The sequence below is a fragment of the Mycobacterium sp. E183 genome, assembly GCF_001667735.1.
Taxonomy (GTDB): domain Bacteria; phylum Actinomycetota; class Actinomycetes; order Mycobacteriales; family Mycobacteriaceae; genus Mycobacterium.
In genome coordinates this window covers 1-54,554 of the sequence record NZ_LZJN01000169.1, presented here as the reverse complement: position 1 = coordinate 54,554, position 54,554 = coordinate 1, and the positions used below count along the sequence as shown (strand labels likewise).

The window sequence follows — 54,554 nt, the reverse complement described above, 5'->3', positions numbered from 1 at the left end:
CGTGCTGGCGATCATGCGGTAACCGTCGGCGACGTGCCGGTCGTCGACCACCGCGCGGTCGCCCTCCAGGAACGAGCGGTCAAGGGTGCCCAAGGTGGCGAGCAGCTCCTGCCACGCGGTCGTCGTCTCGTGCGTCATGCGCGGATTCCCTTCAGGAGCAACGTGGTTGTGCGATCGACCCACCCGTCGTCGAGTTCGGTGACGCGGGTGAGCAAGCCCATCAGCGTGATGCCGGCGATGGCATCCGTGAGTTCGGTGGCGGTCACTTCGGGCCGGACCTCGCCGCGGCGCGCCGCCCGTCGCAACAACTCGGCGAGGCCGCCGCCGATGACGCCGGCGAATCGCTCCAGCAGCGCCGAATGCAGGGTCGGGTCCGCGGCCATCTCACCCACCAGCCCGGGCAGGGCGGCTCTGGCGGCCGGGGTGGTCAGGAAACGCATTGCACGACGGACCATTTCGCGCAGGTCGTCGGGCAGGGACCCGGTATCGGGCAGCTCGGTGGCGGCGCCGATGGGGAACACCGCCTCGTGGACCAGGTGCGCTTTGCTCGGCCAGCGCCGGTAGATAGCGGGCTTGCTGGTGCCCGCGCGTTCGGCGATCGCGGAGACCAACAGCCCGCTGTAGCCGGTCTCGGCGAGCAGCTCCACGGTCGCGCTCAGCACTGCGCCGTCAATGCGTGGGTCACGGGGGCGGCCAAAATCCACTACCATTACGAAACCGAGAGTAACATAAGTCGCCGTGACCGACGCCGTTCGCCTTGATGACCTCGCCGAGCCCCGCTTCAGCCCCGAGGCCCGGCAAATCCTCGACATGATGGCCTCGCTGGCGCCGGACTGCCCACTGGACGCCGACGCGCTGCACGCCAGGGCCGCCGCCGACACCGGCCTGGACGATTTCGGGCCGCCGGACTACCGGGAGCGGCTCGACGTCTATCTGGCCGCGCTGCGTGACATCGACGGCCGCCACGACGCGGGCACGGTCAATTTCTTCGGGCAGCTGCTGCAGCTGCTCAAGAACCGGCTGCTGTTGACCGACCTGGTGCGGCGGCATCCCGAGATCGACGACATCGAGCTGCGACCGCCGGTGGTGATCGCGGGGCTGCCGCGCACCGGCACCACCCATCTGCACAACCTGCTGGCGGCCCCGCCCACGTTCCGCACCATGCCGTACTGGGAAAGCGTCGAACCGTTCCCGCTGCCGGCCGAGGCCGGGATCGAGCCGGATCCGCGGCGCGCGCGGATGGACGTCGCGGTCGGCGTGATCAACACCGTGATGCCCTATTTCCCGCTGATGCACGAGATGACCACCGAGCACGTCCACGAAGAGATCCAGCTGCTGGCCAACGACTTCTCGACCATGCTCTTCGAGACGCTGGCCCACGTGCCGCGCTGGCGTGCCTACTACCAGACCCACGACCAGACGCCGCACTACGAATACCTCGCCCGGCAACTCAAGGCCATGCAGTTCTTGCGCGGCGGGCGGCGCTGGCTGCTCAAGTCGCCCCAGCATCTCGAGCAGGTGCCGGTGCTCGATCGCGTCTTCCCCGGCAGCATCGTCGTTTTCACCCACCGCGACCCGGTGCCGGTGGCGCTGTCGATGATCGCGATGATCACCTACTCCGCGCGCATGCACCGCTCGCCGGTCCCGGTGGAGGAGATCGCGGCGTCGTGGATCGACCGCTTGGACGACATGCTGACCGCGCTCGTCCGCGATCGCGACACGATTGGCCCGGATCGGTCGATCGACGTCCGGTTCGACGACTTCATGGCCGACGAAATCGGCGTCGCCCAACGGGTGTACGCGCTGGCCGGCGAGCCGTTCGGCGACGACGCCAAGTCGGCGATCGACGAGTACCTGGCGGGCCATCGGCGCGGTCGGCTGGGGAACGTTGCGACGTCCTGCGCGATGTTCGGGTTGGACGAGGCCGACCTGCGCGACCGGTTCGCGCCTTATGTCGAGCGGTTTCTGGCCTAACCCGCGGCAGGCGGCTACGTTCTCCATTCATGGTCAATATGCCCGCGCTGGACGGTGTCGAACATAGGTATGTGGAGCTCGGAGGCGGCGTGACGATCCACGTCGCGGATGCGGGCCCCGCCGAAGGGCCGGCGGTGATGTTGGTGCACGGTTTCCCGCAGAACTGGTGGGAATGGCACAACCTGATCGGCCCGCTGGCCGCCGACGGCTATCGCGTGCTGTGCCCCGACCTGCGCGGCGCCGGCTGGAGCTCGGCGCCCCGCACGAGCTACACCAAGACCGAGATGGCCGACGACCTGGCGGCCGTCCTGGATCGCCTCGGTGTGGCGACGGTCAAGCTCGTCGCGCATGACTGGGGCGGACCGGCCGCGTTCATCATGATGCTGCGCCACCCGGAGAAGGTGAGCGGGTTCTTCGGAGTCAACACGGTGGCGCCGTGGGTGAAGCGCGATCTGCGTGCGGCGCGGAACTTTTGGCGGCTCTGGTATCAGATCCCGATTTCGCTTCCGGTCGTCGGGCCGCGGATGATCGGCAATCTCAACTCGAGGGCGAGCCGCGTGCTCGGCTCGTGGGTGGGTGGCGGCTACGCACTGCCCGAGGACGACCTGCGCATCTACGCCGAGTGCATGCGCCAGCCCGGCCACGCGGAGGCGGGCTCGCGCTGGTATCGCAGCTTCCAGACCGGGGAGATGCTGCGCTGGATGCGCGGCGAGTTCGACGACGCGCGCGTCGAGGTGCCGGTCCGCTGGCTCACCGGCACCCAAGACCCGGTGATCACTCCCGACCTCACCGACGGGTATGCCGACCACATCAGCGATTTCAAAGTGGAGCTGGTCGACGGGGTCGGACACTGGATCATCGACCAGCGCCCGGAGCTGGTGCTCGACCGGGTTCGGACCTTCCTGCGCGGCGAAGGATAGGCGTCAGGGCTGCACCAGGATCCGGATGGGGTTGCCGTCCTGGCGCTCGAGCTTCTCGATGCCCTCCGTCACGTCCTCCAGCGCGACGATCTCGCTGATTGACCTCGAAACGTCAAGGCGCCCAGCCGAAACCAACTTCGCCAGCGTCTCGATGTCCACGTTCTGATATCCCAAGTGCCCGAGCACCTGCTTATGGGTCAACCCGAACAGGGAGGTGGGCCCGACGGTCGGCGCCTCGGCGCTCATCCCGACACCCACCAGCCGGCCACCGGGTGTGAGGCAGTCGAGCCCCTGCTCGAACGTCACCTTCCGCCCGACGGCGTCGAAGGCCACATCGAGCAACCGCCCGCCGGTGACTTCCGCGACGTTGTCCCTCAGCCCGTCGTCGCGGGGGTCGAACGCGTAGTCCGCGCCGAGGGTCAACGCCCGCTCCAGCACTGCGGGGTTGATGTCGACGGCGATGATGGGTGCGGCGCCGACCAGCCGCGCGAGCTGGACGATGTGGGTGCCGACCCCGCCCACGCCCCACACGCCGACCGATTCACCGACCGCGACTTTCCCCGTCCGGACGACGGCCCCGAACGGCGTGGACACCGCGTCGGCCAGGATCGCCGCCTGCTCCAGCGGAACGTTGTCGGGCACCCGCGTCAGCCCCGTCGCTTGCGCCACGGTGTATTCGGCCCACGCCCCGTCGTAGGCGAACGCCATCAATTGGATTCGCAGGCAATTGACCCCATCGCCGCGGCGGCAGTTCGCGCAGCGTCGGCACGGCCGGCCGGCGGGGACCACCACCCGGTCGCCCTCGTCCCAGCCGGTCACCTCCGGCCCCAGTTTCGCGACGGTGCCCGACGCCTCGTGGCCCTGGGTCACCACGGGCTGCTGCGCCGGGAAAGTGCCGTTGATCAGGCTCAGGTCCGAGTGGCAGATGCCGCAGAAGGCGACCTTGACCAGAACTTCGCCGGGGCCCGGCTCGGGAATCGGAACGTCTTCGAGCGCAACGGTTCTGGTGTCTGCGTAGAAGCGCTCGGCGCGCATCGTCGGCGCCATGGGCTAGTCGACCCCGATGGTGACTTCCGTGGACTTGATGAATACGGTCGCCGGCTGCCCGGCCTCGAGCCCGAGATCGATCGCGGCGTCCTTGGTGACGGAGGACGTGACGATCTGCTCACCGCCGTCGAGCTTGACCTTCACGATCGCCATCACGCTGCCGAGGTCGACCTCGGTGATGGTCCCTTTGAGTTGGTTCCGGGTCGACAGCCGCATCGCAAGGTCCTTTGTTCGGTTGAGGTTCTGTGCTCGACCCTACTGTCGCGGGCCGAGCAGGGCGATGGAGGCGTCGACGGCCGGCTCCACGATGCCCCGCACCGGTTTTCCGTCTTCGACGGCGAGCGCGGTCAGTTCGCGCAGACCGCCGAGCAGGATGACCGCCAACGGGGCGGTCAGCGGAGGCAGCTCGGCTCGCTGGAAGCCGGGGCTGGCGCTGAGGTCGATCAGCAAACTTGACAGCAGTTGCAGCCCGCGGCGCTGTACCGGGCGGGCGGCGGCGCCGAGCGAGGGCAGTTCCCGAATCCAGCTGAGCGTGATCGCCGGCCGGGACTCGATGTAGCCGACGTACGCCTCGACCGCCTGGCGTATCTGCTGATGCCAGTCGGCCTCGGGATCGACGGCCGCAGCGATGCACTCACCGAGCCTTTCGATGTCGGTGCCCAAGAGCTCGAGGAAGCACTCGTCTTTGCTTGCGAACTGGTCGTAGAAGGTGCGCTTGGACGTGCGGGCGTGACGAACGACGTCGGCGACCGTGCTGGCGCGGTAACCGCGCTCGGCGATGGAGGCGGCGAGGCCGTCGAGCAACCTCAGCCGAAACGGGTCGCCAAGGACCGCTTCGTCAGCCGTCGCTGTCGCCGCTGGGCTCACGGGCGGCCCCTTCCATCGGTGCGGCACCCTCTTGTCATCGGTTGGTACCACAGAGTACCGTATCGGGAAAGGTTTTGGTACACCGCGGTACCACCCCGGCGTCCGGGGGAGATGATGGGGAGCAGCCCGCCATGAGTGAAGTCGTCACCGCCCCCGCGGCCGTCCGGTTGCCCCCGGCGGCTCGCCTGCCAAAGCTGTTGCAGGGTCTGGGTTTTGCGATCTCACGGCGCGGGATGATTCAGCGCCTGGCCCGTCGGTACGGCGACGTCTTCGCGCTGAACCTGCCCATGTACGGCGAGGTCGTGGTGGTGGCCGACCCGCAACTGGCCAAGCAGATCTTCACCACCAGCCCCGACGAGCTCGGCAACATCCAGCCCAACCTGAGTCGGCTGTTCGGCTCCGGCTCCGTGTTCGCGCTCGACGGGGAGGACCATCGCCGTCGCCGCCGGTTGTTGGCGCCGCCGTTCCACGGCAAGAGCATGAAGAAGTACGAGTCGATCATCGAAGAAGAGACCCTGCGGGAGACCGCGGGCTGGCCGGAGGGTGAGGCGTTCGCGACTCTGCCGTCGATGATGCGCATCACGCTCAACGCGATCCTACGCGCGGTTTTCGGGGCCGAAGGCGCCGAGCTCGACGAGCTGCGCCGCCTCATCCCGCCGTGGGTCACGCTGGGCTCGCGGATGGCGACGATGCCCAAACCGCGGCGCAGCTACGGGCGCTTCACCCCATGGGGGCGCCTGGACGAGTGGCGCCGCCGGTACGACGCCGTCATCGACAGGCTGATCGAAGCCGAGCGGGCAGATCCCAACTTCGACGAGCGCAGCGACGTGCTCGCCCTGATGTTACGCAGCACCTACGACGACGGTTCGGTCATGTCGCGCAAGGACATTGGCGACGAACTGCTCACGCTGCTGGCCGCCGGTCATGAAACGACGGCCTCCACGCTGGGCTGGGCGTTCGAGCGGCTGACCCGGCATCCGGACGTGCTGGCCGCCCTGGTCGACGAGGCCGACACCGACGGCCAGGAGTTACGTCAGGCGACCATCCTCGAAGTCCAGCGGGCCCGGACGGTGATCGATTTCGCCGCCCGGCGCGTCTACCCCCCGCGGTACCAGCTCGGGGAGTGGGTCATCCCCCGCGGCAAGTCAATCCTGGTGAGCATCGCGCAGATTCACGAAAACCCCGAAGTCTTCCCGAATCCGGAGCGCTTCGATCCGCAACGCTACATCGGGACCAAGCCGTCGGCCTTCGCGTGGATCCCGTTCGGCGGTGGCACCCGCCGGTGCGTGGGGGCGGCGTTCGCCAACATGGAGATGGACGTCGTGCTGCGAACGGTGTTGCGGCACTTCACCATCGAGACCACGACCGCACCCGGAGAGCGGTGGCACGGCCGCGGCGTCGCCTACACGCCCAAGGACGGCGGCCGGATCGTGGTGCGCCGGCGCTGAGCCGGGCACCTACTGGTCGGCCGTGGCCCGGCGCGGCAGTTTCCAGCCCGGGCGGATGTAGTGGCAGGTGTACCCGTTCGGGTAGTGCTGCAGGTAGTCCTGGTGCTCGGGCTCGGCCTCCCAGAAATCGCCGGCCGGGCTGACTTCGGTCACGACCTTGCCGGGCCACAACCCCGACGCGTCGACGTCGGCGATGGTGTCCAGCGCGATGCGCTTCTGCTCCTCGTCGAGGTAGAAGATGGCGGACCGATAACTGAGTCCACGGTCGTTGCCCTGGCGGTTCTTCGTCGTCGGATCGTGGATCTGGAAGAAGAACTCGAGCATGGTGCGGTAGTCGGTGACCGCCGGGTCGTAGACGATCTCGATGGCCTCGGCGTGCGTGCCGTGGTTGCGGTAGGTCGCATTGGGGACGTCGCCGCCGGTGTATCCGACCCGCGTCGAAACCACGCCCGGCTGTTTGCGGATGAGTTCCTGCATCCCCCAGAAACAGCCGCCGGCGAGTACCGCTTTTTCGGTTGCCATTGCTCGTCCTCCTAACCGGCCACGATGCCGCCCAGGCTACACTCCGCCGATGAGCCGCAACGTCGCGACGATTTCGGGAAGTGCCGCAGCATGACGACTCCTACGTTTTCCCGCGGCGAACTAGCCGCCGCCTTCGAGAAGTTCGAGCAGACGGTGGCCCGGGCCGCCGAAACCCACGACTGGGACGCCTGGGTCGAGCAGTACACCCCCGACGTCGAGTACGTCGAGCACGCGGCCGGCACGATGCACGGACGCGACGAGGTCCGCCAGTGGATCAAGCGGACGATGACCACGTATCCCGGCAGCCACATGGTGGCGTTCCCGTCGTTGTGGTCCGTCATCGACGAGCCCACCGGGCGGATCATCTGCGAACTGGACAACCCGATGCGCGACCCGGGGGATGGGAGCGTCATCAGCGCGACCAACATCTCGATCGTCACGTACGCGGGGGACGGGTTGTGGCGCCGCCAGGAAGACATCTATAACCCGCTGCGCTTCCTGCGGGCCGGGATGAAGTGGTGCCGTAAGGCCCAGGCGCTGGGCACGCTCGACGAGGACGCGGCGCGGTGGATGCACGAGAACGGAGGAGCCCAGTGAGCACCAAGCCCAAGCTCGTCATCGGCGCCAACGGCTTCCTGGGTTCGCATGTCACCCGCCAGCTCGTGGCCGACGGGTTCCCGGTGCGGGCGATGGTGCGCCCGAACGCCAACACCCGCTCGATCGACGACCTCGAGCTGACCCGCTTCCACGGGGACGTGTTCGACGACGCCACGCTGCGGGAGGCGATGGACGGTGTGGACGACGTCTATTACTGCGTCGTCGACACCCGCGCATGGCTGCGCGACCCGACGCCGCTGTTCCGCACCAATGTCGAAGGCCTGCGCAACGTTCTCGACGTCGCCGTCAACCAACCGGACCTGCGCAGGTTCATCTTCACGAGCACCTATACGACGGTGGGCCGGCGGCATGGCCACGTGGCGACCGAGGACGACGTGATCCGGTCCCGCCGCCTGACCCCCTACGTCCAATCGCGTTTGGAAGCCGAGAATCTGGTGCTGCGGTATGTGGCCGAGGCCGGCCTGCCCGCCATCGCGATGTGCGTGTCGACGACCTACGGCAGCGGGGACTGGGGCGGCACTCCGCACGGCGCCTTCATCGCCGGCGCGGTCTTCGGCAAGCTGCCGTTCCTGATGAACGGCATTGCGCTGGAAGTCGTCGGCGTCGACGACGCGGCGCGGGCCATGATCCTGGCGGCCGAGCGCGGGCGCATCGGCGAGCGATACCTCGTCTCTGAGCGGATGATCGCTTTGAACGACGTCGTCCGCATCGCGGCCGACGAGGCCGGCGTTCCACCGCCGCAACGCTCGATTTCCGTCCCGATGCTCTACGCCCTGGCGGCGGCCGGCACGCTCAAGGCCCGACTCACCGGGAAGGACGCCGAGCTCAGCCTGGCCTCGGTGCGGATGATGCGCGCCGAAGCCGACGTGGACAGCAGCAAGGCGAAGCGGGAATTGGGCTGGCAGCCGCGGCCGGTCGAGGAATCGATCCGTGAGGCGGCGCGGTTCTGGTCGGAGCTGAAGGTCGCCAGCGGCAAGAGCGCGACTCCGGGCTGAACGCCGCGCCGCCGCGCGTTCAACACGGCTGGCGCGGTCGCGGCGCGGCTAGCCTCGGGCGGCGTGACTGCCGAAAGGGTGAGCGTTGACCTCAGCGGGGCGCCCCAGACGATGCTGGCGACGTTGTACGCCAAGACGCTGGACGCCGACTTCGAGACACCGATCCTCGGCGACGAGTATGCCAAGGAGATCGTCCGACGCATCGACTACGACTGGAAAAAGACCACCATCACGGCGCGCAGGGCACCGTCGGTCACCACCCGGTCCGCGCACTTCGATGCCTGGGTCCGCCAATTTCTTGCGGCGCACCCACGAGCCGTCGTGCTGCACTTGGGCTGCGGACTGGACAGCCGGTGTCTGCGGGTGCAGCCGGGCCCGGGCGTCGAGTGGTACGACGTCGACTACCCCGAAGTCGCCGCGCTGCGCGCGCAGCTCTACCCCGCGCGCGACCACTATCGGGTCATCGCCGCCTCCGTCACCGACCCGGCCTGGCTCCGGGACATTCCCGCGGACCGTCCCGCGCTGATGATCGGCGAGGGGCTGACCATGTACCTCACCGAGCAGGACGGCACCGCACTGCTGCGCCGCGTGGTCGATCACTTCGGCTCGGGTGAGCTGCAGTTCGACGCCTTCAACTCGCTCGGGATCAAGTCGCAGTGGCTCAACACCGTCGTGCGCCGTTCGGGATCCACGCTGTCGTGGGCGATCAACGGGCCTGACGACATCGTCGACGCGGTGCCGGGTGTACGGCTCCTGGCCTGGGAGCGGTGGTTCGAGTCGTACACATTCGCGCAACTCCCGCGCTCCACACGGGCGCTGGGAAAGGTCATGTCGCTGGTTGAGGCCGTCGCCAACATGGCGCAATACCACCGCTACGCGTTCGGGCCGCCCTGATCGGGAAGCCCCGAGACCCGGATGGCGTTGCAACGTCCATCGGCGTCTAGGAGGAAACCATGAGCCACCCCGAAATCAAAGAGCCAAGCGCTGGCCACCCGATCACCATCGAGCCGACGAAGGGGCGGGTACAGGTTCGCGTCAACGGCGAGCTGGTAGCCGACACGACGGCCGCCCTGGAATTACGGGAAGCCAGTTTGCCTGCGGTGCAGTACATTCCGATGAGTGACGTGGTGCAGGACCGGCTGACCCGCACGGACACCAGCACGTACTGCCCGTTCAAGGGCGAGGCCAGCTATTACAGCGTGACGGGTTCGCACGGCGACATCGTCGAGGACGTCATCTGGACGTACGAGCAGCCCTATCCCGCGGTCGCGGCGATCGCCGGCCACGTGGCCTTCTACCCGAACAAGGCCGAAATCAGCGTGTCGGCTTCCTAGTACGTCCACCCGGGAAGCGCGGCCTCGTGCGCCCGGGTGTCGCTGTACAGGCGCATCGAGACGATCAGTCCGTCGCGGGTGTCGAAGATGCAGACGAACGGGCTGTCGTACTCGACGCCGGCGGTGGTGGTGCCGGTGGCCTGCGCCTCGACGACCACGGTCTCTCCCTCGTTGACACAGCGCACCAGGTCGATGGTCAACTCGAGTTGCTGTTTGCGGCGCTCGATCGCCCGCCGGAACGTTTCCTTGTCACACTCGGAGCGCGTGAGCAGAGTCCAGTAGGTGAAGTCGTCGCTGAGCAGCGTGAAGCCCTCGTCGAGATCGCCGCCGTCGCTCGCACTCTGTAGAAACATCCAAGCCAGTTCGCCCTGCGGGTCATCGAACGGCGTCATCACATCGCAATATTGACTTGGCACATCGTTAACGGTCAATCGGAGATTTGGTTGATGGAGAGCGCGCGCACGGTCACTTTCCCGGGGGCGGTCAGCTTCGGGCATACGTTGGCGCCGCTTCGGCGGGGGGCCGGGGACCCCTGTTTCCAGGCGTCCGGCGACGGCGCGATCTGGCGAACCAGCCTGCTGCCCACCGGACCCGTCACCGCCCGGATCAGCCGGGCCGCCGCCAACGCCGCGCACTGCGTCGCGTGGGGAAGCGGGGCGCCGGAGTTCGTGGAGGGACTGCCCGCGCTGCTCGGCCTCGAGGACGACGCCTCGGATTTCGTGCCCCACCACCCGACCGTCGCCGCCGCGCAGCGCCGGGTGCCCCACCTTCGCCTGGGTCGCACCGGGTTGGTGCTCGAGGCGCTGATTCCCGCGATCATCGAGCAGCGGGTGCCGGGCGCCGACGCGTTTCGATCGTGGCGGCTGCTGGTGTCCAAGTACGGGTCGCCCGCCCCGGGACCGGCGCCGGCCAGGATGCGGGTGCCGCCATCGGCCGAGTCGTGGCGCTACATCCCGTCGTGGGAGTTCCACCGCGCCAATGTCGACCCCGGACGTGCGCGGACGGTGGTGACGTGCGCGCAGCGGGCCAGCACCCTGGAACGACTGGCATCCCGTCCGGCGGCGCAGGCCCGTGCGGCGCTGATGTCGTTGCCGGGCGTGGGCGAATGGACCGCCGCCGAGACGGCGCAACGGGCGTTCGGTGACGCCGACGCGCTGTCGGTGGGCGACTATCACATCCCGAAAATGATCGGCTGGACGTTGATCGGCCGCCCGGTCGACGACGCCGGCATGGTCGAACTGCTCGAACCCATGCGACCGCACCGCCACCGGGTGGTCCGGTTGCTCGAGGCCAGCGGTCTGGCATATGAGCCGCGGCGGGGCGCCCGGCTGCCGGTGCAGCACATCAGCAACCTCTAAACGTGGTCATCGCCTCGCCGGCCCCGGGTTTTCAGCAACGGCCATCGGGTAACCAACCCCGAAGACGTGACCGTGTGCGAAACGGAGGAAATCGATGACACAGTTCACCATCCCGGGACTCACCGACAAGCAGGGAGCCCGGCTGACCGAACTGCTGCAGAAACAACTGAGCACCTACAACGACCTTCACCTCACCCTCAAGCACGTGCACTGGAATGTGGTGGGGCCCAACTTCATTGGTGTGCACGAGATGATCGACCCGCAGGTGGATGCGGTCCGCGGTTTCGCCGACGACGTCGCCGAGCGCATCGCCGCCCTGGGCGGGTCGCCGCAGGGCACGCCGGGGGCCATCATCAAAGACCGCACCTGGGACGACTATTCGGTCGGCCGCGACACCGTCCAGGCCCACCTCGCGGCGCTCGACCTGGTCTACACCGGCGTCATCGAGGACATCCGCAAGTACATCGAGGAGACCGAGGAGCTCGACCCGGTCACGCAGGACCTGCTGATCGATCAGGCCGGGAACCTGGAGAAGTTCCAGTGGTTCGTGCGGGCGCACCTGGAGAGCGCGGGCGGGACGTTGACGCACGAGGGGTCGACCACCGAGAAGGACGCGGCGAGCACCGCTCGCAGCTCCTAGTCGGGTAACGCGTTCTCCTGCGCGGCACCGTTTTTGGGCGCCAGGATGTTGATCCGGTCGCCCACGGAAAGCCGTAACCTGGCGTCGGCGTCGATGAGCCGTCGGTTGTGCAGCACCGACACGGGCAGGTGGTCGTTCGGGAATTCGAGGTCGCCCAGGAGCCGGCCGACGGCCATCGAATCTTCGGCCAGGGTGTGTTCGATGATGCAGTACCCGTCGAGCTCGCTGTGCGGGTCGTGGTCAGGCGTTGCCGGTTGCGTGTCCGCCGCCATGTCGGTGAAGGACGCGGCGACCGCGCGTAACACGTTCTGATTTGTCAGCCAGCCCTGGACAGATCGGGCCTCGGTGTCGATGACCGGCAGCCCGTCACGCCCGAATAGGACGAGCTGGCGCAACGCCTGGGCAAGGCTGTCGTTGGCGAACAGCGCCTGCGGTTCGCGTATCCGGGTGAGGGGGCCGAGCAAGGCGGTGAGGTCGCCACCGACGGTGCCGGTCGGACGGGTCAAATCCAGGGGGACGGCGAACCCGTGCATCGCGTCGGCTGCGGTGAGGTCGGCGAAGGCGTGGGTGGGTTTGGGCCGATCGATGTCAATGCCGCGGCGCAGCAGCTTGGTGGTGTAGATGGTGCCGTAGGAGACCCCGCGGGACACTGTGGTCCCGACGGCCACGGCCAGCATGACCGGGAGGGTCAGGGTGAAATCCCCGGTCATCTCGACCGTGCTGGCCAGTGCGGTGAGCGGGGCTCTGGCTGCGGACGCGAACACGGCCCCCATGCCCACGATCGCGTACAGGGCCGGATGCCCGACGGCGGTGCCGATGGTGTGCTGAACGAACAACCCAAAAGCCATGCCGGAGGTGGCCCCCACAAAGAGAGAAGGAGCGAACACCCCGCCGGATCCGCCTATCCCGATGGTCAGACTGCAGGCCAGCATCTTGCCGGCGGCCAGGACCAGCAACAGCCATAGCGCATAGTGCCCGGCGAAGGCGGCATACATCACCGGATAGCCCACCCCATAGAGCTGTGGGACAGCCAGCAATAGCAGGCCGAGCACGATTCCGCCGACCGCTGGCCGCGCCCAATCCGGGCGGCTGCCCCAGACCCGGTCGCACAGATCCTCGGTCTTGTAGAGAACGTTCTTGAAGAGGATCCCGATGAGCCCGGCGATCGCCGCTAGGAGCGCCACCAACAGGTAATTGGCGATGTGGTCCAATTCGATCCCGGCGGGCAGCTCGGTGAGGAACGGCGCGGAGCCGAAGAACACGCGGGCGACCACGTCGGCAACCATCGACGAGAGCATGATCGTGAAGATTGCTTCGACGGACAGTTCCCGGAGGATCAGCTCCACGGCGAAGAACACCCCGGTGATGGGGGCGTTGAAGGTGGCCGAGATGCCGCCCGCGGCGCCACAGGCCACCAGCACACGCAGCCGGTTCTCCGGCATTCGCACCCACTGACCGAAGCCGGACGCGAGCGCCGCGCCGATCTGCACGATCGGCCCCTCCCGGCCAACGGAGCCCCCGGTGCCGATGCACAGCGCGGAGGCCAGCGCTTTCACCACGGTCACCTGGGGGCGGATGCGGCCGCCGTTCTCGGCCACCGCGATCATGACTTCCGGGACTCCGTGGCCGCGAGCCTCTCGGGCGAACCGCGAGATCAGCGGTCCGTATAGCAATCCGCCGACGACGGGGATGACCACGAAGAAGCCGATCCCCAGCCAGGGCAGATGGTCGCTGCCCACCCAACCGTCCTGGCCGAACTCGTCGTGCCCCGTCGCCAGCCAGGTAAAGCCGAAGATCAGGTAGCGGAACGCCACCGCGCCAATCCCGGCGCCAAGGCCGACCATGATTGCCACGCAGAAGAGCCCGAGCCGGTTCGCGCGCAGCCAGCCGGCGAATTGACCCACGGCGCGGGAGACGGGCCGGGTGGTCCGGATGGGAGCGGCGGCCGTCGGTTTTTGCCCCATCAGCGCATCCTTCCCCCGACGGCCCCGCTTTGCTCGTCGACCGTCCAAACGATTGTGCGGGACCGCCGACCCTTTCCCAGAGCAAATATTGCCCTACTCAACCATCGCCCGAGCAGGCAGGAGCCGGGGAATAACTGGACTGCGGTCCGGTTATACGAATCGCTAACATTTACGGAGGTCACATGCCCGCCATCACCGCCAACACGCTGACATTGCCACGGATCGGCGCCGCCGTCCCGGCCGAGACCGAGCGGCCGGTCCGATCGATCACCACCGGCCCGCGCGGCTACGAGGGGGAGGGCTTCCCCGTCGTCCGGTCCTTCGCGGGGGTCAGCGCCGCAGCGCTGGACCCCTTCGTGCACATGGACCAGATGGGTGAGGTCGAGTACCAACCCGGTGAGCCGAGGGGCACCGACTGGCACCCACACCGCGGGTTCGAGACGGTCACCTACATGATCGACGGCAAGTTCGCCCACCAGGACTCCCACGGGGGCGGCGGCCTGATCACCGACGGTGCCACGCAGTGGATGACCGCCGGTTCGGGGATCCTGCACATCGAGACGCCGCCCGCGGAACTGGTCGACAGCGGCGGCCTGTTCCACGGCATCCAGCTGTGGGTGAACCTGCCGAAGCGGGACAAGTTCGCGCCCCCGCGCTATCAGGCCATCGAAGGGGGCGATGCGAAGCTGATCGCCTCCGACGACGGCGGGGCGCTGGTGCGCATCATCGCGGGCGAGGTCGACGGTCATCGGGGGCCCGGGATCACCCACACGCCGATCACGCTCGCGCACACGACAATCGAAAACGGCGCTCGGCTGAACCTGCCGTGGCGGCGCGACTTCAACGCGCTCGTCTACGTGCTGTCCGGCAGCGGATACGTCGGTCCGGTCGCTCATCCGATTCGGCAGGGCCAACTGGCCGTGCTCGGCCCCGGGGATCGGATCACCGTGGGCGCCGACCAGGCGCAGGAATCGTCGCGCACTAGCGCCATGGATGTGCTGCTGCTGGGCGGCCAACCCATTCGCGAACCCGTATTCCACTACGGGCCATTCGTGATGAACTCGAGGGCGGAATTGGTCGAGGCGGTGCAGGACTACCAGGCTGGAAAGTTCGGCAGCATTCCGCCAAACGCGCTAATGCCACACCATGGCAATGGCACACTTTAACGATGTCTTCAGGGGTGAGCCGCAGGCCTGGACGCCCCCCAGCCGCAAAGGCCGATGAGACGCGACAGCGGATCATGCAGGCGGCCCGCCTTGTGTTCAGCGAGCGGGGATACGACGGGGCGACGTTCCAGGCCATCGCGGCCCGCGCCGACCTGACCCGGCCGGCGATCAACCACTACTTCTCCAGCAAGCGCGTCCTGTATCGGGAGTTGTTGGAGCAAACCAACGAAGCCATCATCGGAAGCGGGATCAGACAGGCCGAGCGGGAGACCACACTGGTGGGGCAACTGACCGCATTCATATCCGCGGCGGCCCGCGCCAATTCCGAGAATCCCGCCGGGTCGGCGTTGATTATCTCCGGGGTGCTCGAGTCGCAGCGGCACCCGGAATGGAAAACAGCCGAAAACGACTCCGTGCGGATCTGCCGCGAATTCCTCGTTCGCGTCGTCAACGACGGATTGGAGCGCGGCGAGGTCCCCGCCGACGTCGACGTGCCGGCGTTGATCGAGGCACTGCTCGTGCTGATGTGCGGGGTGGGTTTGTACGCGGGCTTCGTTCAAGGTCCCGAAGCCCTGCTGTCCATCACCGGAATGATTCGGCGGCTGCTCGAGGGAGCGTTCCGGCGGTCCAACGCCTAGACCCGCGCCGGCAGTGAAGTTGCGCACAAAGCGTATAGGCTAACTAACTTATCCCGGTAAGATCGTCAGGTCATGACTGATCTGGACGAGTCGTTACCGCCTTCCCTGAGATCCTCCGGCGACAGCTGGGCCATCACCGAACTCGTCGGTGCCACCGCGCTGGGCGTCGCGGCGGCGCGCGCGGCGGAAACCGCGGGGAATGATCCGCTCATCCGCGACGAGTTCGCGCGCATCCTCGTGTCGTCGGCCGGCCCGGCCTGGGAACGGCTCGCCGACCCCGAGCTGGCCTGGCTCGACGGCGACGAGCCCGGCCGGCGCGCGCACCGGATCGGCATCGACTACCAGGCCGTGCGGACGCACTTCTTCGACGAGTACTTCGCCGACGCCGCGATGGCCGGAATCCGGCAAGTGGTCATCCTGGCCGCGGGACTGGACTCGCGGGCGTACCGCCTCGACTGGCCGGACGGCACCGCGGTTTACGAGATCGACCAGCCCAAGGTGCTCGATTACAAAACCGGAGTGCTGCAGCGCCACGGCGCCACCCCCACCGCCAGCCGCCGCCCGGTCCCCGTCGACCTGCGTGACGATTGGCCGGCGGCATTGGCGGCGGCGGGGTTCGACCGCACCCAACCGACGGCCTGGCTGGCCGAGGGCTTGCTCCCGTACCTGCCGAGCGACGCGCAAGACCGCCTCTTCGAAATGTTCACCGCCCTGAGCGCCCCGGGAAGCCAGGTCGCCATCGAGGCGTTCGGCATGAACAAGCGGAGCAATTCGCGGCGCTGGCTGCGGATGCGCGAACGGCTGGGCCTGGACGTCAACGTCCAGGCGCTGACCTATGACGAGCCGGACCGTTCGGACGCGGCCCAGTGGCTGACCGACCACGGCTGGCAGGTGCGGGCCGTGGACAACCGCGAGGAGATGGCCCGGCTGGGCCGCCCGGTACCCGAAGACCTGGTCGACGACGCGGTGCGCAGCATCCTGCTGCGGGCCCGTCTCGGCGACCCGACCGCCTGACCTACGCCAAGGACCCGAGGAGCAACCCGATGAGTTCACTGCGCACCCACGACGACACCTGGGACATCAAAACCAGCGTCGGCAGCACGGCGGTCATGGTGGCCGCCGCGCGCGCCATCGAAACCGAGCAGCCCGATCCGCTGATCCGCGACCCCTATGCCCGGCTGCTGGTCAACAACGCCGGTGCCGCGGTCTTGTGGGAGGCGATGCTGGACCCGGAGATCGTTGCCAAGATCGAGGCCATCGACGAAGAATCCGCCGCCCGCATCCGGCACATGCGCGGTTACCAGGCGGTGCGGACCCACTTCTTCGACTCTTACTTCGCCGACGCCGTGGCCGCCGGAATCCGGCAGGTGGTGATCCTCGCGTCGGGGCTGGACTCCCGGGCCTACCGGCTGGATTGGCCGGCCGGCACCGTCGTCTACGAGATCGACCAGCCGCAGGTGCTGGCGTACAAATCGGCCACGCTGGCCGAAAGCGGCGCCACCCCGTCCGCCGATCGCCGCGAGGTTGCCATCGACCTGCGGGAGGACTGGCCCGCCGCGCTGCGCGCCGCCGGCTTCGACCCGACCCGGCCGACGGCCTGGCTCGCCGAGGGACTGCTGATGTATCTGCCCGCCGAGGCCCAGGACAAGCTGTTCACCCAAATCGGCGAGCTGAGCCCGGCCGGCAGCCGCGTCTCGGCCGAGACGGCACCCATGCACGCCGAGGAGCGTCGCCAGCAGATGCGGGAACGGTTCAGGAAGGTCGCCGACGAGTTGGGCCTGGAGGAGACCGTCGACGTCGGCGAGCTGATGTACCGCGACGAGCACCGTGCGGACCTCACCGAGTGGCTCAACGAGCACGGCTGGCGCGCCACAGCGGAGAATTCGATCGACGAGATGCACCGCCTGAACCGCAGGGTGCAAAGCGCGGAGGTGGACAACGACAAGGACGCCTTCTCCGACTTCGTCGTCGCCGAGCGGCTTTAATGCCGCGCTCGCTGGACGACTCCTGGGACATCGCCACCAGCGTCGGCGCGACCGCGGTGATGGTCGCCCTGGCCCGTGCCGCAGAGACCGCCAGCGACGAGCCGCTCATCCGTGACCAGTTCGCCGAGCCGCTGGTCTCCACCCCCGAGCTGGCGGGAGTTCGCGAGCAGGTGGCCGCGTGGTGGGCCGGGGACCCGGACGACCCGGAAGACGAAGACTTCTCGGTCCGGTCTCAGAACATGATCGACTCGCAGGCGGTGCGGACCCGCTTCTTCGATGCGTATTTCGCCGCCGCCGCACAGGCCGGCATTCGGCAGGTGGTGCTCCTCGCCGCCGGTCTCGATTCGCGCGCCTACCGGTTGGATTGGCCGGCCGGCACCGTCGTCTACGAGATCGATCTGCCCAAGGTGCTGGAATACAAGACCGAGACTCTCGCCAAGCACGGTGCGACGCCGCTCGCCGACCGGCGGCCCGTCCCCGTCGACTTGCGCCACGACTGGCCACGAGCATTGCGAGACAAGGGTTTTGACGCGGGTCAGCCGACCGCTTGGCTGGCCGAAGGGCTGCTGCCGTTCCTGCCGGTGGCGGCGCAGGAAGCCCTGTTCGTCGCTATCGACGGGCTGAGCGCATCGAGCAGCCAGGTCTCGGTCGAAGACTTCGGCATCGACCCGGAGAGGCGCCGGGAAGCGGAGGCGAGGTTTGCCGAATTGCGCGCCAAGCGCGAAGCGCGCGGCCAAGACACCTCTTTCAATCCTTTCGACTTGTGGTTCGAGGACGGGGAGAGGCCCGACTGTGCGGACTGGTTCACCGCGCGCGGCTGGATCACCGGGGTGGTCGACGGGCACGAAGAGGCGCTCCGGCTGGGACGGCCGCCGCAGCCCGATGGCCGGCCGTTTGTGATCACCTATGTGACCGCCACCAAACCCTGACCGGCCGCAGCCAGCTCCTTTCTAACTGCTCTCCCAACCGGATGGTTAGGATCGCGGTTATCACCCATGAGCGCTTGTGCGACGAGCAGCGGGCGCGCCAGGGATGACCGAAGCAGGGGAAGGACGACGATGACCACCGAATCGGTTACACCCAAGACATCCGCCACCAACGGCGCGCCGACCGCTCAGCAGGTAGACGTTCCCGCAACGGTGGCACGGCTCCGCAAGACGTTCGCGACGGGGCGCACCCGCGACATCGAGTGGCGCAAGCGGCAGCTGCTGCAGCTGGCGAAGCTGATGGAAGAGAACGAGGCGGCCATCGCGGACGCTCTCGCCAAGGACCTGGACCGCAGCCCGTTCGAGGCGTTCATCGCCGACATCGCGACCACCGCCGGCGAGGCGAAGTTTGCGGCCAAGCGAGTGCGCAGGTGGACGCGGCGCCGCTACCAGCTGCTCGAGATGCCGCAGCTGCCCGGCCGTGGCTGGATCGAATACGAACCCTACGGCACCGTGCTGATCATCGGCGCGTGGAATTACCCGTTCTACCTGACCCTGGGGCCCGCCGTCGGCGCGATCGCCGCCGGCAACGCCGTCATCCTCAAGCCCTCGGAGATCGCCGAGGCGTCCGCGCACCTGATGGCCGAACTGGTGCCCAGGTACCTCGACAACGATGCGATCGCCGTGGTCGAGGGCGACGGGTCGGTCAGCCAGGAGCTGATCGCGCAGGGCCTCGACCGACTGCTGTTCACCGGCGGCACCGAGATCGGCCGCAAGGTGTACGAGGGGGCCGCACCCCACCTGACCCCGTGCACGCTCGAACTCGGCGGCAAGAGCCCGGTGATCGTGGCGGCCGACGCCGACGTCGATGTCGCCGCCAAGCGGATCGCGTGGATGAAGCTGCTGAACGCGGGCCAGACCTGCGTCGCGCCCGACTATGTGTTGGCGGACGCCAAGATCAGCGACGAGCTGGTGAGCAAGATCGGTGCCGCCATCGCGAAGTTCACGGCGGACAAACCCAACGGGATGCGGATCGTCAATCAACGTCAATTCGACCGGATCAGCGGCTACCTCGCCAGCGGGGACGGCAAGGTCGCGGTCGGCGGGGCCTGTGATGCCTCGAGTCTGCGCATCCAGCCCGCCGTGGTGGTCGACCCCGACCCGAACGGCCCGCTGATGCAGAACGAGATCTTCGGGCCGGTGCTGCCGGTGGTGACCGTCCAATCCCTCGACGAGGCAATACGTTTCATCAACGCGCGGCCAAAGCCGCTGTCCGCCTACCTGTTCACCAAGACCCGGGAGACCCGCGAGCGGGTGATCAAGGAAGTGCCGGCCGGCGGCATGCTGGTCAACCACCTGGCCTTCCAGGTGTCGACGGCCAAGTTGCCGTTCGGTGGGGTCGGGGCGTCGGGTATGGGCGCCTATCACGGCCGGTACGGTTTCGAGGAGTTCAGTCACCGCAAGTCGGTGCTGACCAAGCCGACCCGGCCCGACCTGTCGAGCTTCATCTACCCGCCGTACACCGAGCGTGCCATGAAGATGGCCCGCAGGATGTTCTGACACTGCTCCAAATCGCTTGCTAGACGCTCGTTTTCATCGTAGAGAGGAACCTGATGCCCGGAGTGCAGGATCGCGTCATCGTCGTCACCGGAGCCGGTGGGGGATTGGGCCGTGAATACGCCCTGACCCTTGCCCGGGAGGGCGCCAGCGTCATCGTGAACGACCTCGGCGGTGCGCGCGACGGTACGGGCGCCGGCCACAACATGGCCGACGAGGTGGTCAAGGAGATCCGGGACGCGGGTGGGCGCGCGGCCGCCAACTATGACAGCGTCGCGGACCCCGACGGCGCGGCCAACATCATCAAGACGGCGCTCGACGAGTTCGGCGCCATCCACGGTGTGGTGAGCAACGCCGGCATCCTGCGCGACGGCACGTTCCACAAGATGACCTACGACAACTGGGACGCCGTGCTCAAGGTCCACCTCTACGGCGGGTACAACGTGCTGCGCGCCGCGTGGCCGCATTTCCGGGAGCAGAGCTACGGCCGGGTCGTCGTCGCCACCTCCACCAGCGGCCTGTTCGGCAACTTCGGTCAGACCAACTACGGCGCGGCCAAGCTCGGCCTGGTCGGCATGATCAACACGCTGGCCCAGGAGGGCGCGAAGTACAACATTCACGCCAACGCCGTCGCGCCGATCGCGGCCACCCGAATGACCGAGGACATCCTGCCCAAGGAGGTGCTCGAGAAGCTGACGCCCGAGTACGTCGCGCCGGTGGTGGCCTACCTGTGCACCGAGGAAAACCCCAACTCCGCTTCGGTTTTCGTCGTCGGCGGAGGCAAGGTGCAGCGGGTGGCTCTGTTCCAGAACGAGGGCGCCAACTTCGACAAGCCGCCGTCAGTCGAGGACGTCGCCGCGCACTGGTCGGAGATCGACGACCTGTCGGCGGCCAAGCAGGCGAACTTCAAGCTGGGTTAGACCAGCAGTTGGTCACGCAGGCGGTCGATGTCCGCCTGCGTGACGCCTGCATCGAGCAGGTAGGCGTTCAGCGAGCCGAACCGTGCGTCTATCGTCTCGCGCGCGGCAGCCAGGTATTCCGGACGCACGCCAAGCACACCGTCAGCCAGCCGCGCCTTGGTGAACGTGACCACCTCCGGCGTCAATTCGACGTCGGAGCGATGCTGAATCATCTCGTAGATGTGTTCGCGCAGTTGGGGCACCGCGGCGTTGCTGCGCAGGTAATCGGCGACGATGGTGTCGTGGTCGATGCCGATCGTCTCCAACACGGTGGCGATCACAAAACCGGTGCGATCCTTACCCGCGAAGCAGTGCGTGAGCACTGGACGCCCCGCCGCCAGCAACGAAAAGACATGCCGCACAGCGCGTTGCGCCCCGTTGCGGGTGGGAAATTGGCGGTACTCGTCGGTCATGTGGCGGACGGCGGCCTCGTTGACCTCTTCGTCCGACTGGTCGGGATCGCCCTGGAACAGCCGTCGAAACGCCGTTTCGTGCGGCGCGTCATCGTCGTCTGGCTCCTCGTCGCCGAGATCGGGGAAGGGCAGCAGATGGATTTCGACGCTGTCGGGAACCAGTCCCGGGCCGCGCCGGGCGACCTCGCGCGCGGCACGCAGATCGGCGACGTCGGTAATCCCTAACTGGCGCAGCGTGTCCCGTCCCTCGTCATCGAGGCGGCTGAGCTCACCGGAGCGGAACAGCCGTCCGGGTTTCAACCCGCCGGCGCTGTCGGCGACGTCGCGAAAGTTCCACGCGCCGGACAGCTCTCGCAGCGTGTCAGTCATGCGAGGTGACCGCCGCAGCGAGCGGAGATTTCTCCCGGCCGAGTTCGGCGCGTGCGATGGTCCGCATGTGCACCTCGTCGGGGCCGTCGAAGAGGCGCATGGCCCGGTGCCAGCCGTACGACCGGGCCAGCACCGTGTCCTCGCTGACCCCGGCGGCGCCGTGCACCTGGATCGCGCGGTCGATCACGTCGCAGGCCACCTGCGGCGCCACCGCCTTGATCTGCGAGACGAGCGTGTGGGCGGCCTTGTTGCCGTGCTGGTCGATGGTCCACGCCGCCTTATGGCACAGCAGGCGGGCCTGGTCGATCTCGTTGCGCGACTTAGCGATTGCCTCCCGAACCACGCCCTGCTCGGCCAGCGGGCGGCCGAATGCCACCCGCTTGCTGGCGCGGTCCACCATCAGGGCCAGCGCGCGTTCGGCGCCACCGAGTGCGCGCATGCAGTGGTGGATGCGGCCCGGTCCCAGCCGGGCCTGGGCGATCGCGAAGCCGCCGCCCTCCTCGCCGAGCAGGTTGGTGACCGGCACCCGGACGTTGTCGTAGATGATCTCGCAGTGCCCGGGCTGGTCCTGGTAACCGAAGACGGTGGTCGAGCGGACCACGGTCACGCCGGGGGTGTCGATGGGCACCAGCACCATCGACTGTTGCTGATGGCTGGCCGCCTCGGGGTTGGTGCGCCCCATCACGATCAGGATCTTGCAGCGCGGGTCCGACGCGCCGGACGTCCACCACTTGCGCCCGTTGATCACGTAGTCCCCGCCGTCGCGGAGGATGGACGTCTCGATGTTGCGCGCGTCGCTGCTGGCGACCGCGGGCTCGGTCATCGAGAAGGCGCTGCGGATTTCGCCGGCCAGCAACGGCTCCAGCCACTGCTTGCGCTGTTCCTCGGTGGCGAACAGGTGCAGGGTCTCCATGTTGCCGGTATCCGGTGCCGCGCAATTGAGCGCCTCCGGCGCGATCTCCAGGCTCCAGCCGGTGAGCTCGGCCAGCGGCGCGTATTCGAGGTTGGTCAGGCCCGACTCGGCGGGCAGGAACAGGTTCCACAACCCGGCCGCTTTGGCCTTGGTCTTGAGTTCCTCGATGATCGGCGGGACGGTGTGATCGTTCGGGCCGGCCTCGTGCCGGTACTTCTCGTAGTCGGCCTCGGCCGGGAAGACGTACTCGGTCATGAAGTCGGACAGTCGCTTGTGGTAGTCGTTGGCTTTGTCCGACATCGCGAAGTCCATGCCGCCACGATAGGACACGTGTGGGGTGGGCCCATATGGCGAGTGCTTTGGTTCACCCGCGCGACACTGAAACCTCGGACACGGCACGCCGCGACGGGTGTGCGTGGTTGCGGCCTCGCGGTAGGGCGAGTGGTCGCGGGTCCGCGAGACATAACCCATTGCGTTCGGCTGCGGCGTGTCGTCGCAGACGTTTATGTGTCGCGATTGCCGTCGAGCACCATGGACGCCATGACCGAGTCCCGTCCGCCGTTACCCCCGTTCACCTACGAGAAGGCGCTGCAGAAGGTGCAGGCCGCCGAGGACGCGTGGAACACGCGCGACCCGCACCAGGTCAGCCTGGCCTACACGCCCGACTCGCAGTGGCGAAACCGCGACGAACACGTCGTCGGCCGCGATGCGATCGTGGCGTTCCTGACCCGTAAGTGGCAGCGCGAGCTCGACTACGCGTTGCGGAAAAGCTTGTGGGACTTTCACGACAACCGCATCGCCGTTCGGTTCCAATACGAATGCCGCGACGCGGGCGGCCAGTGGTACCGCAGCTACGGTAACGAGCTGTGGGAGTTCTCCCCGTCGGGGTTGATGGCGCGTCGCGAGGCCAGCATCAACGACGTGCGCATCGACGAGTCCGAGCGCCGCTACTTTGGCCCGCGGCCCGCCGACCAGCACGGCCGGGACATCCCGCTCTGGTAACCCGCCGCGGCCACAACGCCTTGGTGTGACTCCACAACACGGCGGCCGGTACTGCGTGCGCCTCGGGTGACGAACCATCGACGGGAGTCGATCGGCCGCTCGGGGGCATCCCGCCCCGGTCGATCGCACGTCCGGGCCGAAAACCGGCAGGCGTTAAGGTAGCGAAGCGTGCGGCCAGCCAGCGGCACATCCAAACGGCAGGAAACGGGAAAGCAGATGTACGCGCCATGACAGATGCGCAGACGACGGTAGGGGTGGTCGCGGAGTCCGGGGCCGACGAACGACGGGTCGCGCTGGTCCCCAAGGCGGTGGCGTCGCTGATCAGCAGCGGTGTGGCGGTGGTGGTCGAGTCGGGGGCGGGCGAAAAGGCGTTGCTGCCCGACCAGCTCTACACCGAGGCCGGCGCGAGCATCGGGGACGCCTGGACCGCCGACATCGTCGTGAAGGTGGCGCCGCCGACCAAAGAAGAGGTCGGCAGGCTGCGCCGCGGGCAGACGCTCATCGGGTTCCTGGCACCGCGCAACGCCGACAACTCGATCGGCGCGCTGACCGAGGCCGGGGTGCAGGCGTTCGCACTCGAGGCCATTCCGCGCATCTCGCGGGCCCAGGTGATGGACGCGCTCTCGTCGCAGGCCAACGTGGCCGGCTATAAGGCCGTCCTGCTGGCCGCGTCGGAGTCGACGCGGTTCTTCCCCATGTTGACCACGGCGGCCGGCACCGTGAAGCCGGCCAGCGTGCTGGTGCTCGGCGTCGGGGTGGCCGGCCTGCAAGCGCTTGCGACGGCCAAGCGGCTGGGCGCGCGCACCTCCGGTTACGACGTGCGCCCGGAGGTGGCCGACCAGGTCCGCTCGGTGGGGGCGCAGTGGCTGGACCTCGGCATCGACGCGGCCGGTGAGGGCGGATACGCCCGCGAGCTCACCGAGTCCGAACGCGCCGAGCAGCAGGAGTCGCTGGAGAAGGCGATCGCCGGGTTCGACGTCGTGATCACTACCGCGCTCGTCCCGGGGCGTCCCGCGCCGCGCCTGGTGACCGCCGCGGCGGTGGAGTCGATGAAGCCCGGCAGCGTCGTCGTCGACCTGGCCGGGGAGACCGGAGGCAACTGCGAACTCACCGAGCCCGGGAAGACGGTCGTCAAGCACGACGTGACCATCGCCTCGCCGCTGAACCTGCCGGCGACGATGCCCGAGCACGCGAGCGAGCTGTACAGCAAGAACATCACGGCGCTACTGGACCTGTTGATCACCGATGGCAAGCTGGCCCCCGACTTCGACGACGAGGTCGTTGCGGCCTCCTGTGTCACGCGGGCCTGAGAGGACTACATGTACGACGAGTTATTGGCCAATCTGGCGATCCTGGTGCTGTCCGGGTTCGTCGGGTTCGCCGTCATCTCCAAGGTGCCCAACACCCTGCACACGCCGTTGATGTCGGGGACCAACGCGATTCACGGCATCGTGGTGCTGGGGGCGCTGGTGGTCTTCGGCGAGGTGGAGCACCCCTCGCTGGCGGTGCAGATCATCCTGTTCGTCGCGGTGGTGTTCGGGACGCTCAACGTCATCGGCGGCTTCATCGTCACCGACCGGATGCTCGGGATGTTCAAGGGCAAGAAGAAGGCCGTGCCCGTGAAGACCGAAGACCTGGCGGCGAAATGAACTACCTGGTCACCGTCCTCTACATCATCTCGTTCGCCCTCTTCATCTATGGCTTGATGGGCCTGACCGGGCCCAAGACCGCGGTGCGGGGCAACCTGATCGCCGCGGTCGGCATGGCCATCGCCGTGGGCGCGACGCTGATCAAGATCCGCCATACCGAGTCCTGGGTGCTGATCATCGCCGGCCTGGTCGTGGGCGTGGTGCTCGGCGTTCCGCCCGCCCGGCTGACCAAGATGACCGCCATGCCGCAGCTGGTGGCCTTCTTCAACGGCGTGGGCGGCGGTACCGTCGCGCTGATCGCGCTGTCGGAATTCATTGAGACCAGCGGCTTCTCGGCCTTCCAGCACGGGGAGTCGCCGACCGTGCACATCGTGGTGGCGTCGCTCTTCGCCGCGATCATCGGCTCGATCTCGTTCTGGGGATCGATCATCGCGTTCGGCAAGCTGCAGGAGATCATCTCCGGGGCGCCGATCGGCTTCGGCAGGGCGCAACAGCCGATCAACCTGCTGCTGCTGGCCGCCGCGGTGGCCGCCGCGGTGGTCATCGGCCTGCACGCGCATCCCGGCACCGGTGGGGTGCCGTTGTGGTGGATGATCGGCCTGCTGGCCGCCGCCGGTGTGCTCGGCCTGATGGTGGTGCTGCCGATCGGCGGCGCCGACATGCCGGTGGTCATCTCCCTGCTCAACGCGATGACCGGGCTGTCGGCCGCGGCGGCCGGCCTGGCGCTGAACAACACCGCGATGATCGTGGCGGGCATGATCGTCGGCGCCTCCGGTTCGATCCTGACCAACCTCATGGCCAAGGCGATGAACCGCTCCATCCCGGCGATCGTCGCGGGCGGCTTCGGCGGCGGCGGCGTCGCGCCCAGTGGGGACGGCGGCGGCGACAAGCACGTCAAGGCCACGTCGGCCGCCGACGCGGCGATCCAGATGGCCTACGCCAACCAGGTGATCGTGGTTCCCGGCTACGGTCTGGCGGTCGCGCAGGCCCAACACGCGGTCAAGGACATGGCGTCGCTGCTGGAGGACAAGGGCGTCCCGGTCAAGTACGCGATCCACCCGGTCGCCGGCCGCATGCCCGGCCACATGAACGTGCTGCTGGCCGAGGCCGAGGTCGACTACGACGCCATGAAGGACATGGACGACATCAACGACGAGTTCGCCCGCACCGACGTGGCGATCGTCATCGGCGCCAACGACGTCACCAACCCGGCGGCGCGCAACGAGCAATCCAGTCCGATCTACGGCATGCCCATTCTCAACGTCGACAAGGCCAAGTCGGTGATCGTGCTCAAGCGGTCGATGAACTCCGGGTTCGCGGGCATCGACAACCCGCTGTTCTACGCCGAGGGCACGACGATGCTGTTCGGGGACGCGAAGAAGTCGGTGACCGAGGTCGCCGAGGAACTGAAGGCGCTTTAAGGGCCAGACGGCCGTGGCGATCGCGAGCGCGGCGGAACCGGGCGCTGCGGGTCGCCACCAGGGTCGCTAGACGGGCGGGTAGGCGGGCGGCGGGTAGCCGTTGCCGTCGACCACCCCGCGCAGCCCCCACGGGACGTAGCGGAAGAAGAACTCGATCTCGTCGCTAGCGTCGTAGTCCGGACTCGGATCCATGAGGCCACCCCTCCAGTCGCGACTTGAGCTTTGTGACAGCGAGTCTAGTCCCATCCGTGTCGGGGCGACACCTGGCGTTTGCCTAAACTGTCCAACCAGTTGATTGATAATTGGCCTTGCCCGGCACCCTAGGTCCCGCCCGGCAGTGACGATAGCGAGGGCAGATGCCATCCGAGAACGGACTAACGCGACGCGAGGAGCTGCTGGCTGTCGCCACCAAGCTGTTCGCCGCGCGCGGCTACCACGGCACCCGGATGGACGACGTCGCGGACGTGATCGGCCTGAACAAGGCGACGGTCTACCACTACTACGCCAGCAAGTCCCTGATCCTGTACGACATCTACCAGCAGGCCGCCGAGCGGACGCTGGCCGCCGTTCACGACGATCCGTCGATGACCGCCCGCGAGGCGCTGTATCAGTACACCGTGCGGCTGCTGGACCAGATCGCCGCCAACCCCGAGGGCGCGGCCGTCTACTTCCAGGAGCAGCCCTACATCACCGAGTGGTTCTCCGAGGAGCAGGTCGCCGCGGTCCGCGAGAAGGAGACCCAGGTTTACGAACACGTCCACGGCCTCATCGATCGGGGGATCGCCAGCGGCGAGTTCTACCAGTGCGATTCGCACGTCCTGGCGCTCGGCTACATCGGCATGACACTCGGTGCCTACCGGTGGTTGCGCCCCAGTGGACGTCGCAGCGCCAAGGAGATCGCCGCGGAATTCAGCACCGCGCTGCTGCGCGGCCTGATCCGTGACGAAGCGATCCGCACGAGCTCCCCGCTCGGTCCCTAAGGACTCACACCCTTGAGGTGTCTGTCGAGGAAGGCGAGCTGGTCGGCGACGACACGCTCGAACGCCTCGTCGACGTAGATCGCGAAATGGCCCTCGGGGTACAGCTTGACCTCGCCGCGCGGGGCCTTGGCCGCGTAGCGCAACGTCGGCGCCGCCGGTGCGACCGAGTCGGCTTCGCACACGCAGAACAGGATCGGGCAGGGAATCTTCGCGGTGTCGCGGCCGGGACGGTAGGCCATGATCGTCAACGCGATGCGGGCCGCCACCTCGTTGGTCAGTTCCTCACCCGCGGGGACGAGCCTGAGGTAGCCGGGGTAGGCGTCGGGCGTGGTCATCAGCGCGACGTCGCCCGGTCTCCCGACCGTCGGCACCATCACCGGGGGCTTGCGCATCCGGGCGGCCAGCAGGTCACGCGCCGCCAGCAGACCGACTTGAGCGAAGACCAGCGGGTTGCTGATGGTGCGCGCCGACGCAATGCCGTCGGTGAAGGGGCATTGGGCGATCGCGGCCGCGATGCCCGGCAGCCGGGCCGCCGTGGCGATCACGTGGCCGCCGGCAAACGAGGTGCCCCACAACGCGATTCGGTCGGGGTCGATCCCGGGCAGGGTGCGCGCGTAGGCGACCGCCGCCGCCCAGTCGGCGAGCTGCAGTCCGACATCGAGCACCTGGCGGGGCCGGCCCTCGCTGTCGCCGAAGTTGCGGTAGTCGAACACCAGGCAGGCGTACCCGGCCGCGCTGAACCGTTCGGCGTACGCGTCCAGCCGCATGGTTCGCACCCCGCCCAGGCCGTGCGCCATCACCAGCAGGGGCGCGCGTTCTCCGCCCTCCGGCCGGTAGAGCCAGGCGCTGATCAGATCGCCACCGGAGGGGAATCGGACGTCTTCGCGTTGTGTCATCAGCCAGCCATTCTGCCCCGGGTGATCGCGACCCGTCCGCCGGTATGCGGCAAAGATTTTATGGACTACTGTCTAGAAACGTTTGGAGCGCTCAACGGACGGAGACTCTCATGGCGATCCGCGTCGCGCATGTCGGTACCGGAAACGTCGGAGGGTTGGCCCTGGCCGAGCTGATCACCAATCCGCAGTTCGAGCTGACGGGCGTGTGCGTGTCCACCCCGGAGAAGGTCGGCAAGGTCGCCGGTGAACTCTGCGGCGTCGCCCTGGAACCCGGTGTGGTCACCGGGGTGACGGCCGTCTCGGACCTCGACGCGCTGCTGGCCACCCGGCCCGAGTGCGTCGTCTACTGCGCGATGGGCGACACCCGGCTGCCCGAGGCGATGGCCGACGTCATGCGCATCCTGGCCGCCGGTGTCAACGTCGTCGGCTCTTCGCCCGGGCTGCTGCAATACCCGTGGGGCGTGATGCCCGACAAGTACATCGGCCGCGTCGAAGACGCTGCCAAGCAAGGCAATTCGAGCATCTTCATCAGCGGTGTCGACCCGGGATTCGCCAACGACCTGATCCCGTTCGCCCTCGCCGGGACCTGCCAGCGCGTCGAGCAGGTGCGCTGCATGGAGATTCACGACTACGCGAGTTACGACGGCGCAGAGGTGATGCACTACATGGGGTTTGGCCGTCCGATGGACGAGATCCCGATGCTGCTGCAACCGGGCATCCTCAGCATCGCCTGGGGCACTGCGATCCGTCAGCTGGCCGCCGGCCTGGGCATCGAGGTCGACGAGATCACCGAGTCCTACCAGCGGGAGCCGGCGCCGGAGGACTTCGATATCGCGGTGGGCCGGGTCGCCAAGGGCACCGTGGCGGTGCTGCAGTTCGAGATCCGCGGCATGGTCAAGGGCCACCCCGCGATCGTCATCGAGCACGTCACCCGGCTGCGGCCCGACTTGCGGCCGGACCTGCCTCAGCCCGCCGCGGGCGACGGCTCCTACCGCGTCGAGATCACCGGGGAGCCGTCGTACGCCGTCGACATCATCCCGAGCAGCCGCAAGGGCGATCACAACCACGCGGCGATCGCCGGCGCCGCGGGCCGCATCGTCAATGCGATCCCCGCGGTCATCGCGGCACCGCCCGGCATTCGGACCACGCTCGACCTGCCGTTGGTCACCGGCAAAGGCCTTTACGCACCAACCACTTTGGTGAGCACTTAAATCGAAAGGAGTCCCTGTGGGACGGGTAGATGGCAAGGTTGCGCTGATCAGCGGGGGCGCCCGGGGGATGGGCGCCGAGCATGCGCGGCTGCTGGCGTCCGAGGGCGCCAAGGTGGTGATCGGCGACATCCTCGACGACGAGGGCAAGGCCGTCGCCGACGAAATCGGTGACGCCGTTCGCTATGTCCACCTCGACGTGACCCAGCCCGACCAGTGGGAGGCCGCCGTCGAGACCGCGGTCAGCGAATTCGGCAAGCTCAACGTGTTGGTCAACAACGCCGGGACCGTCGCGCTCGGACCGCTGAAGAGTTTCGATCTGGCCAAGTGGCAGAAGGTGATTGACGTCAACCTGACCGGAACCTTCCTGGGCATGCGGGCGGCCGTCGAGCCGATGATCGCCGCGGGCGGCGGGTCGATCATCAACGTGTCCTCCATCGAGGGGCTGCGCGGCGCGCCAATGGTGCACCCGTACGTCGCCTCCAAGTGGGGGGTGCGCGGCCTGGCGAAGTCCGCGGCTTTGGAGCTGGCGCCGCACAACATCCGCGTCAACTCGGTGCACCCCGGCTTCATCCGCACCCCGATGACACAGCACCTGCCCGACGACATGGTGACGATCCCGCTCGGCCGCCCGGCCGAGTCGCGGGAGGTGTCGACGTTCATCCTGTTCCTGGCCAGCGACGAGTCGTCCTACTCGACTGGCAGCGAGTTCGTCATGGACGGCGGGCTGGTGACCGACGTGCCGCACAAGGCGTTCTAGACCGTCGAAGATAGGCGACCGGTCGGCTACCATCGAGGAATGCCGCGTCCGCCGAATCCCGAGGTGCGCCGTCGCCTCCTTGCCGCGGGGCTCGAACTGGTGCACGCTCGGGGATTTTCCGCGAGTGGTGTCAAGGACATCACCGACGCGGCGGGCGTCCCGAAGGGGTCGTTCTACGCGTATTTCCCAAGCAAGGAAGCGTTCGCGGCGGCGATCCTCGAGCATTACTGGGCCGACATCGAGGCGCGCCTGCTGCCGATCCTCGACGAAGCCGGTCCGGCACAGGACCGGATCACCCGCTTCTTCCATGCCCTTGCCGACGAGCACGAGGCCGGCGATTTCCTGCTTGGCTGCCTGATCGGCAACCTGTCGCTCGAGCTGGGCGGTTCGAGCGAGCCGGTGCGCGCCGAACTCGTGCGCATTCTCGATCGCTGGGGCGCCGCCCTCACCGAGTGTGTGCGGTCCGGGCAGCGGCGCTCCGGTGGCGTCCGTCGCGACCTCGCCGCTCCCGAACTCGCCTCCCAACTGATCGAGGCGTGGGAAGGTGCGGCCCTGCGGGGGAAGGTGACCCGCAGTAGGGCCCCGTACGACCGATTCGAGGCGACGACGGTCCAGGCGCTTCTGCACTGATGTGGTCGGCGGCGGAATCGTTCACGGGCGCCGCTTGTTAAATAGACGACTGGTCATTTATTATCGAGGGACCACCCCTTCCGACCCCGAGGACGCGCCATGCCGGAGCCAACCAGAGACGCCGACCCCCAGACGCCTGGGCTGCCCGCTTCCGGCTTCGAGCTCGACCTCGACCGCGCCGCGCTGGTTCTCATCGATCCGCAGATCGATTTCCTGAGCCCGGCGGGCGCCGCATGGCAGGTGTTCGGCGACGGCGTCCGGGACAACGACGTCGTCGCCCATATCGGCGAGTTGCTCGACGCCGCGAAACGGGCGGGCATCACCGTCGCGGTGTCGCCGCACTACTTCTTTCCCACCGACAAGCAGTGGCGGTTCGGTGATCCGCTGGAGAAGTTCATGGACTCCGCCGGCATGTTCGCGCGCCAAAGCGCCTACGCGGCAGACGGATTCGTGGGCTCCGGCGCCGATTTCCTGCCGGCCTACCGCAACCACATTCACGACGGCCGGACCGTCATCGCCTCACCCCACAAGATCGTAGGCCCGGAATCGAATGACCTGGTGCTTCAGCTGCGCAAGCGCGGGGTCAGCCAGGTCGTCCTGGCGGGGATGGCCGCCAACCTGTGCGTCGAAGGCCATCTCCGCGAACTCATCGAGCAGGGCTTCGAGGTGGCCGTCGTCAAGGATGCCACGGCCGGCCCGCGCCTGCCCGAATGTGACGGCTACCTCGCCGCTTTGGTGAATTTCCGATTCCTCGCCAGCGCCGTTTGGACCACGTCCGAAGCCGTCGCCCTGCTGACCAACCCGGTAGATCCGTCGAAAACAAAGGAGTCCGAACGCCATGGCACCGAATGAAAGTCTCAGTCAACGCAGGTTCGTGCTGAACGACGGGAGCGGCGCGATCCCGGCGCTCGGGTTCGGCACCTCGCTGTCCGACAACACCAAGACGCGTGATGCCGTAAAGACCGCGGTCCAAGCGGGGTTCCGTCACCTCGACGCCGCCGAGCGGTATCGGAACGAAGCCGAGGTCGGTGCGGCCCTCAAAGATCTGTTCGCGCAACGAGCGGTCCGCCGCGAGGAATTGTTCGTGACCACCAAGTTGTGGAACAACAACCATCGACCGGAGCGGGTGCGGCCCGCCCTGCGAGCCAGCCTGGACAGGCTCGGGCTCGACGCGGTCGATCTGTATTTGGTGCACACCCCGTTCGCTTTCAAGCCGGGCGACGACCAAGACCCCCGTGACATTCACGGGGCCGTCGTCTACGACGACGGGGTCACCCTGGCGGAAACCTGGGCGGCGATGGAAGACCTTGTCGACGAGGGCCTTACGCGGGCAATAGGCCTCTCGGACATCGACGCCGACGGCACCAGAAAGATCATCGAGACCGCGCGCATCAAGCCGGCGGTCGTGGAAGTCGAGTCGCACCCGTACCACCCCCAATGGGAGCTGCACCAGCTGCGCGAGACCGACGGCATCATCTTGTTGGCCTTCGCCTCACTCGGGCACGCACTCGAACCGCGGCTGCTTGAGGACCCTCTCGTCGTATCGATCGCGCGGCGGCTCGGCAAGACGCCCGCCCAAGTGCTGCTGGCCTGGGGCATCCAGCGCGGCAGCGCGGTTCTGACCGCATCGGTTTCACCGCCGCGCATCCGCGAGAACTTTGATGTCACAACGCTTCCCGACAGCGCGATCCAAGAGATCAACGAACGTCTGGAAACTCGGATCCGGTTCAATTCCGTCGTCGACGCGGGTGAACCGGGATTCGCCGAGGTACCTCGGGGCTAGGGTCGTGTCGTGAGGGCGATGGCCGGCGTCGGCGTGCCGACCCACCTTGCCAGCGTGATACCCGGTCCCGACGGCGTCACCCGCTGCCGGTGGGCCACCCAAACGGGCCGCGATCTGACCGCGTATCACGATCACGAGTGGGGAACACCGACACACGACGAGGCCTTGCTCTTCGAGGCGCTGGTGCTGACTTACTTCGAGAACGGCCTGTCGTGGGCGACCGTGTTCGACAAGCGGGACAACCTGCGCAAGGCGTTCCACGGCTTCAACCCGGCGGCGGTCGCAGCAATGACGCCCGGCGACGTGCAAAGGTTGATGACCGATGCGTCGATCATTCGCCATCGCCGCAAGATCGAAGCCACGCTACACAACGCCCGCCTGTTATCGACGCACTCGTTGTCGCGTCTGGCCTGGCAGCATCGACCCCACAGCCACCATCGGCTCCGAACCTTCAGCGATGGCCGGCTGGTGAGTCCGGAATCGCGCCAGCTGTCAACAGCGTTGCGAGAAGCGGGTTTTCGGATGGTCGGACCCGTGGTCGCCCACTCGTTCATGCATACCGTCGGGATTGAAAACGGTCATTTCGAGGGCTGTTTCCGTGCCCCGGCGTGAGGTGCTATAACCGCGAGCATGCTGCGCAGCCTGGCCGAGGTAGTGGGATCGAACCACGTCGTCACCGATCCCGATGTGCTCGCGGGCCGCAGCGTCGACCACACCGGCCGCTATCGGGGCCGGGCCAGTGCGCTGGTGCGCCCCGGCTCGGCCGAACAGGCCGCCGAGGTGCTGCGGGTCTGCCGGGATGCCGGGTCCCACGTGACCGTGCAGGGCGGGCGCACGTCGCTGGTGGCGGGCACCGTCCCCGAGCACGACGATGTCCTGCTGTCCACCGAGCGGCTGCACGCCCTCGACCCTGTCGACACCGTCGAGCGCCGCATTCAGGTGGGCGCGGGCGCGACTCTGGCCGCGGTGCAACGGGCCGCGGGGGTCGCCGGCCTGCTGTTCGGCGTGGACCTGGCCGCGCGGGACACGGCGACGGTCGGGGGGATGGCGTCGACGAACGCCGGCGGGCTGCGCACGGTCCGCTACGGCAACATGGGCGAACAGGTCGTCGGCCTCGAGGTGGCGCTGCCCGACGGCTCGCTGCTGCGCCGCCACAGCCGGGTGCGCCGGGACAACACCGGCTACGACCTGTCGGCGCTGTTCGTCGGCGCCGAAGGCACCCTGGGGGTGATCACCGCGCTGGAGTTGCGCCTGCACCCCACCCCGGCGCGGCGGGTGACGGCGATCTGCGGGTTCGACGACCTGGCGGCGCTGATCGATGCCGGCCGGACGTTCCGGGACGTCGACGGCATCGCGGCGCTGGAACTGATCGACGGCCGGGCCGCCGCGCTGACCGGCGAGCACCTCGGGGTCGGCTCACCGGTCGACGGCGACTGGCTGCTGCTGGTGGAACTGGCCGCCGACCACGACCAGACCGACCGGCTCGCGGACCTGCTCGACGGCGCGCGAATGTCCTCCGAACCCGCGGTTGGCGTGGATGTCGCCGCGCAGCAGCGGTTGTGGCAGGTGCGTGAATCACTCGTCGAGGTGCTCGGCGTGTACGGGCCGCCGCTGAAGTTCGACGTCTCCCTACCACTGTCGTCGATCGACGAATTCGCTGCGGAGGCAGTCGATTTGATCGACGCCCACGCGCCGGAGGCGCTGCCCGTGCTGTTCGGCCACATCGGCGAGGGCAACCTGCACCTCAACGTGTTGCGCTGCCAAGTCGAGAGGGAGGAGGCGCTGTACAGGCCGATGATGGAACTGATCGCGCGATCCGGCGGCAACGTCAGCTCCGAACACGGCGTCGGCACCCGCAAGCGGGGTTACCTGGGCATGTCCCGCGAGCCCGCGGACGTCGCGGCGATGCGCACGATCAAGGCCGCGCTGGACCCGACCGGCTACCTGAACGCCGCGGTCCTGTTCGACTGATCGTTCTTGCGCCGCCTGACATAAGCTGGGATCCATGGCATCCGGGATCTTCGACACGCCCATCGTCGGAGTCGTCAACAACTTGTTCAACGGCATGATCGACGCGCCCGTCGTCGGGCGACTGGTACGACGCGGGCTGATCAAGATTCGCTACGTCGGCAGGCGTTCGGGCAAGACGATCCAGACCCCGGTCGGCTACCGCCGCTCCGGTGACGGCATCGTCATCAACGTCATGTCGCCCGATAACAAGACCTGGTGGCGGAACTTTCTCGGCGAGGGCGGTCCGATCACGCTGCTCAACTTCGACGGCGCGGACCGGACCGGACACGCGAGCGCCAGCCGAGACGAGAAGGGCCGCGTCAAGGTCGCGGTGCAGCTCGACTAATCGGACGGCGGCTTGATGCCGACCGCGTGCCGCAGCTGCGCCAGGAACTGATCGGCGTCGTCGCTGGGGACGATGTAGTGCGAGATCGCGATCCGGATGACGGTCGCCGCCTTCACCGCGGCGTTGGGTCCGGGCAGGTGGCGCTGGAGGCCCTCCCGCATCTGCGGGATGACCCCGGAGAACTGGGCGATGGTGTGCTCGGGCTCGACGTCGACCATGCGGACGCCGGAGTACGAGTGCTGGTACTCGACGATGAACCGCAGCACGGCGTCGAGCTTGTCGACCCCCTTCAGGCCCGCGGTGGCCCGCACCAGGCCGCTCTCGAAGATCTGCCGCTCGTAGCTCGAAAAGGCGGACAGCAGTTCCTCTTTGGACGCGAACCAGCGGTAGAGCGTCGGGCGGGAAACCCCCGCCTGGGCGGCGACGTCGGAAAGGCTGAGTTTGGTCTTGCCGTTGCGGCCGAGCACCTCGGCGGTGGCGTCGAGGATCCGCTGACGCGTCGAGGTGTCAGGTTCTGCGGTCTGGGCCGGCCGGCTCATATCTGCAACTCTACGAAGTGGTGGAAGGTCATTTCGCTCCCCGGCCGGACTTGGGCGGGCGCGGGCGCACCAGGACGGACTGCTGGATGGCCCCGACCGCGCCCTGCTCGTCGAACAATGTGCCGACCGTGGTGCCGACGCCGTCCGGGCCGTAACTCGTCTCGGCGCGGATGCCGATCCAGTCCCCGTCGGGAACCCGGAACACGTGCACGGCCAGATCGGTGTTGAGGAAGGTCCATCGGCTGATGTCCAGCTTGCTGCCGATGCCGTTGGCGCAGTCGGCGACGGCGAACAGGCGCTCCAGCGGTGTCATGCTCTCGCCGGTCACCAGGTCCACGGTCGGGTGAATCCACGACTCGCCCGGGCCCTCGCTGAGCGGTTCCGTCAGCCACAGCCAGTCGAGGCTGTGCACGTAGTTGCGGTCCCAGTCCCGCGCCGTCAGGTTGCGGTCGCGTGCCTCGCTGCGCGGCGCGGGCATGTCGGGCGCGGCGTGGGCCACCTCCCGGGTGTCCAGCGTCTGCAACCGCCAGCCGCTGGCGCGCGCCACCGGGCGGGGCTCCCCGTCGGGACCGGGCGCCAGCATCTCGGCCCCGACCAGTTCGATCTGCTTGCCCCCGCGCTGCACCCGCGCGTTGACCCACAGGTCACCCTCGGCGGGAACCCCGCCCAGCAGGTCGATGACGACGCGGGACAGGCGGGTGTCGTCGCGCTGTTCGCACCGCTCCAGGGCGCGGACCAGCAGCGCGGACACCGGCCCGCCGTGCTGGATCGCGGCCGACCAGGTGCCGCGCGCCAGGTCGGTGGCCCGGAACTTCTCCCCCAGCGGGTCGGCGCCGTCGACGAGCTCGTAGTAGGAGTCGGTCATCCTCAATCTCTCGTCAGGGCAGGCCGGCGCCGGGGGTGGTCACGGTGACGGCGTCCAGCCGGGACAGCCGGGTCCCGACCAGGCGCTGGGGATAGGCGTCCGTGCTGGACAACAAGAACAGCGTCCGGCGCTCGGGGCCGCCGAGAGCGCAGGCGATGGCGACGCGCTCACCCATGTCGATGCGGTCGGTGACGGCGCCGCCCTCGATGATCCGCTCGAATTGGTGGGCCAGCGTCATCGACGCCCACACAGCGCCGTCGGCGTCGAGCGCGATGCCGTCGGGCGGACCGTCGAGGCCCTCGGCGAAAACGCGGCGGTCGGCCAGCCCGCCGTCCTCATCGATCGTGAACGCGGTCAGCCGACGGCCGATCGACTCGGCGACGATCAGGGTCCGGCGATCGGGCGTGATCACCATGCCGTTGGGAAAGTCGAGGTCTTCGGCGACGACGCGGGCGCTGTCGTCCGGGTCCAGCCGGATGATGCAACCGCCGCGCAGCGCCTGGCACCCGATGTAGGCCCGGCCCGCGTCGTCGATGACCATGTCGCCGAGGTTGGCCGGCGCCAGGTCGGCGAGATCGGCGATGACGTCGACCGTCTCACCGTCGTAGCGGAGCACCTTGCGGTCTTCGGCCGAGACGATCAGCAGCGATCCGTCGGGCCGGAAACCCAGTCCCGACGGCGAGTGCCCGGGCAGCGGCAGCGTGGTCACCGACCCGCCCATGGTCGAGGTGTGCACGGCCTCGCCCAGCATGTCGGAGAACCACAGCAGCCCCTCGAACCAGCGCGGGCCCTCGCCGAAGCAGAAGCTGTTGGCCAGCGGTTCGGGAATCATCCGCGCACCCCCTCTACCGCTTTACAAAACACCGCCAAAGTGTCATGCACCGCGGGTATCGGTGTCAATCTCGCGACTTGGCGAGTTCGCGCGCGACGGCCTTGTGGTACGCGTCGATCTTCGCGGGATTGACCTGCTGAAAGAGCTGATCCGGCAGCGGGGCGTGCTTGAACGCCTCGATCGTCATCGTCCGCGAGAACAGCGTGACGTCCTGCCCCGGCCTGGTGAACCGGTACGCCACCGTGATACGGCCCTCCATGCCGCCGTTCCCGTCCCGGTCGTGCCCCAGTCGCCCGATCGAGGTGAACACGAAGAGCGTCGGGCGCACGGCGGCCGCCAGTTGCCAGGTGAAGATCCGGTCACTGTCCGGTCCCGCCTCCTCCCAGGTGTCGCCGACCCGCAGGGGGAGCTCCGGGAGGCCGCCGATGTGCGCGCTGCCGGGATAGGTTTTGGTCCAATTCTGCGGATTCGTGACAAAGTCGTAGACGGTCTCGGCGGACTGGGTGAATGCGGTCTCCGAGGTGCTGGTCACGATGCCCAATTGCGTTGCCTCCGTGTGTGTTCCGTCGGTGCGTCGACGCGTCGTGCCGCGGCCTAATTAGCCAAGCTTTACAAATCCTACTCAAAGTGTCACGCTGAGCCCAAAGCTGCTAGCGCGAGAGGTGGAGCGGGACTTGACCACGGATTCTGAGCAGACTGAGTGGACGGTGCAGGGCCTGCTGGATCTGTTCGACGTGCAGGCCGACGGGCAGGACCGGTTCACCGGCGACACCGGTATAGCCGGCGGCGACGAACGGCAGGTGGTGGAAGGCACCCAGGTGCTCGCCCAGGCGATTGTCGCGGTTGCCAAGCGATTCCCGGACAAGTCGGTGCGCTCGGCGCACGCGGTGTTCTCCCGCGCCGTGACCGTCGGTCCGCCCATCGAGCTCGTCCTCGACGTCGTCGCTGAGGGCCGGTCCACCGCCACCGCGGTTGTCGCCGTGCAGCAGAACGGGCGGCGCTGCCTGAGCATCACGGCGCTGGCCGACGTCCCGACCGGCGACGTCATCCGCCATCACCTGCCGCGCCCCGACGTGACCGGGCCCGCCGGCGCCAACCCCTCGCCCATGCCGATGGTCGGGCGCGAACTGCGCCTGGTCGACGTCGTCGACGTCAACAGCCCCGACGAGGTCGGGCCCCCGGAACTGCACGCGTGGCTGCACTACGACCCGATTCCGGAACGGGACGACCTGGCCAAGGCGCTGCTCGCCTACTTCACCGGCCACCTGGGCATCTCCACCACAATGCGGGCGCACCCGGGCATCGGCACCGCGCAGGCCCACCTGACGGTGTCCACCGCCCCGATGAGCATCTCGGTGGCGTTCCACGAACCGGTCCGCTGGGACGGCTGGCTGCTCTACACCCACGAGAGCACCCAGGTCGGCGCGGGAATGTCCTACGTGCGTGGCACGGTGCATTCCGAGGAGGGCGAGCTGCTGTGCTCCTTCGCCCAAGAGGCGCTGATCAGGCCGCTGCGCACCAGCGACACGGCGATCGACTCCCGCGCACGGTTCTAGCGGCTGGTCCCGGTCATGCGCTTCACCATCACCCACCCGATGCACAGCCACCCGTACAACCCGGAGCTGGTGAGCGGCGACGGCATCGGCAAGGTGGCCGCCGCCACCGAAGCGGCCGGCATCCACGGGTTCGGCTTCACCGATCACCCGGCGCCGTCGCAGCGGTGGCTGGAGGCCGGCGGACACGACGCGCTCGATCCCTTCGTCGCGCTGGGTTTCGCGGCCGCCACCACGAACACGCTGCGGCTGATCCCCAACATCGTGGTGCTGCCGTATCGAAATCCGTTCGTGGTGGCCAAGTCTGGCGCCACGCTGGATCTGCTCTCCGGCGGCCGGTTCACGCTCGCGGTCGGTGTGGGGTACCTCAAGCGGGAGTTCGCCGCGCTCGGCGTGAGCTACGACGAGCGGGCCGAGCTGTTCGAGGAAGCGTTGCAGCTGATCCGGGCGGTCTGGACCGGAGACGACATCACCTACGAGGGAAGGCATTTCAGTGCCCGCGGGATCACCGCGCACCCCCGGCCGGTCAGCGACCCGCATCCGCCGATCTGGATCGGGGGCAACACGTCGTCGGCACGCCAGCGCGTGGCGCAGTACGGTGACGGCTGGTGCCCGTTTCCGGCGCCGCCCCAACTGGCCCAGACTGCGGGAACCGCCGTCATCGACTCGGCGGCACGCCTGCGCGAGGGCATCGAGGACCTGCGGCGGCGCTGCGATGCCGCGGGCCGGGACTGGTCGGCGATCGACATCACCTTCACCAACTTCGAGGGTGGCAGCATCACCGACGACGACTTCAACGCGGACGCCTACCTCGACGGTTTGGACAAGCTGGCGAAGCTGGGCGTGACGTGGGTCAGCGTCCACCTGCCCGGTGACAGCATGGCCCATGCCCTCGAGACCCTCGACCGCTTCCGCACCCTGGTGATCGACGCGGCCTGATGGACTTCTCCCGCGTCGAACTCTCACCCGAGGACCAGAGCTTCCGTGACGAAACCCGGGCGTTCATCGCGAAGCATGTCACCGACGAGGTGCTCCATCGTCAGCTGGAGTTCGGCGAAAACTTCGACGAGCACGTGCATTTGGCGCTGGGCGAGGCAGGCTACCTGGAATCGGACTGGAAGCTGGAGTCCGAGGGCGGGTTCAGCCCGGTCCGCCGGCGCATTTTCCAGCTCGAGATCGCCCGGGCCCACACGCCGTGGTATCACTGGGGCACCACATCCGTGGTCGCGCGGCTGGTGCGCCAATTCGGGGCGCCGGAGCTCGCCGACCAGGTGGTGCCCGGTGTGCTCGCCGGCGAGATCCGGCTCTGCCTGGGCTACACCGAGCCCGAAGGCGGCTCCGACGTCGCGACTTGCAAGACCCGCGCCGCGCGCGACGGCGACGGCTGGATCATCAACGGCTCCAAGATGTTCACGTCGAACGCCCAGAACGCCCGGTACGTCTTCCTGCTCACCAACACCGACCCGCAGGGGCGCAAACACAGGAACCTCACCATGTTTCTGGTGCCGCTGGACTCGCCCGGGATCGAGATCCAGGGCATCCGCACCCTGGACGGTGACCGCACCAACATCGTCTACTACAGCGACGTCCGCGTCGACGATCGCTACCGCATCGGCGAGGTGAACGGCGGTTGGACGGTGATGCGCGCGGCACTGGACTCCGAGCACGGGATCGTGGACCCGGAAGACCATGGCCTGCAATACATTGCCGCGATGTCGGCGCACGGCGACCTGATGGCCGAAGTCGTCGACACCGTCGTGGCGGTCGCCGCTCAACCCGGCCCCGACGGCCGGCGGCCGCTGGATGACGACTCGGTGAAATACCGGCTCGGGCGCGACGTCGCCCGGATGGAGGCGGCGCTGAGCGCCCCCGGGATGTTCGGGCGGGTCGCAATCGCGCAGACGATGCGCGACGTCACGCCGGACCTGATGGACATCCTCGGGACAGCGTCGGCGTTGCCCACCGAAACTGCGGGCTCGGCCACCGACGGTGCGGCAGAACATCTTTACCGGCTGGCGCTGCCGCTGGGGATCTACGGCGGCACCCTGGAAGTCTTCCGCAACATGATCGCCCAGCACGAGCTCAAGCTGGGACGCCCCAGCTACGGCGGCTAGCTCAGAAGCGCTTCGCTAGCGGCACTTTCGCGGCCCCGACTCGCGGGTGCGCCGGGTCGCCGATCGCCGGGTGTCGCGCTACCTTTTCACCGGTACCGGTCGCAGAGAGGTGGGCCCGCAGTGGTTGTTCTCGTGGCCCTCGGCTCGTTCATCACCACGCTGCTGGGTGGTTATGCGGCGTTGCGGATCGGTTCCTACCGCTATCTGGTGCTGGGGTTGGCGGCGGGGTTGATGCTCGGCGCGGTCGGCTTCGACCTGCTGCCGGAAGCGTTGAGCCGGCAGTACTGGGTCCTCTTCGGCATACCGGCTCCGCTGCTCACGTTCGTCCTCGGCTTTCTGGTCCTGCACGTCATCGAACACACGGTGGGCATCCATCGCGGTGACGGATCGGAGGATGCCGGTGAGCCGGATGCGCCCGGCGTCGGGATCCTCGCCGCGTCGGGTCTGATCGGCCACAGCGTCATGGACGGATTCGCCATCGGCGCCGCATTCCAGGCGGGAGCGGCCGCGGGCGCGGTGGTGGCGGTCGCGGTGATCGGCCACGACTTCGCCGACGGCTTCAACACCTACACCGTCACATCGCTCTACGGCAACGACCGGCGGAGGGCCCTGACCCTGCTCGGCGCCGACGCCGTGGCACCGGTGGCCGGGGCGGCTCTCACGCTGGCGGTGACGATTCCCCATCGCCTGCTCGAGGTGTATCTCGGGTTTTTCGCGGGCTTCCTGATGTATTTGGCCAGCGCCGACATCCTGCCGAGGGCACATGCCGGCCATCGCAGCGCGGCGACCCTGGCATGCACACTCGGCGGGGTGCTGTTCATGCTGGCGATCGTCGGGCTGGCGAGCTAGCCGGTTTCACGCCAAAGGCATTCGGCTCCAATCTATTCGGAGGACCTTGCCGCCGACCCGCGCCCGCGGGTCGCCGTGATGTCAGCCTTCGACCGGAGTCGTACGCGCGTTGATGAGGGTGGGGCGGCGCTGGTCAGCGATAGCGCTTTTCACCAGTTCGGTGACCTCGTCCGTGGTGTGGGCTTCATAGGCGTCGACGCCGTAGCTGGCCGCCGTTGCGACGACGTCGAGCCCGGGTATGTCGAGCCCGGGTACCCCCGGCGTCTTCTCCCATCCGCCGAATTCTTTGACCACACCGTATTCGGCGTTGGAGGCCACCACGATGGTCACCGGGATCTGGTACTGCACAGCGGTCCAGAGCGAGGTAATCGCGTATTGCATCGAACCGTCGCCCATCAACGCGACGACGGGACGGTCGGGAGCGGCTAGTTGAGCACCGACGGATGCGGGTAGCCCGAAGCCCAGGCCGCCGCCCGCCGACGATAGGTGCGAGAACGGATTGCCGGGTCGAATGCTGTTCGTGATGGCGACTTCATTGCTGCCCGCCTCGCTGACCCACAACGTGTCCGGCGGCGCGCCTCGGCCCACGGCCGTCCATAGCGCTTCGGGTCGCAGCGGCGTTTGCGAATTTTCCAGGTCCGGGATCGGCGCACGGGCGGCTGGAGCCCGCCGCTGGGTGGGGTTGGTCGCCGCGAGCAGTGCTTCGGCCGCACTGGCGACGTCGGCCACGATCGCGTCCCCGACGGGGGCGCGCGCAGCCTCGTCCGGGTCATTGGTGATCTGAATCAGGCTCGCGCCCGCGGGGACATACGGTCCCGGTACCAACGGGTAGTACCGGAAGACGGGTGCGCCGATCACCAGGAGTAGGTCGTGTCCGGCCAGCATCTCGGAGATCCAGCCGGCACCGGGCGGCAGGATTCCTTGATACAGCGGGTGGTTCTCCGGAAATCCGCTCCACCCCGTAAGTGGTGCCGTCCAGACGGCCGACTGGGTGCGCTCCGCCAACGCGATCACCGCCGCCCACGCGCCATAGCGTTCGACGTCGCCGCCCACGATCAGTGCCGGCGATTTCGCGGACTCCAGTCGGCCGCCGATCCGCTCGGCGACGTCCTGGGAAAAGCCCGCGGTGTGGGTCACCGAGCGGTCGCGCACGGCGGCGACATCGGTGGCCTGCGTGTCATCGAATTGGACCGGCATGTCATCCATCGGCAGCGAGACGAATACCGGACCCATCGGCGGCGTGGTTGCCAGGTGGATTGCACGGGCCAACACGGCAGGGGCCTCGCTGGCGATCGCGGGTTCTGCCGCCCACTTCACGAATGGCTTCGGCACCAGAGCGGGCTCGACGTTCGTCAGCAGGCAGTACTGGTTCTGCATCGTGCGGCGCTGATTTCCGGCGGTCACGATCAGCGGAGTCTTGTTGATGAATGCGTTGTAGATCTGGCCCTGCGCGTTACCCATCCCGGGGGCGGTGTGCAGATTGACGAGCGCGGGTCGCCGGGTGATTTGTGCGTATGCATCGGCCATCCCGACCGGCACCATTTCCTGGAGCCCGAGCACATAGCGGAAGTCGTCTGGGAAGTCTTGCAACAGAGCCAATTCCGACGAGCCAGGATTGCCGAAGACGGTCGTCAAGCGATGCGCGCGCAGTAGGTCGAGGATCGCCTCACGAACGGTGGTCATGCTGCTGCCTCCAAAGCTCCACGAAGGGAGGACCCCCTACGCCCGGCCTACGTCGATGATGATTCGGGGTTGCCCGACGCGGAATCCTCAAGACCTGGTAGTCGTCGTGCATTCGTGGCCGTCTCAGCGAGCCGGTTCGGCATTCGCAGACAGGGCGCTTTTCACCCACAGCCGATACACTTTCGGACATGATTTACGCCCGGAGCCGGGGCGGGCGCGAAGTCATCAAGTCCGGTGTTATCGCCCCGCCGACCGGCCGGACTGACACGCGGCCACCGCTTCGTCGGCGAGCGCACTGATGCGCCCCGCGGACCCGATCTCGTTGTTTGGGCGAAGCGGTTCCCTACCGTCCGCGCTCCGCGGCGAGATGATGTTCACCTCGAAGTGTGGCAGCGACGCCGCTGCCGCCTTGACTGCGCTGGCCCGGGAGCGCGCGCCGCACGATGCGCGGGCAGCGCGCGAACTGTTTCTCGAGGCGCTATCGGCGGTGCTGTTCGCGGGCCGTCTCGCCGGCAGCGGCGGCGTGTTGGAAGTGGCGACGGCCGCGGCGGCCGCCCCTGCGGCCCGTCGACCGGAACGACCGGCAGACCTCCTGTTGGATGGGTTGACAGCCGTGGTCATCGGTGGCCCCCGAGCAGGTATCGGGCTGGTTCGAAGCGCGTTGGACGGATTCTGTGCCGCCGACGGACCAAGTGTCGAGGGCGGGACGCGGTGGCTTTGGCTTGCCTGCCACGGCGCCATCATCGCTTGGGACGATCGCGCGTGGTTGCACCTGCCGGCTCGGCAAGTCGAGCTCGCCCGCGCCGCGGAGGACCAACGCGTGTTGGCCGTGGCGTTGCACTCGCTGGCGGCGGCGCTCACTTGGAGTGGGGATTTCACAGCGGCCCGGCAGCTGATCACCGAGGCCGAATCGATCGCCGCTTCGACGGTCACCACGGTCTTTCCCTACGCGGCGCTTCCGCTTGCGGCCTGGCGGGGCGACCATGCCGAAACTGCTCGATTGGTGCAGCAGGGTAAGCACTATGCGGTGGCCCGCGGTGAGGGAATGGGTTTGGCGTCAATCGAATTGGCGACGGCGCTACTGTGCAACGGGCTGGGGCGTTACGAGCAGGCCTTGGTGGCGGCCCGACACGGGTGCGAGCACACCGAAGAACTGTGGACGACGTTCTTGCTGCCCGAGTTGATAGAGGCGGCAACGCGTTGTGGGCAAATCAACGATGCGCGTGCCGCTCTTGTCGCACTTGGAGAGAGCACGCAGACGGCTGGAACAGATTGGGCGCTAGGGACTTACGCATGCGCACATGCGCTGGTAAGCAGCGGCAGGTCCGCGGAACGGTTCTACCGCGAGGCGATCGAGCGGATGGACCACACAAATCTGCTCCCGGCCGCCACGCGTGCACGGCTTGTCTACGGGGAATGGCTGCGTCGGGAACGGCGGCCGCTAGACGCACGCAAGCAGCTAGGACCGGCTTATGAAACGTTCACGAAAAACGGAATGGATGCCTTTGCCAGGCGCGCGCGGCTTGAGCTTGAAGCGACAGGCGAACGAGTCCGGAGAAAGGCGGCCGTCCCGAAAGATTCAGCTCTGACTCCGCGTGAGGCGCAGATCGCCGTATTGGCCGCCGGCGGGGCCACCAACTCGGAGATCGGCGCCCAGCTGTTCATCAGTCCCAACACCGTCGCGTACCACTTGCGAAAGGTATTCATCAAACTGGACGTGACCGCACGGCGCCAACTCGCTGTCGGGACGATCAATCGAGCGTCATCGTGGCCGGTTGCCGACTGGTGATTGGCCGCAAGCACACCGAGACGTCGAGGCCCTCGATGACCGGTCATGGCCGTAACGGGATGGACTTTCGCGACGGCTGGAGACGGGTGGCGAGTACCGATACTCCGTCGCCGGTCAAATGCCTGAGCGCCCAGGGACGGCCGGCCAGCACCGAGGCAAGGTGACCGGCTTCGCCGGTGGCGGTCGGCCCAGCGCTGGGGCGTGACCATGTGGTGTCGGTGGCGATGAGGTTCAGGCCTCGTGCGCGCGCGGAGGCCGGGACGAATGGGTTCGGAATTCGCACCTCGGTGTCGAGAACGGCGGCCAGTATTGTTGGGGGAATAGTGGATTCGGCACCGAGCGCGAAGGTGATGTCCAGCTGGTGGATGACGTGATCGCCGAGCAGCAGTCGCCGCGGGAAAAGGCGGCCGATACCGCGCGCCTGCCGTGTCAAGGCCGCAAAGTCGTCGATCAGCGAGTGCGGGTCCCGTTGTGCGGCCAACGCGCGGGCCATCGAGGAGTTGGTGCGGTCGAACGAACCGCGATGTCGCAGCATGGCGGCGGCGATCGACGGCAACGTTGCCGAGTAGCCGACGACGAGGTGAGCCAGGACTTCGTGGTTGCTCCAGTCTGTGCATAGGCTGGGCCGTTCCCACTGGTCTGCACTGAGAGTGCTGAGGAACGCGACGAGTCGAGTGTCGTTGTCCTGCAGTGGATCAGCTGCTTTGGACATTCAAGTGCTCCACAAGGAATCGGGTCTGGTCGGCGAGCAGTTGGCCCAGCAGAGGCGGGTGATAGATCTGGAAGTGGTCCCCGTCGTAGTGACGGACGACGCCGTTTGGCGCGCGGCGCCCCACATCGACGGCGTGGCGGGGGCTCATCAGGGTCTCTCGTGCGGAGACGCATACCAACAGGGGAGCGGCAATCTTCGCGGCGCAGTGTTTGGCGCTGGTCATGCCGATGCCGATGACATCGGCGGCGGCGATGCGGTTGTCGAAGCTGGTGCCGGCGGGGACCGTGGAGTACCAGCCGTCGAGCGCACCGGGGATGGTGACTGCAGCGAGACTGCCCGGTTCGCCGACGATGGGGACGTATCGCGGGGCGGCGCCTCGCATCCGGCGAAGCACGTCGTCGAGAATCGCCGGCGTCGCGCGCATAGCGGCTCGCCAGCCGCCGCCGATCAGTGTTGCCGGTCCATGGACGATCGGACACTGCACGACCACCGCTGCGAGATCGCGTCGGGCTCCGGCCTCCCGCAGCACGTGCATCGCGCCAAGGCTGGTGCCCCACAAGCCGACTCGTTGGGGGTCGATGCTGTCGTGGCAACGCAGATAGGTCAGCGCAGCTCCGACGTCCTGCTGGTGGCGGCGCATGCTGAAGCGCTGGCGTGGTGAACCGTCCGAAGCACCGGTATGCCGGTAGTCGAAGGCCAGTGTCGCCACGCCGGCATCTGCGAAGTGGTGCTCGTATTGCGACATCACCATGCCGTGCGTCGCGCCGAGGCCGTGGCAGAGTACGACCCCCGGATGGGGCCCAGCGCCGCGCGGCAGTGTCAGCCAGCCCGCGCATCGAGCGCCTTGTGAAGTGAATGTCACCGCGGTGGTGGTGTGAGTGCTCATGAAATCGTCCTCGATAGATACGTACGCTGTACGTAATGGTGTACTTTAGGTACGCTGTACGTGTCAAGCGGCAACGAGCAGGAGGTCAGCTATCCGAGCGCGATTCACCCTCGCTGAAGTCCGCGCCCACGCAATGGAGATCGTCGATCGCGACGGGCTGAACGCACTGAACATGCGCTCGCTGGCCAGCGCGCTGGGCACCGGACCAATGACGCTCTACAACTACGTCAGAGACCGAGAGGAACTCGAAGCCTTGGTCGCCGAGGCGGTGCTGGCCGACGTGAAGCTACCTCCCACGTCCGAAGAGTGGCTTGCCGACGTGAAATCCATCGCAATCGCTGTGTGGGAATCAATGCGCCGTCACCGTAACGCTGTCCCGCTCGTCTTGACCCGCCGCACGGTTTCGAACGAGGGCTTCGCGCCAGCGGAACAGCTCGTCGCGGCACTGGTCCGTGGCGGACTTGCCGACCAGGATCTGTTGGCCGCCTTTCGTGGAGTGCTCAGCCTGATCATGGGTGCCGCTCAAGTGGAGTTGGCCGGCCCGGTGGCCGGGGGCGCCCCGGAGCAGGACAACATCGATGCCGCCGGCCGCATCGGACGCCTGGCGGCGGATCGCCATCCCCACCTGGCGGCCCTGGCATCGACCAGTCAGCGATCGTCGATGTCCGAGGACTTCGACCGCGCCCTCGACATGCTGCTAGCCGGCATCCAGACCCGCGCAGATGCATCTCGAACGGAACGGAACAGTCGACGCACCTCAAAGCGTTGACCGCTGAATCGGTGCGTGGCGCTCCTAGCTACGGAGGCTGGACGGCAGCTCCGCGATCACATCGACGCGTGCGGCGTCGAAGCTGAAAAGCCCCTTGATGGGCAGGCTTTCCGGCGGCGGGTCGGGGTAGCTCCACGCCACATCCTCGACGTCGCCCGCTGACCAGTACGTCGCGAATCCCTTGTAATTGCAGTAGCTCTCCGTGTCCGACCGGCGCAGCAGGTCGGTGCGCACGTGCGCCGGATCGACGTAAAGCCTGGGCGCCAGCGAGGTTTCGAACAGGATCACCGTGTCGTCGGTGTCCGCCAGCACCGTGCCGGCGATCGAGACGCGCAGGCGGCGCCGGGTGGGGCGGCAGTCCACGCGGTGGTAGGGATTCGGCGGGTAGTGGACGAGTTCGCGGCCCTCTTCCAGCCAGGTGTCGACGGCGCCCCAGGGCACGTGCACGAAGCCCGGAGCCTCCGGCTCGGGTTCGGTGGGCAGGTCGCTGACCTCCTCGGCGCGGAAGACGTAGCTGAGCGGGCGCCCCCGCCGGTGCACCAGCAGCGCCCCTTCGGTGTCGATCACCGCGCGCCCGTCCTGGAACGCCTGCACGCGACGCGGATGAGGCTCGATGAAAACGACGTCGTCGGGCAGCGGGGGCGAGAACCGCCCGGCCGGATCACTACTGAGCGGACCACGTCCGGCTACCAGGCTCATGGTGTCCTCTCATTCGCGCGCAAACCCCACCGGGTGTCACGCTAGCGTGGCACTCACGGTGCAGCGTCACGCTGGCGTGTCCCCCGCGAGCGGGGGTGCCCCAGCTGGAACAACGGAGAGTGGGAACGCAGCCATGGCGGGACCGATGGAGGGTGTCAGGGTCATCGAGCTCGGGGTATGGGTGGCCGGGCCGGCGGCCGGCGGCATCCTGGCCGACTGGGGCGCCGACGTCGTCAAGATCGAACCACCGAGCGGTGACCCCGGGCGGCTGTTCGGCCGGATGCTGGGCTGCGACCTCGGCGTCAACCCGCCGTTCGAAATGGACAACCGCTCCAAGCGCAGCATCGTGTTGGACCTCGCGGAGGAGGCGGACCGCGACACCGCGTTCGAATTGCTCGCGGACGCCGACGTTTTCGTCACCAATCTGCGGCCCGGCGCGTTACGACGCCTGGGGCTGGACTTCGAATCGGTGGCGACCCACAACCCCCGCCTGGTCTACGGCCTGATCACCGGCTACGGCGAAACCGGGCCCGACGCCGACCGCGCCGCCTACGACGTGGCGGCCTTCTGGTCGCGCGCCGGCGTGGCACACCTTCTGACCCGCCCCGGTGACACCCCGCCGTTCCAGCGCGGCGGCATGGGAGATCACTCGGCCGGCATGACGCTGGCAGCGGCGATCTGCGCGGCGCTGGTGGCGCGGCAGCGCACCGGGACCGGCCAGCTGGTGACCACCTCGCTGTACCGCCAGGGCGCCTACACCGTCAGCTTCGACCTGAACACCTACCTGCTGACCGGCCAGCCGATCGCGATCGGGCAGCGGGAATCGATGGGCAACCCCTGCATGAACAACTATGCGACCGCCGACGGGCGGCGGTTCTGGATCGTCGGGCTCGACGTCGACCGGCACTGGCCGCCGCTCTGTCGCGCCGTCGGCCATCCGGAATGGCTGGAGGATCCCCGGTTCATAGACGCCTACGCGCGGTTCTTCAACGCGGCGGAATTGATCGCCGAGTTGGACGCCATCTTCGCCACCCGGACCCTCGACGAATGGGCGCACGTCTTCGCGGCCGAACCAGACTTCTTCTGGTCACCGGTGAACGCCCTCGAGGACGTCGTCGCCGACGAGCAGTTCCACGCCGCCGGCGGCATCGTCGACGTGCCGGACGGGGAAGCCGGCGTCGCGATGGTGGCCACCCCGGCCGATTTCCACGGCACACCCTGGACACCGCGTTCTGCGGCACCGGAACTCGGGCAGCATACCGAGGAAGTGCTGGCCGAACTCAAGGCGCGACGCGACTCGTGACCACCGGTCGCGCCTTTACAAATTTGCTCCCAAGTGTCACGCTGTCCGGTGAGCCGCGTGAGGCGGCCCCAGCCCAGGACAAGCGTTGCGGTAAGCGCCAGTTTCGGTGCGGCGGTGAGGAACGGATTGAATGGTCACGTCCACGTTCGACATCAGCCATGGCGGCCGGGTCAAGGCCGCCCGCGGCCGCGCGGACGGCGATTGTCTGCGCTATCGGCTCGACGTCATCGCGGCGAGTGCCCGCGACGTCGTCCAATCGGCCGGCGGGTGGCTCTATGACCGGGCGATGGCCGGTTGGCGGGTAACCGTGCTACTGCCGGATGGCAGCGACACCCGATCACTGCGGATTCTCGGCGTGCAGGCGCTGGACGTGGAGGAGTACTTCGCCACCAGGGACCCGGCCGCGACGAGTGAGAGCCTGGCGGTCAGCGCCGAGGCGTTCGCGGCGGACGCGCGGGTGCGCGAACAGGTGCTGGAGTCGCTGGACGACCGGATGACCGAAGTCGCGTTGTGGGGCCAGGCGCCGACCGGATGGCCACTGCGCGTCGATCGCGGGGTGGCCCGTGCGCAGTACCGGCTCAGCGCGGCCGCGCTCAGATTCAAGGGCCACGCGCTGGCGGCGGCCGGAATCGATTGCCCCACGGTCTATTCCACCGAGACGCTACTCTGCGACTTGGCAACCTGTGGTCGCGGCGACTCGGGGTTGGTCCGGCTCGACTGATGAAGAAGTACTTTCGCCACACACTGCTCTACCTGCACGAGACCATTTCGCTGGGCACCGGCCGCGCCGACCACTTCACCGAGGTCTTCTCCGACACCTACCGGCCGATGATGGTCGAGCTCGGCGCGCGCCTGTTCGCGATCTGGGAGACCACGCCCTACAACGGCCACTGGCCGCAGGTCACGATCATCTGGGAGATCGACGGGTTCGACGACTACGCGCGGATCGGGGCCGCCCAGGCACGCGGCGGCAGCCACGAGGCCGCGGCGGGCAAATGGTCGGCCTTCCTGGCCGACATCGGCGCCGCCGGCGAGGGCCGAATCATGTACCCCGGGCCCAGCAACAAGACCCTCGCCCAACTGCGTGAGGCCAATTTCGCTGCGCCGCTGGTGATTCAGGAGATCATGCAAACCAAGCCGGGGCGTCAAGACGATTACATCCGTGAACTCGAGCGCCTCTACGTCCCTTGGTCGGAACGCACCGGCAAGCGCTGGCTGGGCTCGTTCACCACGACCTTCCGCTACAACGAGGTGATCCACTACTGGGCGTTGGACGGCGGCTGGGAATGCTTCGCCAACCACTACCCTTCGTGGAAGGACAGCCCGCCCGCCGAGATCGTCACCTGGATGAGCGTGGCGCCCGCCCTACGCGAGGGCTGGGAGGACTCGATCCTGCAGGCCCTACCGCCCTCACCGCTGCAGTGACGGGGCAGCCAGCGGCCCTGGACTTCACCGACTTCGCCTACGACCCCTTCGACGCGCGGGTGATGGCGAATCCGCTGCCGTACTACCGAATCCTGCGCGACCACCATCCCGTCTACTACATGCCGCAATGGGACACCTTCGCGCTATCGCGCTTCGAGGACATCTGGCAGGTGCTGGAGGTCAACGACGGTACGTTCGTCGCGTCGGAAGGCACCCTGCCGGCGGCCTCCGTCCTGGCCAAGCACAACACCGGCCCGGTCGACGACCCGCCGTTGCATCCGCTGCCGTTCCACGCGGTGTTCGACACGGACCTGTACGCGGAGATCCGGCGCGCACACTCCCAGCCGCTGCGCCCCAGGTCGGTCGCGGGCTGGGAGGCGCGGATCCGGCGGCTGGCCAACGACCGGCTCGACGAACTGTTGCCACGCGGTTCGTTCGATCTGACCCAGGACTACGGCGGCATTGTCGTGGCGTCCGTCGTATGCGAATTGCTCGGCATCTCAACGGACCTCGCGCCAGAGGTGCTGGCCGCCGTCAATGCAGGCAGCCTGGCCGAGCCCGGTGTCGGGGTGGACACCGCCGAGGCGCGGCCCAACTATTTCGAATACCTGCTGCCCGCGGTGCGGCGCCGTCGAGCCGACCAGTCCGGCGAGCCGCTCGCCGTCCTCGACGGCCTGCTCGGCTACCGCCTGCCCGACGGCAGCCCGCTCGACGACGTGGAAGTCGCCACCCAGATGCTCTGCATCTTCATCGGTGGCACCGAGACGGTGCCCAAGATCGTCGCCCACGGGCTATGGGAGCTCGTCCAGCGGCCCGACCAGCTGGCCGCGGTGCGTGCCGACCCCGACAACAACGTGCCCGTCGCCCGCGAGGAGATGATCCGGTTTTGCGCGCCGGCGCAATGGTTCGCCCGAACCGCGCGCAAGCCCTTCACCATCCACGGCGAAACCATTCGGCCCGGGCAGCGGGTGATCACGCTGCTCGCCTCCGCCAACCGCGACGAACGCGAATATCCAGAGCCCGACGAATTCATCTGGGACCGGCCCATCCGCCGCTCGCTGGCCTTCGGCCGCGGCCAGCACTTTTGCATCGGCTACCACCTCGCCCGGCTGGAGGTCGCTGTGCTGCTGCAGGAATGGCTGCGGCGGGTTCCTGAGTTCGAGATCCAGGCGGACACCGCCAGGCGGTTGCCGTCGAGCTTCCAGTGGGGTTGGAACAACATCCCGGTGGAGGTCTGACGTGTGGTCCTACCGGATCATCGCCCCCTATCAGTTCGAGCGGACCGCGATCGCGGAGAAGACTCCCGAGTGCCTCGCCGACGGCCAGGTCCTGCTGCGGTTCATGGCGGCCGGCGTGTGCGGCAGCGACCTGCCGGCCTTTCGCGGCGCCCGCGGTCGTCTCCCGGGCGACGACGGGACCAGCGCGGCCGAAAAGGACGGCTTCCCCATCCATGAAGTCGCCGGCGAGGTGATCGCCAGCCGGCACCCCGCGCACCGCCCCGGCGACCGGGTTGTCGGCTGGGCCTCCGGGTTCGACGGCATGATGGAACGCGTGGTCAGCAACGGCGATGGCCTGGCTCCGTATGACCCGGTACTGACTCCGGCGCAGGCGGTCGGCCTGCAGCCGCTGGCGTGCGTCCTCTATGCGTGCGAGCAGCTGCCGGATCTGGCCGGCAGGCACGTGGCGATCATCGGGCAGGGATCGATCGGCCTGCTGTTCTCCTACGTCGCCAAGGCGGCAGGGGCCCGGCGCGTCACCGGGGTCGACCCCGTCGACCGGTCAAGCGTGGCAACCGCATTCGGCGTCGACGACCCGGTGCGCGCCACCAGCGACCGGTGGACGAGCCAACTCGCCGCCGGTGACCGCGCCGATGTCGTCATCGAGGCCGTCGGTCACCAGGTCGCAACGCTCGGCCACGCCATCGAGGCCACCGCGCCCGGTGGCACGGTGTTCTACTTCGGTGTCGCCGACGACGACGCCTATCCGATCAACATGCGCGCCATGCTGCGCAACAACCTGACGCTGAAATCCGGTGTGACACTGGACCGGAGGCGGGTGCTCGAGCTGGCCGGTAAGTTCGCCGCCGAACACGCCGGACTGCTCGCCACCTATCTGACGCACACGTTCGGCGTGGACGACGTGCAGGGCGCCTTCGAGTTGGCCTGCCGCCCCGTCCCCGAGCGCGTCAAGATCGCGATCGGAGAGTGAGCGTGACCGACGACTCGCGGAGCGCGTTGCAGCGGGCGCTGCACCGGGGCGGCCCGATCTGGGGTGGCTGGATCACCGGTCCCACACTGCTCGGCCCGGAGGAATTCGCCGGCGCCGGCTACGATTACGTGGGTTTCGACGCCCAGCACGGCTACCTCGACGACGCCGACATCGCCGGCATGCTGCGCCGGATCGAACACCTGCCCATCGGCACTGTGGTGCGGCTGCCCAACGCCGACGCGGCGCCGATCGGCCGCGTGCTGGACGCCGGCGCGGATGCCGTCGTCATCGCGATGGTCGAGTCGGCGGACCAGGCCGCCGCTGCCGTGGCAGCCACCCGCTACCAGCCCGCGGGCATCCGCAGCTTCGGCCCGCTGCGCGCCAGCCTGGGCCGCGACACCGCCGCGCTGGAATCCCGGGTCAGCGTGTTCGCCATGGTCGAGACCGCCTCGGCGCTGTCCGGCCTCGAGGAGATCTGCGCCGTCGACGGGCTCGCCGGGCTCTACGTCGGGCCCGCCGATCTGGCGCTCTCGCTGGGCGTGGATGTCGTTGGCGCGACCAGGCATCCGGCCGTCCTGGACGCCATCGTGCGAACCCACCGCGCGGCCACCGCGGCCGGGCTGGTGACCGGCATCCACGCCGGGGACGGCACGACGGGCCGGGCCATGGCGAAGCTGGGGCTGTCGATGATTACGCTGACGGCCGAATCGCACGCCCTGCGCCGCGGCGCCGCCGAGCACCTGCGGGAGGCGAAGCATGACGCATGACCGGGCCGCGATTCGCGAGCTGCTCGCCGGCTACGCCCTGGCCCTCGACGCCAACGAGATCGACGAATGCCTGGACCTGTTCACCCCCGACGCCGAATTCCTGGTCTACGGAAGGGTCTTCGCCGGCTACGAGGGAATCGGGAAGATGTTCCGGGACGCCCCGCGCGGATTGCACCTGACGGGGGTCTCCCGGGTCGACGTCGACGACGATACCGCCAGCGCCCGGTCGCAGGTGCAGGTCGCCCGCCCGCACGAACAGGACC

General features: G+C 67.9%; 62 protein-coding genes (1 of these 62 running past the window's edge). 42 read left to right on the top strand and 20 right to left on the bottom strand.

Annotation, left to right across the window (positions count from 1 at the left end; genetic code table 11):
• Together A5691_RS20370 and A5691_RS20365 are read right to left on the bottom strand one after the other, a co-directional pair.
• A protein-coding gene (locus A5691_RS20370; RefSeq protein WP_068017574.1) for a DUF1214 domain-containing protein crosses the window boundary here: on the bottom strand, positions 1-138 show its start. 975 nt of this gene lie to the left of the window's left edge; the window shows 138 of its 1,113 coding nt (coding positions 1-138); its start codon is at positions 136-138; its stop codon lies off the left edge, out of view.
• A complete protein-coding gene (locus tag A5691_RS20365) occupies positions 135-710 on the bottom strand; it encodes a TetR/AcrR family transcriptional regulator (protein ID WP_067755328.1) in 576 nt (191 codons plus the stop codon). The genes A5691_RS20370 and A5691_RS20365 overlap by 4 nt, the downstream gene beginning before the upstream one ends.
• 28 nt (positions 711-738) lie before the next feature.
• Here A5691_RS20365 and A5691_RS20360 point away from each other — a divergent pair, with 28 nt between their 5' ends.
• Complete coding sequence (locus tag A5691_RS20360) at positions 739-1,974, top strand: sulfotransferase (protein ID WP_067780850.1); 1,236 nt, start codon at positions 739-741, stop codon at positions 1,972-1,974.
• A gap of 29 nt (positions 1,975-2,003) precedes the next feature.
• The gene (locus A5691_RS20355; RefSeq protein WP_067780847.1) at positions 2,004-2,894 is read left to right on the top strand and encodes an alpha/beta fold hydrolase; all 891 of its coding nucleotides are present in this window, start codon (positions 2,004-2,006) and stop codon (positions 2,892-2,894) included.
• Positions 2,895-2,897: 3 nt separating this feature from the next.
• On the opposite strand, the gene A5691_RS20350 is transcribed toward A5691_RS20355, so the two are convergent.
• From A5691_RS20350 to A5691_RS20340, 3 genes are read right to left on the bottom strand one after another with little or no spacing between them, the layout of a single operon-like run.
• Positions 2,898-3,941, bottom strand: coding sequence for a zinc-binding dehydrogenase (locus tag A5691_RS20350; RefSeq protein WP_068017571.1), 1,044 nt, complete (start codon positions 3,939-3,941; stop codon positions 2,898-2,900).
• A gap of 3 nt (positions 3,942-3,944) precedes the next feature.
• Entirely contained in the window at positions 3,945-4,157 is a 213-nt protein-coding gene (locus tag A5691_RS20345; protein ID WP_067755312.1) for a molybdopterin-binding protein, read from the bottom strand.
• 39 nt (positions 4,158-4,196) lie between these two features.
• Positions 4,197-4,808, bottom strand: a complete 612-nt coding sequence (locus A5691_RS20340) for a TetR/AcrR family transcriptional regulator (RefSeq protein WP_067755311.1) — start codon at positions 4,806-4,808, stop codon at positions 4,197-4,199.
• Between the two features lie 131 nt (positions 4,809-4,939).
• Here A5691_RS20340 and A5691_RS20335 point away from each other — a divergent pair, with 131 nt between their 5' ends.
• Positions 4,940-6,256: a cytochrome P450 gene (locus tag A5691_RS20335; protein ID WP_067780844.1), complete on the top strand. Its 1,317-nt coding sequence runs from the start codon at positions 4,940-4,942 to the stop codon at positions 6,254-6,256.
• Positions 6,257-6,265: 9 nt separating this feature from the next.
• Here A5691_RS20335 and msrA read toward each other — a convergent pair whose 3' ends face one another.
• A complete protein-coding gene (msrA, locus tag A5691_RS20330) occupies positions 6,266-6,778 on the bottom strand; it encodes a peptide-methionine (S)-S-oxide reductase MsrA (RefSeq protein WP_067755305.1) in 513 nt (170 codons plus the stop codon).
• A gap of 90 nt (positions 6,779-6,868) precedes the next feature.
• Between msrA and A5691_RS20325 the strand changes: the two genes are divergently transcribed.
• The 4 genes from A5691_RS20325 to A5691_RS20310 all read left to right on the top strand — a co-directional run bounded on the left by A5691_RS20325 (position 6,869) and on the right by A5691_RS20310 (position 9,725).
• Positions 6,869-7,375, top strand: coding sequence for a nuclear transport factor 2 family protein (locus A5691_RS20325; RefSeq protein WP_067755302.1), 507 nt, complete (start codon positions 6,869-6,871; stop codon positions 7,373-7,375).
• Positions 7,372-8,391, top strand: a complete 1,020-nt coding sequence (locus A5691_RS20320; RefSeq protein ID WP_068017568.1) for an NAD-dependent epimerase/dehydratase family protein — start codon at positions 7,372-7,374, stop codon at positions 8,389-8,391. Before A5691_RS20325 ends, A5691_RS20320 begins: the two co-directional genes overlap by 4 nt.
• Before the next feature lie 78 nt (positions 8,392-8,469).
• Positions 8,470-9,285, top strand: a complete 816-nt coding sequence (locus A5691_RS20315; protein WP_068017563.1) for a class I SAM-dependent methyltransferase — start codon at positions 8,470-8,472, stop codon at positions 9,283-9,285.
• Between the two features lie 59 nt (positions 9,286-9,344).
• Positions 9,345-9,725 (top strand): DUF427 domain-containing protein, encoded by a 381-nt coding sequence (locus A5691_RS20310; protein ID WP_067755293.1) that lies wholly within the window; start codon positions 9,345-9,347, stop codon positions 9,723-9,725.
• Here the strand turns inward: A5691_RS20310 and A5691_RS20305 are convergent.
• Positions 9,722-10,120, bottom strand: a complete 399-nt coding sequence (locus A5691_RS20305; protein ID WP_067755290.1) for a nuclear transport factor 2 family protein — start codon at positions 10,118-10,120, stop codon at positions 9,722-9,724. The two genes, A5691_RS20310 and A5691_RS20305, sit on opposite strands and share 4 nt — an antisense overlap.
• A 51-nt stretch (positions 10,121-10,171) precedes the next feature.
• Here A5691_RS20305 and A5691_RS20300 point away from each other — a divergent pair, with 51 nt between their 5' ends.
• A complete protein-coding gene (locus A5691_RS20300; RefSeq protein ID WP_068017561.1) occupies positions 10,172-11,083 on the top strand; it encodes a DNA-3-methyladenine glycosylase in 912 nt (303 codons plus the stop codon).
• Positions 11,084-11,177: 94 nt separating this feature from the next.
• A complete protein-coding gene (gene dps / locus A5691_RS20295) occupies positions 11,178-11,723 on the top strand; it encodes a DNA starvation/stationary phase protection protein Dps (RefSeq protein ID WP_068017559.1) in 546 nt (181 codons plus the stop codon).
• Here the strand turns inward: dps and A5691_RS20290 are convergent.
• Positions 11,720-13,687, bottom strand: coding sequence for a chloride channel protein (locus tag A5691_RS20290; protein WP_068017556.1), 1,968 nt, complete (start codon positions 13,685-13,687; stop codon positions 11,720-11,722). The genes dps and A5691_RS20290 overlap by 4 nt on opposite strands.
• Before the next feature lie 182 nt (positions 13,688-13,869).
• Between A5691_RS20290 and A5691_RS20285 the strand changes: the two genes are divergently transcribed.
• From A5691_RS20285 to A5691_RS20255, 7 genes are all read left to right on the top strand, one after another.
• Positions 13,870-14,853 carry a pirin family protein gene (locus A5691_RS20285; RefSeq protein WP_068017555.1) on the top strand — a complete coding sequence of 328 codons (984 nt, stop codon included), beginning with the start codon at positions 13,870-13,872 and terminating at the stop codon, positions 14,851-14,853.
• A 2-nt stretch (positions 14,854-14,855) separates the two neighbouring features.
• On the top strand, positions 14,856-15,491 hold the full coding sequence (locus A5691_RS20280; RefSeq protein ID WP_067755274.1) for a TetR/AcrR family transcriptional regulator: 636 nt from the start codon (positions 14,856-14,858) through the stop codon (positions 15,489-15,491).
• Between the two features lie 72 nt (positions 15,492-15,563).
• Entirely contained in the window at positions 15,564-16,505 is a 942-nt protein-coding gene (locus A5691_RS20275) for a class I SAM-dependent methyltransferase (protein WP_068017552.1), read from the top strand.
• A gap of 29 nt (positions 16,506-16,534) precedes the next feature.
• The gene (locus A5691_RS20270; protein WP_068017548.1) at positions 16,535-17,476 is read left to right on the top strand and encodes a class I SAM-dependent methyltransferase; all 942 of its coding nucleotides are present in this window, start codon (positions 16,535-16,537) and stop codon (positions 17,474-17,476) included.
• Positions 17,476-18,405 (top strand): SAM-dependent methyltransferase, encoded by a 930-nt coding sequence (locus A5691_RS20265; protein WP_068017546.1) that lies wholly within the window; start codon positions 17,476-17,478, stop codon positions 18,403-18,405. Before A5691_RS20270 ends, A5691_RS20265 begins: the two co-directional genes overlap by 1 nt.
• A gap of 129 nt (positions 18,406-18,534) precedes the next feature.
• Complete coding sequence (locus A5691_RS20260; RefSeq protein WP_067755262.1) at positions 18,535-19,962, top strand: aldehyde dehydrogenase family protein; 1,428 nt, start codon at positions 18,535-18,537, stop codon at positions 19,960-19,962.
• Between the two features lie 53 nt (positions 19,963-20,015).
• Entirely contained in the window at positions 20,016-20,879 is an 864-nt protein-coding gene (locus A5691_RS20255; RefSeq protein WP_067755260.1) for an SDR family oxidoreductase, read from the top strand.
• Here the strand turns inward: A5691_RS20255 and A5691_RS20250 are convergent.
• Together A5691_RS20250 and A5691_RS20245 are read right to left on the bottom strand one after the other, a co-directional pair.
• Positions 20,876-21,700: a tyrosine-protein phosphatase gene (locus A5691_RS20250; protein ID WP_067781597.1), complete on the bottom strand. Its 825-nt coding sequence runs from the start codon at positions 21,698-21,700 to the stop codon at positions 20,876-20,878. The two genes, A5691_RS20255 and A5691_RS20250, sit on opposite strands and share 4 nt — an antisense overlap.
• Complete coding sequence (locus tag A5691_RS20245; protein ID WP_067755350.1) at positions 21,693-22,913, bottom strand: acyl-CoA dehydrogenase family protein; 1,221 nt, start codon at positions 22,911-22,913, stop codon at positions 21,693-21,695. Before A5691_RS20245 ends, A5691_RS20250 begins: the two co-directional genes overlap by 8 nt.
• Before the next feature lie 240 nt (positions 22,914-23,153).
• Between A5691_RS20245 and A5691_RS20240 the strand changes: the two genes are divergently transcribed.
• The 4 genes from A5691_RS20240 (at position 23,154) to A5691_RS20225 (ending at position 26,685) form a co-directional block, all read left to right on the top strand.
• Positions 23,154-23,615 (top strand): nuclear transport factor 2 family protein, encoded by a 462-nt coding sequence (locus A5691_RS20240; protein WP_068017667.1) that lies wholly within the window; start codon positions 23,154-23,156, stop codon positions 23,613-23,615.
• A gap of 227 nt (positions 23,616-23,842) precedes the next feature.
• Positions 23,843-24,925 carry a Re/Si-specific NAD(P)(+) transhydrogenase subunit alpha gene (locus tag A5691_RS20235; RefSeq protein ID WP_067755253.1) on the top strand — a complete coding sequence of 361 codons (1,083 nt, stop codon included), beginning with the start codon at positions 23,843-23,845 and terminating at the stop codon, positions 24,923-24,925.
• Positions 24,926-24,934: 9 nt separating this feature from the next.
• Positions 24,935-25,264 (top strand): NAD(P) transhydrogenase subunit alpha, encoded by a 330-nt coding sequence (locus A5691_RS20230; protein WP_007167221.1) that lies wholly within the window; start codon positions 24,935-24,937, stop codon positions 25,262-25,264.
• On the top strand, positions 25,261-26,685 hold the full coding sequence (locus A5691_RS20225; protein ID WP_067781600.1) for an NAD(P)(+) transhydrogenase (Re/Si-specific) subunit beta: 1,425 nt from the start codon (positions 25,261-25,263) through the stop codon (positions 26,683-26,685). The genes A5691_RS20230 and A5691_RS20225 overlap by 4 nt, the downstream gene beginning before the upstream one ends.
• 66 nt (positions 26,686-26,751) lie before the next feature.
• On the opposite strand, the gene A5691_RS28140 is transcribed toward A5691_RS20225, so the two are convergent.
• Positions 26,752-26,877, bottom strand: a complete 126-nt coding sequence (locus A5691_RS28140; RefSeq protein WP_007167223.1) for a hypothetical protein — start codon at positions 26,875-26,877, stop codon at positions 26,752-26,754.
• Positions 26,878-27,041: 164 nt separating this feature from the next.
• Here A5691_RS28140 and A5691_RS20220 point away from each other — a divergent pair, with 164 nt between their 5' ends.
• A complete protein-coding gene (locus A5691_RS20220; protein WP_067755243.1) occupies positions 27,042-27,665 on the top strand; it encodes a TetR/AcrR family transcriptional regulator in 624 nt (207 codons plus the stop codon).
• Here A5691_RS20220 and A5691_RS20215 read toward each other — a convergent pair.
• Positions 27,662-28,561, bottom strand: coding sequence for an alpha/beta hydrolase (locus tag A5691_RS20215; RefSeq protein WP_067755240.1), 900 nt, complete (start codon positions 28,559-28,561; stop codon positions 27,662-27,664). The two genes, A5691_RS20220 and A5691_RS20215, sit on opposite strands and share 4 nt — an antisense overlap.
• 110 nt (positions 28,562-28,671) lie before the next feature.
• Between A5691_RS20215 and A5691_RS20210 the strand changes: the two genes are divergently transcribed.
• The 8 genes from A5691_RS20210 to A5691_RS20175 all read left to right on the top strand — a co-directional run bounded on the left by A5691_RS20210 (position 28,672) and on the right by A5691_RS20175 (position 35,298).
• Positions 28,672-29,772 carry a diacylglycerol kinase gene (locus A5691_RS20210; RefSeq protein ID WP_068017542.1) on the top strand — a complete coding sequence of 367 codons (1,101 nt, stop codon included), beginning with the start codon at positions 28,672-28,674 and terminating at the stop codon, positions 29,770-29,772.
• Positions 29,773-29,788: 16 nt separating this feature from the next.
• Entirely contained in the window at positions 29,789-30,529 is a 741-nt protein-coding gene (locus A5691_RS20205) for a glucose 1-dehydrogenase (RefSeq protein WP_067755234.1), read from the top strand.
• A 39-nt stretch (positions 30,530-30,568) separates the two neighbouring features.
• Positions 30,569-31,159 carry a TetR/AcrR family transcriptional regulator gene (locus A5691_RS20200; protein ID WP_067755231.1) on the top strand — a complete coding sequence of 197 codons (591 nt, stop codon included), beginning with the start codon at positions 30,569-30,571 and terminating at the stop codon, positions 31,157-31,159.
• A 99-nt stretch (positions 31,160-31,258) separates the two neighbouring features.
• Positions 31,259-32,011: a cysteine hydrolase gene (locus tag A5691_RS20195; RefSeq protein WP_067755228.1), complete on the top strand. Its 753-nt coding sequence runs from the start codon at positions 31,259-31,261 to the stop codon at positions 32,009-32,011.
• Positions 31,998-32,942, top strand: coding sequence for an aldo/keto reductase (locus A5691_RS20190; protein ID WP_067755225.1), 945 nt, complete (start codon positions 31,998-32,000; stop codon positions 32,940-32,942). The genes A5691_RS20195 and A5691_RS20190 overlap by 14 nt, the downstream gene beginning before the upstream one ends.
• 18 nt (positions 32,943-32,960) lie before the next feature.
• Positions 32,961-33,554, top strand: a complete 594-nt coding sequence (locus A5691_RS20185; RefSeq protein WP_067755346.1) for a DNA-3-methyladenine glycosylase I — start codon at positions 32,961-32,963, stop codon at positions 33,552-33,554.
• A gap of 18 nt (positions 33,555-33,572) precedes the next feature.
• Positions 33,573-34,913 carry an FAD-binding oxidoreductase gene (locus A5691_RS20180; protein WP_067755222.1) on the top strand — a complete coding sequence of 447 codons (1,341 nt, stop codon included), beginning with the start codon at positions 33,573-33,575 and terminating at the stop codon, positions 34,911-34,913.
• 34 nt (positions 34,914-34,947) lie between these two features.
• Entirely contained in the window at positions 34,948-35,298 is a 351-nt protein-coding gene (locus A5691_RS20175) for a hypothetical protein (protein WP_067755218.1), read from the top strand.
• Here the strand turns inward: A5691_RS20175 and A5691_RS20170 are convergent.
• The 4 genes from A5691_RS20170 to A5691_RS20155 all read right to left on the bottom strand — a co-directional run bounded on the left by A5691_RS20170 (position 35,295) and on the right by A5691_RS20155 (position 38,075).
• Positions 35,295-35,837, bottom strand: coding sequence for a TetR/AcrR family transcriptional regulator (locus tag A5691_RS20170; RefSeq protein WP_067270068.1), 543 nt, complete (start codon positions 35,835-35,837; stop codon positions 35,295-35,297). The genes A5691_RS20175 and A5691_RS20170 overlap by 4 nt on opposite strands.
• A gap of 28 nt (positions 35,838-35,865) precedes the next feature.
• Positions 35,866-36,702 carry a thioesterase family protein gene (locus A5691_RS20165; RefSeq protein ID WP_067755215.1) on the bottom strand — a complete coding sequence of 279 codons (837 nt, stop codon included), beginning with the start codon at positions 36,700-36,702 and terminating at the stop codon, positions 35,866-35,868.
• A 13-nt stretch (positions 36,703-36,715) separates the two neighbouring features.
• A complete protein-coding gene (locus A5691_RS20160) occupies positions 36,716-37,534 on the bottom strand; it encodes an SMP-30/gluconolactonase/LRE family protein (protein ID WP_068017539.1) in 819 nt (272 codons plus the stop codon).
• A gap of 64 nt (positions 37,535-37,598) precedes the next feature.
• Positions 37,599-38,075, bottom strand: coding sequence for a polyketide cyclase (locus A5691_RS20155; RefSeq protein ID WP_067783289.1), 477 nt, complete (start codon positions 38,073-38,075; stop codon positions 37,599-37,601).
• A 133-nt stretch (positions 38,076-38,208) separates the two neighbouring features.
• On the opposite strand from A5691_RS20155, the gene A5691_RS20150 reads away from it, so the two are divergent.
• The 4 genes from A5691_RS20150 to A5691_RS20135 all read left to right on the top strand — a co-directional run bounded on the left by A5691_RS20150 (position 38,209) and on the right by A5691_RS20135 (position 42,050).
• The gene (locus tag A5691_RS20150; protein WP_369827113.1) at positions 38,209-39,090 is read left to right on the top strand and encodes an acyl-CoA thioesterase; all 882 of its coding nucleotides are present in this window, start codon (positions 38,209-38,211) and stop codon (positions 39,088-39,090) included.
• A 15-nt stretch (positions 39,091-39,105) separates the two neighbouring features.
• Positions 39,106-40,026: an LLM class F420-dependent oxidoreductase gene (locus A5691_RS20145; protein WP_067783294.1), complete on the top strand. Its 921-nt coding sequence runs from the start codon at positions 39,106-39,108 to the stop codon at positions 40,024-40,026.
• On the top strand, positions 40,026-41,201 hold the full coding sequence (locus A5691_RS20140) for an acyl-CoA dehydrogenase family protein (RefSeq protein WP_067783297.1): 1,176 nt from the start codon (positions 40,026-40,028) through the stop codon (positions 41,199-41,201). Before A5691_RS20145 ends, A5691_RS20140 begins: the two co-directional genes overlap by 1 nt.
• Positions 41,202-41,321: 120 nt before the next feature.
• Complete coding sequence (locus tag A5691_RS20135) at positions 41,322-42,050, top strand: ZIP family metal transporter (RefSeq protein ID WP_067783300.1); 729 nt, start codon at positions 41,322-41,324, stop codon at positions 42,048-42,050.
• Positions 42,051-42,131: 81 nt separating this feature from the next.
• On the opposite strand, the gene mdlC is transcribed toward A5691_RS20135, so the two are convergent.
• Positions 42,132-43,733, bottom strand: coding sequence for a benzoylformate decarboxylase (gene mdlC / locus A5691_RS20130; RefSeq protein WP_067783303.1), 1,602 nt, complete (start codon positions 43,731-43,733; stop codon positions 42,132-42,134).
• Positions 43,734-44,103: 370 nt separating this feature from the next.
• Here mdlC and A5691_RS20125 point away from each other — a divergent pair, with 370 nt between their 5' ends.
• The gene (locus tag A5691_RS20125) at positions 44,104-45,522 is read left to right on the top strand and encodes a helix-turn-helix transcriptional regulator (protein ID WP_197499124.1); all 1,419 of its coding nucleotides are present in this window, start codon (positions 44,104-44,106) and stop codon (positions 45,520-45,522) included.
• 43 nt (positions 45,523-45,565) lie between these two features.
• Here A5691_RS20125 and A5691_RS20120 read toward each other — a convergent pair whose 3' ends face one another.
• Both A5691_RS20120 and A5691_RS20115 read right to left on the bottom strand, forming a co-directional pair.
• The gene (locus A5691_RS20120) at positions 45,566-46,234 is read right to left on the bottom strand and encodes a maleylpyruvate isomerase family mycothiol-dependent enzyme (RefSeq protein ID WP_067783309.1); all 669 of its coding nucleotides are present in this window, start codon (positions 46,232-46,234) and stop codon (positions 45,566-45,568) included.
• Positions 46,218-47,120, bottom strand: a complete 903-nt coding sequence (locus A5691_RS20115; protein ID WP_067783312.1) for an alpha/beta hydrolase — start codon at positions 47,118-47,120, stop codon at positions 46,218-46,220. Before A5691_RS20115 ends, A5691_RS20120 begins: the two co-directional genes overlap by 17 nt.
• Positions 47,121-47,253: 133 nt before the next feature.
• On the opposite strand from A5691_RS20115, the gene A5691_RS20110 reads away from it, so the two are divergent.
• Positions 47,254-47,889 (top strand): TetR/AcrR family transcriptional regulator C-terminal domain-containing protein, encoded by a 636-nt coding sequence (locus tag A5691_RS20110; protein WP_368664937.1) that lies wholly within the window; start codon positions 47,254-47,256, stop codon positions 47,887-47,889.
• Positions 47,890-47,913: 24 nt separating this feature from the next.
• Here A5691_RS20110 and A5691_RS20105 read toward each other — a convergent pair whose 3' ends face one another.
• On the bottom strand, positions 47,914-48,588 hold the full coding sequence (locus A5691_RS20105; RefSeq protein WP_067783318.1) for a DUF427 domain-containing protein: 675 nt from the start codon (positions 48,586-48,588) through the stop codon (positions 47,914-47,916).
• Positions 48,589-48,721: 133 nt separating this feature from the next.
• Between A5691_RS20105 and A5691_RS20100 the strand changes: the two genes are divergently transcribed.
• From A5691_RS20100 to A5691_RS20070, 7 genes are all read left to right on the top strand, one after another.
• Complete coding sequence (locus A5691_RS20100) at positions 48,722-49,891, top strand: CaiB/BaiF CoA-transferase family protein (RefSeq protein WP_067755450.1); 1,170 nt, start codon at positions 48,722-48,724, stop codon at positions 49,889-49,891.
• Positions 49,892-50,021: 130 nt separating this feature from the next.
• The gene (locus A5691_RS20095; RefSeq protein WP_067755448.1) at positions 50,022-50,612 is read left to right on the top strand and encodes a hypothetical protein; all 591 of its coding nucleotides are present in this window, start codon (positions 50,022-50,024) and stop codon (positions 50,610-50,612) included.
• Positions 50,612-51,316, top strand: a complete 705-nt coding sequence (locus A5691_RS20090; protein WP_067755446.1) for an NIPSNAP family protein — start codon at positions 50,612-50,614, stop codon at positions 51,314-51,316. Before A5691_RS20095 ends, A5691_RS20090 begins: the two co-directional genes overlap by 1 nt.
• Positions 51,317-51,378: 62 nt before the next feature.
• Positions 51,379-52,554, top strand: coding sequence for a cytochrome P450 (locus A5691_RS20085; RefSeq protein WP_068266770.1), 1,176 nt, complete (start codon positions 51,379-51,381; stop codon positions 52,552-52,554).
• Between the two features lies 1 nt (position 52,555).
• Positions 52,556-53,524 (top strand): zinc-binding dehydrogenase, encoded by a 969-nt coding sequence (locus A5691_RS20080; RefSeq protein ID WP_067755443.1) that lies wholly within the window; start codon positions 52,556-52,558, stop codon positions 53,522-53,524.
• A gap of 2 nt (positions 53,525-53,526) precedes the next feature.
• The gene (locus tag A5691_RS20075) at positions 53,527-54,291 is read left to right on the top strand and encodes an HpcH/HpaI aldolase/citrate lyase family protein (RefSeq protein WP_067755439.1); all 765 of its coding nucleotides are present in this window, start codon (positions 53,527-53,529) and stop codon (positions 54,289-54,291) included.
• On the top strand, positions 54,281-54,554 hold a 274-nt coding region (locus A5691_RS20070; RefSeq protein ID WP_067755433.1), incomplete at its 3' end, for a nuclear transport factor 2 family protein. The genes A5691_RS20075 and A5691_RS20070, both read left to right, overlap by 11 nt.

Bases quoted from the DNA above. Each gene is read 5' to 3' on its own strand.
- A5691_RS20140 (WP_067783297.1), top strand. From the start codon at position 40,026: ATGGACTTCTCCCGCGTCGAACTCTCACCCGAGGACCAGAGCTTCCGT.
- A5691_RS20350 (WP_068017571.1), bottom strand. From the start codon at position 3,941: ATGGCGCCGACGATGCGCGCCGAGCGCTTCTACGCAGACACCAGAACC.
- A5691_RS20240 (WP_068017667.1), top strand. From the start codon at position 23,154: ATGACCGAGTCCCGTCCGCCGTTACCCCCGTTCACCTACGAGAAGGCG.
- A5691_RS20245 (WP_067755350.1), bottom strand. From the start codon at position 22,913: ATGTCGGACAAAGCCAACGACTACCACAAGCGACTGTCCGACTTCATG.
- A5691_RS20235 (WP_067755253.1), top strand. From the start codon at position 23,843: ATGACAGATGCGCAGACGACGGTAGGGGTGGTCGCGGAGTCCGGGGCC.
- A5691_RS20115 (WP_067783312.1), bottom strand. From the start codon at position 47,120: ATGAGCACTCACACCACCACCGCGGTGACATTCACTTCACAAGGCGCT.
- A5691_RS20355 (WP_067780847.1), top strand. From the start codon at position 2,004: ATGGTCAATATGCCCGCGCTGGACGGTGTCGAACATAGGTATGTGGAG.
- A5691_RS20125 (WP_197499124.1), top strand. From the start codon at position 44,104: ATGTTCACCTCGAAGTGTGGCAGCGACGCCGCTGCCGCCTTGACTGCG.
- A5691_RS20085 (WP_068266770.1), top strand. From the start codon at position 51,379: ATGGCGAATCCGCTGCCGTACTACCGAATCCTGCGCGACCACCATCCC.
- A5691_RS20335 (WP_067780844.1), top strand. From the start codon at position 4,940: ATGAGTGAAGTCGTCACCGCCCCCGCGGCCGTCCGGTTGCCCCCGGCG.
- A5691_RS20090 (WP_067755446.1), top strand. From the start codon at position 50,612: ATGAAGAAGTACTTTCGCCACACACTGCTCTACCTGCACGAGACCATT.
- A5691_RS20170 (WP_067270068.1), bottom strand. From the start codon at position 35,837: ATGAGCCGGCCGGCCCAGACCGCAGAACCTGACACCTCGACGCGTCAG.
- A5691_RS20190 (WP_067755225.1), top strand. From the start codon at position 31,998: ATGGCACCGAATGAAAGTCTCAGTCAACGCAGGTTCGTGCTGAACGAC.
- A5691_RS28140 (WP_007167223.1), bottom strand. From the start codon at position 26,877: ATGGATCCGAGTCCGGACTACGACGCTAGCGACGAGATCGAGTTCTTC.
- A5691_RS20270 (WP_068017548.1), top strand. From the start codon at position 16,535: ATGAGTTCACTGCGCACCCACGACGACACCTGGGACATCAAAACCAGC.
- A5691_RS20120 (WP_067783309.1), bottom strand. From the start codon at position 46,234: ATGTCCAAAGCAGCTGATCCACTGCAGGACAACGACACTCGACTCGTC.
- A5691_RS20265 (WP_068017546.1), top strand. From the start codon at position 17,476: ATGCCGCGCTCGCTGGACGACTCCTGGGACATCGCCACCAGCGTCGGC.
- A5691_RS20160 (WP_068017539.1), bottom strand. From the start codon at position 37,534: ATGATTCCCGAACCGCTGGCCAACAGCTTCTGCTTCGGCGAGGGCCCG.
- A5691_RS20165 (WP_067755215.1), bottom strand. From the start codon at position 36,702: ATGACCGACTCCTACTACGAGCTCGTCGACGGCGCCGACCCGCTGGGG.
- A5691_RS20225 (WP_067781600.1), top strand. From the start codon at position 25,261: ATGAACTACCTGGTCACCGTCCTCTACATCATCTCGTTCGCCCTCTTC.
- msrA (WP_067755305.1), bottom strand. From the start codon at position 6,778: ATGGCAACCGAAAAAGCGGTACTCGCCGGCGGCTGTTTCTGGGGGATG.
- A5691_RS20275 (WP_068017552.1), top strand. From the start codon at position 15,564: ATGACTGATCTGGACGAGTCGTTACCGCCTTCCCTGAGATCCTCCGGC.
- A5691_RS20250 (WP_067781597.1), bottom strand. From the start codon at position 21,700: ATGACTGACACGCTGCGAGAGCTGTCCGGCGCGTGGAACTTTCGCGAC.
- A5691_RS20300 (WP_068017561.1), top strand. From the start codon at position 10,172: ATGGAGAGCGCGCGCACGGTCACTTTCCCGGGGGCGGTCAGCTTCGGG.
- A5691_RS20220 (WP_067755243.1), top strand. From the start codon at position 27,042: ATGCCATCCGAGAACGGACTAACGCGACGCGAGGAGCTGCTGGCTGTC.
- mdlC (WP_067783303.1), bottom strand. From the start codon at position 43,733: ATGACCACCGTTCGTGAGGCGATCCTCGACCTACTGCGCGCGCATCGC.
- A5691_RS20345 (WP_067755312.1), bottom strand. From the start codon at position 4,157: ATGCGGCTGTCGACCCGGAACCAACTCAAAGGGACCATCACCGAGGTC.
- A5691_RS20230 (WP_007167221.1), top strand. From the start codon at position 24,935: ATGTACGACGAGTTATTGGCCAATCTGGCGATCCTGGTGCTGTCCGGG.
- A5691_RS20195 (WP_067755228.1), top strand. From the start codon at position 31,259: ATGCCGGAGCCAACCAGAGACGCCGACCCCCAGACGCCTGGGCTGCCC.
- A5691_RS20110 (WP_368664937.1), top strand. From the start codon at position 47,254: ATGGAGATCGTCGATCGCGACGGGCTGAACGCACTGAACATGCGCTCG.
- A5691_RS20095 (WP_067755448.1), top strand. From the start codon at position 50,022: ATGGTCACGTCCACGTTCGACATCAGCCATGGCGGCCGGGTCAAGGCC.
- A5691_RS20310 (WP_067755293.1), top strand. From the start codon at position 9,345: ATGAGCCACCCCGAAATCAAAGAGCCAAGCGCTGGCCACCCGATCACC.
- A5691_RS20290 (WP_068017556.1), bottom strand. From the start codon at position 13,687: ATGGGGCAAAAACCGACGGCCGCCGCTCCCATCCGGACCACCCGGCCC.
- A5691_RS20145 (WP_067783294.1), top strand. From the start codon at position 39,106: ATGCGCTTCACCATCACCCACCCGATGCACAGCCACCCGTACAACCCG.
- A5691_RS20105 (WP_067783318.1), bottom strand. From the start codon at position 48,588: ATGAGCCTGGTAGCCGGACGTGGTCCGCTCAGTAGTGATCCGGCCGGG.
- A5691_RS20210 (WP_068017542.1), top strand. From the start codon at position 28,672: ATGGCGATCCGCGTCGCGCATGTCGGTACCGGAAACGTCGGAGGGTTG.
- A5691_RS20175 (WP_067755218.1), top strand. From the start codon at position 34,948: ATGGCATCCGGGATCTTCGACACGCCCATCGTCGGAGTCGTCAACAAC.
- A5691_RS20280 (WP_067755274.1), top strand. From the start codon at position 14,856: ATGTCTTCAGGGGTGAGCCGCAGGCCTGGACGCCCCCCAGCCGCAAAG.
- A5691_RS20185 (WP_067755346.1), top strand. From the start codon at position 32,961: ATGGCCGGCGTCGGCGTGCCGACCCACCTTGCCAGCGTGATACCCGGT.
- A5691_RS20260 (WP_067755262.1), top strand. From the start codon at position 18,535: ATGACCACCGAATCGGTTACACCCAAGACATCCGCCACCAACGGCGCG.
- dps (WP_068017559.1), top strand. From the start codon at position 11,178: ATGACACAGTTCACCATCCCGGGACTCACCGACAAGCAGGGAGCCCGG.
- A5691_RS20255 (WP_067755260.1), top strand. From the start codon at position 20,016: ATGCCCGGAGTGCAGGATCGCGTCATCGTCGTCACCGGAGCCGGTGGG.
- A5691_RS20325 (WP_067755302.1), top strand. From the start codon at position 6,869: ATGACGACTCCTACGTTTTCCCGCGGCGAACTAGCCGCCGCCTTCGAG.
- A5691_RS20365 (WP_067755328.1), bottom strand. From the start codon at position 710: ATGGTAGTGGATTTTGGCCGCCCCCGTGACCCACGCATTGACGGCGCA.
- A5691_RS20285 (WP_068017555.1), top strand. From the start codon at position 13,870: ATGCCCGCCATCACCGCCAACACGCTGACATTGCCACGGATCGGCGCC.
- A5691_RS20180 (WP_067755222.1), top strand. From the start codon at position 33,573: ATGCTGCGCAGCCTGGCCGAGGTAGTGGGATCGAACCACGTCGTCACC.
- A5691_RS20215 (WP_067755240.1), bottom strand. From the start codon at position 28,561: ATGACACAACGCGAAGACGTCCGATTCCCCTCCGGTGGCGATCTGATC.
- A5691_RS20200 (WP_067755231.1), top strand. From the start codon at position 30,569: ATGCCGCGTCCGCCGAATCCCGAGGTGCGCCGTCGCCTCCTTGCCGCG.
- A5691_RS20100 (WP_067755450.1), top strand. From the start codon at position 48,722: ATGGCGGGACCGATGGAGGGTGTCAGGGTCATCGAGCTCGGGGTATGG.